This window comes from Ruegeria sp. C2, from assembly GCF_056537765.1.
In genome coordinates this window covers 112,522-166,696 of record NZ_JBQFRZ010000006.1, presented here as the reverse complement: position 1 = coordinate 166,696, position 54,175 = coordinate 112,522, and the positions used below count along the sequence as shown (strand labels likewise).

60 protein-coding genes (2 of these 60 running past the window's edge) are annotated in these 54,175 nt (G+C 58.6%); 32 read left to right on the top strand and 28 right to left on the bottom strand.

The window, feature by feature from the left end; translation table 11 throughout:
* Window positions 1-754, bottom strand: partial view of a DnaJ C-terminal domain-containing protein gene (locus ACR0IV_RS17125; RefSeq protein ID WP_480659847.1) — the 5' portion only. 167 nt of this gene lie to the left of the window's left edge; 754 of the gene's 921 nt are visible here — the first part of the coding sequence; its start codon is at window positions 752-754; its stop codon lies beyond the left edge, outside the window.
* Window positions 755-914: 160 nt separating this feature from the next.
* Here ACR0IV_RS17125 and ACR0IV_RS17120 point away from each other — a divergent pair, with 160 nt between their 5' ends.
* On the top strand, window positions 915-1,304 hold the full coding sequence (locus ACR0IV_RS17120) for a hypothetical protein (RefSeq protein WP_480659846.1): 390 nt from the start codon (window positions 915-917) through the stop codon (window positions 1,302-1,304).
* On the opposite strand, the gene ACR0IV_RS17115 is transcribed toward ACR0IV_RS17120, so the two are convergent.
* Window positions 1,299-2,396 carry a cystathionine gamma-lyase gene (locus ACR0IV_RS17115; RefSeq protein ID WP_480659845.1) on the bottom strand — a complete coding sequence of 366 codons (1,098 nt, stop codon included), beginning with the start codon at window positions 2,394-2,396 and terminating at the stop codon, window positions 1,299-1,301. The two genes, ACR0IV_RS17120 and ACR0IV_RS17115, sit on opposite strands and share 6 nt — an antisense overlap.
* 3 nt (window positions 2,397-2,399) lie before the next feature.
* Window positions 2,400-3,242, bottom strand: a complete 843-nt coding sequence (locus ACR0IV_RS17110; RefSeq protein WP_480659844.1) for an LOG family protein — start codon at window positions 3,240-3,242, stop codon at window positions 2,400-2,402.
* 80 nt (window positions 3,243-3,322) lie between these two features.
* Here ACR0IV_RS17110 and ACR0IV_RS17105 point away from each other — a divergent pair, with 80 nt between their 5' ends.
* Window positions 3,323-4,234 carry a threonine/serine dehydratase gene (locus ACR0IV_RS17105; RefSeq protein WP_480659843.1) on the top strand — a complete coding sequence of 304 codons (912 nt, stop codon included), beginning with the start codon at window positions 3,323-3,325 and terminating at the stop codon, window positions 4,232-4,234.
* A gap of 106 nt (window positions 4,235-4,340) precedes the next feature.
* Window positions 4,341-5,168 (top strand): 2,3,4,5-tetrahydropyridine-2,6-dicarboxylate N-succinyltransferase, encoded by an 828-nt coding sequence (gene dapD, locus ACR0IV_RS17100; protein WP_480659842.1) that lies wholly within the window; start codon window positions 4,341-4,343, stop codon window positions 5,166-5,168.
* A 52-nt stretch (window positions 5,169-5,220) separates the two neighbouring features.
* On the opposite strand, the gene ACR0IV_RS17095 is transcribed toward dapD, so the two are convergent.
* On the bottom strand, window positions 5,221-6,405 hold the full coding sequence (locus ACR0IV_RS17095; RefSeq protein ID WP_480471677.1) for an aromatic ring-hydroxylating oxygenase subunit alpha: 1,185 nt from the start codon (window positions 6,403-6,405) through the stop codon (window positions 5,221-5,223).
* Between the two features lie 108 nt (window positions 6,406-6,513).
* Here ACR0IV_RS17095 and ACR0IV_RS17090 point away from each other — a divergent pair, with 108 nt between their 5' ends.
* Genes ACR0IV_RS17090 through ACR0IV_RS17080 form a run of 3 tightly spaced genes read left to right on the top strand, consistent with a single transcriptional unit; the run spans window position 6,514 to window position 7,767 of the window.
* Window positions 6,514-6,792, top strand: coding sequence for a hypothetical protein (locus ACR0IV_RS17090; RefSeq protein ID WP_480659840.1), 279 nt, complete (start codon window positions 6,514-6,516; stop codon window positions 6,790-6,792).
* A complete protein-coding gene (locus ACR0IV_RS17085; RefSeq protein WP_480659838.1) occupies window positions 6,792-7,385 on the top strand; it encodes a TetR/AcrR family transcriptional regulator in 594 nt (197 codons plus the stop codon). Before ACR0IV_RS17090 ends, ACR0IV_RS17085 begins: the two co-directional genes overlap by 1 nt.
* A 37-nt stretch (window positions 7,386-7,422) precedes the next feature.
* A complete protein-coding gene (locus ACR0IV_RS17080; protein WP_170399025.1) occupies window positions 7,423-7,767 on the top strand; it encodes a hypothetical protein in 345 nt (114 codons plus the stop codon).
* Here ACR0IV_RS17080 and ACR0IV_RS17075 read toward each other — a convergent pair.
* A complete protein-coding gene (locus ACR0IV_RS17075; RefSeq protein WP_480659837.1) occupies window positions 7,764-8,822 on the bottom strand; it encodes a transporter substrate-binding domain-containing protein in 1,059 nt (352 codons plus the stop codon). The two genes, ACR0IV_RS17080 and ACR0IV_RS17075, sit on opposite strands and share 4 nt — an antisense overlap.
* 208 nt (window positions 8,823-9,030) lie before the next feature.
* On the opposite strand from ACR0IV_RS17075, the gene dapE reads away from it, so the two are divergent.
* From dapE to rnr, 3 genes are read left to right on the top strand one after another with little or no spacing between them, the layout of a single operon-like run.
* A complete protein-coding gene (gene dapE, locus ACR0IV_RS17070; RefSeq protein ID WP_480659836.1) occupies window positions 9,031-10,170 on the top strand; it encodes a succinyl-diaminopimelate desuccinylase in 1,140 nt (379 codons plus the stop codon).
* 3 nt (window positions 10,171-10,173) lie between these two features.
* A complete protein-coding gene (locus tag ACR0IV_RS17065; RefSeq protein ID WP_480659835.1) occupies window positions 10,174-10,749 on the top strand; it encodes a TIGR04282 family arsenosugar biosynthesis glycosyltransferase in 576 nt (191 codons plus the stop codon).
* Window positions 10,750-10,795: 46 nt separating this feature from the next.
* The gene (gene rnr / locus ACR0IV_RS17060) at window positions 10,796-13,054 is read left to right on the top strand and encodes a ribonuclease R (RefSeq protein WP_480659834.1); all 2,259 of its coding nucleotides are present in this window, start codon (window positions 10,796-10,798) and stop codon (window positions 13,052-13,054) included.
* Here the strand turns inward: rnr and ACR0IV_RS17055 are convergent.
* Complete coding sequence (locus tag ACR0IV_RS17055) at window positions 13,045-13,431, bottom strand: DUF1801 domain-containing protein (RefSeq protein ID WP_480659833.1); 387 nt, start codon at window positions 13,429-13,431, stop codon at window positions 13,045-13,047. The two genes, rnr and ACR0IV_RS17055, sit on opposite strands and share 10 nt — an antisense overlap.
* Window positions 13,428-14,123 (bottom strand): glutathione S-transferase family protein, encoded by a 696-nt coding sequence (locus tag ACR0IV_RS17050; protein ID WP_480659832.1) that lies wholly within the window; start codon window positions 14,121-14,123, stop codon window positions 13,428-13,430. The genes ACR0IV_RS17055 and ACR0IV_RS17050 overlap by 4 nt, the downstream gene beginning before the upstream one ends.
* An 83-nt stretch (window positions 14,124-14,206) precedes the next feature.
* Between ACR0IV_RS17050 and ACR0IV_RS17045 the strand changes: the two genes are divergently transcribed.
* Window positions 14,207-14,920 carry a helix-turn-helix transcriptional regulator gene (locus tag ACR0IV_RS17045; protein ID WP_480659831.1) on the top strand — a complete coding sequence of 238 codons (714 nt, stop codon included), beginning with the start codon at window positions 14,207-14,209 and terminating at the stop codon, window positions 14,918-14,920.
* A 63-nt stretch (window positions 14,921-14,983) separates the two neighbouring features.
* A complete protein-coding gene (locus tag ACR0IV_RS17040) occupies window positions 14,984-16,300 on the top strand; it encodes a lytic murein transglycosylase (protein WP_480659830.1) in 1,317 nt (438 codons plus the stop codon).
* A gap of 73 nt (window positions 16,301-16,373) precedes the next feature.
* Here ACR0IV_RS17040 and ACR0IV_RS17035 read toward each other — a convergent pair whose 3' ends face one another.
* Genes ACR0IV_RS17035 through fliK form a run of 3 tightly spaced genes read right to left on the bottom strand, consistent with a single transcriptional unit; the run spans window position 16,374 to window position 19,178 of the window.
* A complete protein-coding gene (locus ACR0IV_RS17035; protein WP_480659829.1) occupies window positions 16,374-17,330 on the bottom strand; it encodes a phosphotransferase in 957 nt (318 codons plus the stop codon).
* Window positions 17,296-17,955, bottom strand: coding sequence for a flagellar hook capping FlgD N-terminal domain-containing protein (locus ACR0IV_RS17030; RefSeq protein WP_480659827.1), 660 nt, complete (start codon window positions 17,953-17,955; stop codon window positions 17,296-17,298). Before ACR0IV_RS17030 ends, ACR0IV_RS17035 begins: the two co-directional genes overlap by 35 nt.
* Before the next feature lie 2 nt (window positions 17,956-17,957).
* Window positions 17,958-19,178, bottom strand: a complete 1,221-nt coding sequence (fliK, locus tag ACR0IV_RS17025) for a flagellar hook-length control protein FliK (protein ID WP_480659826.1) — start codon at window positions 19,176-19,178, stop codon at window positions 17,958-17,960.
* A 111-nt stretch (window positions 19,179-19,289) separates the two neighbouring features.
* Here fliK and ACR0IV_RS17020 point away from each other — a divergent pair, with 111 nt between their 5' ends.
* From ACR0IV_RS17020 to ACR0IV_RS16995, 6 genes are all read left to right on the top strand, one after another.
* On the top strand, window positions 19,290-19,562 hold the full coding sequence (locus ACR0IV_RS17020) for a rod-binding protein (RefSeq protein ID WP_480659825.1): 273 nt from the start codon (window positions 19,290-19,292) through the stop codon (window positions 19,560-19,562).
* The gene (locus tag ACR0IV_RS17015) at window positions 19,555-19,902 is read left to right on the top strand and encodes a flagellar biosynthesis protein FlgN (protein ID WP_480659824.1); all 348 of its coding nucleotides are present in this window, start codon (window positions 19,555-19,557) and stop codon (window positions 19,900-19,902) included. Before ACR0IV_RS17020 ends, ACR0IV_RS17015 begins: the two co-directional genes overlap by 8 nt.
* Before the next feature lie 208 nt (window positions 19,903-20,110).
* Window positions 20,111-21,361 carry a flagellin N-terminal helical domain-containing protein gene (locus tag ACR0IV_RS17010; protein ID WP_480471693.1) on the top strand — a complete coding sequence of 417 codons (1,251 nt, stop codon included), beginning with the start codon at window positions 20,111-20,113 and terminating at the stop codon, window positions 21,359-21,361.
* A gap of 75 nt (window positions 21,362-21,436) precedes the next feature.
* Complete coding sequence (flaF, locus tag ACR0IV_RS17005; RefSeq protein WP_480471694.1) at window positions 21,437-21,811, top strand: flagellar biosynthesis regulator FlaF; 375 nt, start codon at window positions 21,437-21,439, stop codon at window positions 21,809-21,811.
* Complete coding sequence (flbT, locus tag ACR0IV_RS17000) at window positions 21,811-22,212, top strand: flagellar biosynthesis repressor FlbT (RefSeq protein ID WP_480471695.1); 402 nt, start codon at window positions 21,811-21,813, stop codon at window positions 22,210-22,212. Before flaF ends, flbT begins: the two co-directional genes overlap by 1 nt.
* Complete coding sequence (locus ACR0IV_RS16995) at window positions 22,209-23,003, top strand: DUF1217 domain-containing protein (protein ID WP_480659822.1); 795 nt, start codon at window positions 22,209-22,211, stop codon at window positions 23,001-23,003. Before flbT ends, ACR0IV_RS16995 begins: the two co-directional genes overlap by 4 nt.
* 17 nt (window positions 23,004-23,020) lie before the next feature.
* On the opposite strand, the gene ACR0IV_RS16990 is transcribed toward ACR0IV_RS16995, so the two are convergent.
* The 3 genes from ACR0IV_RS16990 to ACR0IV_RS16980 all read right to left on the bottom strand — a co-directional run bounded on the left by ACR0IV_RS16990 (window position 23,021) and on the right by ACR0IV_RS16980 (window position 25,643).
* Window positions 23,021-24,592, bottom strand: a complete 1,572-nt coding sequence (locus ACR0IV_RS16990) for a DUF427 domain-containing protein (protein WP_480471697.1) — start codon at window positions 24,590-24,592, stop codon at window positions 23,021-23,023.
* A 90-nt stretch (window positions 24,593-24,682) separates the two neighbouring features.
* Window positions 24,683-25,384, bottom strand: a complete 702-nt coding sequence (locus ACR0IV_RS16985) for a winged helix-turn-helix domain-containing protein (protein WP_480471698.1) — start codon at window positions 25,382-25,384, stop codon at window positions 24,683-24,685.
* Window positions 25,356-25,643, bottom strand: a complete 288-nt coding sequence (locus ACR0IV_RS16980; protein WP_480659821.1) for a hypothetical protein — start codon at window positions 25,641-25,643, stop codon at window positions 25,356-25,358. The genes ACR0IV_RS16985 and ACR0IV_RS16980 overlap by 29 nt, the downstream gene beginning before the upstream one ends.
* Window positions 25,644-25,818: 175 nt before the next feature.
* Here ACR0IV_RS16980 and ACR0IV_RS16975 point away from each other — a divergent pair, with 175 nt between their 5' ends.
* From ACR0IV_RS16975 to ACR0IV_RS16960, 4 genes are all read left to right on the top strand, one after another.
* Window positions 25,819-26,280 (top strand): hypothetical protein, encoded by a 462-nt coding sequence (locus tag ACR0IV_RS16975; protein ID WP_480471700.1) that lies wholly within the window; start codon window positions 25,819-25,821, stop codon window positions 26,278-26,280.
* Window positions 26,281-26,394: 114 nt separating this feature from the next.
* Entirely contained in the window at window positions 26,395-27,012 is a 618-nt protein-coding gene (locus ACR0IV_RS16970) for a ribonuclease HII (RefSeq protein WP_480659819.1), read from the top strand.
* Between the two features lie 105 nt (window positions 27,013-27,117).
* Window positions 27,118-28,221 carry a DNA methyltransferase gene (locus tag ACR0IV_RS16965; RefSeq protein WP_480659818.1) on the top strand — a complete coding sequence of 368 codons (1,104 nt, stop codon included), beginning with the start codon at window positions 27,118-27,120 and terminating at the stop codon, window positions 28,219-28,221.
* A gap of 141 nt (window positions 28,222-28,362) precedes the next feature.
* Window positions 28,363-29,745, top strand: coding sequence for an adenylate/guanylate cyclase domain-containing protein (locus ACR0IV_RS16960; protein WP_480471703.1), 1,383 nt, complete (start codon window positions 28,363-28,365; stop codon window positions 29,743-29,745).
* Window positions 29,746-29,824: 79 nt separating this feature from the next.
* On the opposite strand, the gene ACR0IV_RS16955 is transcribed toward ACR0IV_RS16960, so the two are convergent.
* The gene (locus ACR0IV_RS16955) at window positions 29,825-30,958 is read right to left on the bottom strand and encodes an alkane 1-monooxygenase (RefSeq protein WP_480659817.1); all 1,134 of its coding nucleotides are present in this window, start codon (window positions 30,956-30,958) and stop codon (window positions 29,825-29,827) included.
* Window positions 30,959-31,016: 58 nt separating this feature from the next.
* Window positions 31,017-32,072, bottom strand: coding sequence for an A/G-specific adenine glycosylase (gene mutY / locus ACR0IV_RS16950; protein ID WP_480659816.1), 1,056 nt, complete (start codon window positions 32,070-32,072; stop codon window positions 31,017-31,019).
* Window positions 32,073-32,153: 81 nt separating this feature from the next.
* Here mutY and ACR0IV_RS16945 point away from each other — a divergent pair, with 81 nt between their 5' ends.
* Window positions 32,154-32,660 carry a DUF721 domain-containing protein gene (locus ACR0IV_RS16945; RefSeq protein WP_480471706.1) on the top strand — a complete coding sequence of 169 codons (507 nt, stop codon included), beginning with the start codon at window positions 32,154-32,156 and terminating at the stop codon, window positions 32,658-32,660.
* Between the two features lie 13 nt (window positions 32,661-32,673).
* Entirely contained in the window at window positions 32,674-33,339 is a 666-nt protein-coding gene (locus ACR0IV_RS16940) for a DsbA family protein (protein WP_480659815.1), read from the top strand.
* Between the two features lie 38 nt (window positions 33,340-33,377).
* On the opposite strand, the gene lpxK is transcribed toward ACR0IV_RS16940, so the two are convergent.
* The 5 genes from lpxK to ACR0IV_RS16915 all read right to left on the bottom strand — a co-directional run bounded on the left by lpxK (window position 33,378) and on the right by ACR0IV_RS16915 (window position 39,379).
* Window positions 33,378-34,376: a tetraacyldisaccharide 4'-kinase gene (gene lpxK / locus ACR0IV_RS16935; RefSeq protein WP_480659814.1), complete on the bottom strand. Its 999-nt coding sequence runs from the start codon at window positions 34,374-34,376 to the stop codon at window positions 33,378-33,380.
* Window positions 34,363-35,598, bottom strand: a complete 1,236-nt coding sequence (locus tag ACR0IV_RS16930; RefSeq protein ID WP_480659813.1) for a 3-deoxy-D-manno-octulosonic acid transferase — start codon at window positions 35,596-35,598, stop codon at window positions 34,363-34,365. Before ACR0IV_RS16930 ends, lpxK begins: the two co-directional genes overlap by 14 nt.
* Window positions 35,595-36,395, bottom strand: a complete 801-nt coding sequence (locus ACR0IV_RS16925) for an inositol monophosphatase family protein (RefSeq protein ID WP_480659812.1) — start codon at window positions 36,393-36,395, stop codon at window positions 35,595-35,597. The genes ACR0IV_RS16930 and ACR0IV_RS16925 overlap by 4 nt, the downstream gene beginning before the upstream one ends.
* Window positions 36,382-37,728 carry a TldD/PmbA family protein gene (locus ACR0IV_RS16920; RefSeq protein ID WP_480659811.1) on the bottom strand — a complete coding sequence of 449 codons (1,347 nt, stop codon included), beginning with the start codon at window positions 37,726-37,728 and terminating at the stop codon, window positions 36,382-36,384. Before ACR0IV_RS16920 ends, ACR0IV_RS16925 begins: the two co-directional genes overlap by 14 nt.
* Window positions 37,729-37,855: 127 nt before the next feature.
* Window positions 37,856-39,379 carry a DUF2125 domain-containing protein gene (locus tag ACR0IV_RS16915; protein WP_480659810.1) on the bottom strand — a complete coding sequence of 508 codons (1,524 nt, stop codon included), beginning with the start codon at window positions 39,377-39,379 and terminating at the stop codon, window positions 37,856-37,858.
* A 133-nt stretch (window positions 39,380-39,512) separates the two neighbouring features.
* On the opposite strand from ACR0IV_RS16915, the gene ACR0IV_RS16910 reads away from it, so the two are divergent.
* Genes ACR0IV_RS16910 through ACR0IV_RS16900 form a run of 3 tightly spaced genes read left to right on the top strand, consistent with a single transcriptional unit; the run spans window position 39,513 to window position 41,601 of the window.
* Window positions 39,513-40,262 carry an SDR family oxidoreductase gene (locus tag ACR0IV_RS16910; RefSeq protein WP_480659809.1) on the top strand — a complete coding sequence of 250 codons (750 nt, stop codon included), beginning with the start codon at window positions 39,513-39,515 and terminating at the stop codon, window positions 40,260-40,262.
* Complete coding sequence (locus ACR0IV_RS16905) at window positions 40,259-40,867, top strand: enoyl-CoA hydratase/isomerase family protein (RefSeq protein ID WP_480659808.1); 609 nt, start codon at window positions 40,259-40,261, stop codon at window positions 40,865-40,867. The genes ACR0IV_RS16910 and ACR0IV_RS16905 overlap by 4 nt, the downstream gene beginning before the upstream one ends.
* Window positions 40,858-41,601 carry a VOC family protein gene (locus ACR0IV_RS16900; RefSeq protein WP_480659807.1) on the top strand — a complete coding sequence of 248 codons (744 nt, stop codon included), beginning with the start codon at window positions 40,858-40,860 and terminating at the stop codon, window positions 41,599-41,601. Before ACR0IV_RS16905 ends, ACR0IV_RS16900 begins: the two co-directional genes overlap by 10 nt.
* Here the strand turns inward: ACR0IV_RS16900 and ACR0IV_RS16895 are convergent, their stop codons facing one another.
* On the bottom strand, window positions 41,602-41,898 hold the full coding sequence (locus tag ACR0IV_RS16895; RefSeq protein ID WP_480659806.1) for an HNH endonuclease: 297 nt from the start codon (window positions 41,896-41,898) through the stop codon (window positions 41,602-41,604). It abuts the gene before it with no gap.
* A gap of 45 nt (window positions 41,899-41,943) precedes the next feature.
* Here ACR0IV_RS16895 and ACR0IV_RS16890 point away from each other — a divergent pair, with 45 nt between their 5' ends.
* Window positions 41,944-43,134 (top strand): TIGR03862 family flavoprotein, encoded by a 1,191-nt coding sequence (locus tag ACR0IV_RS16890; protein ID WP_480659804.1) that lies wholly within the window; start codon window positions 41,944-41,946, stop codon window positions 43,132-43,134.
* On the opposite strand, the gene ACR0IV_RS16885 is transcribed toward ACR0IV_RS16890, so the two are convergent.
* The 5 genes from ACR0IV_RS16885 to ACR0IV_RS16865 form a co-directional block, all read right to left on the bottom strand.
* Window positions 43,131-43,727, bottom strand: coding sequence for a glutathione S-transferase family protein (locus ACR0IV_RS16885; protein WP_480659803.1), 597 nt, complete (start codon window positions 43,725-43,727; stop codon window positions 43,131-43,133). The genes ACR0IV_RS16890 and ACR0IV_RS16885 overlap by 4 nt on opposite strands.
* A gap of 72 nt (window positions 43,728-43,799) precedes the next feature.
* Window positions 43,800-44,828: a DNA polymerase III subunit delta gene (gene holA, locus ACR0IV_RS16880; protein ID WP_480659802.1), complete on the bottom strand. Its 1,029-nt coding sequence runs from the start codon at window positions 44,826-44,828 to the stop codon at window positions 43,800-43,802.
* Window positions 44,825-45,316: an LPS assembly lipoprotein LptE gene (gene lptE, locus ACR0IV_RS16875; RefSeq protein WP_480659801.1), complete on the bottom strand. Its 492-nt coding sequence runs from the start codon at window positions 45,314-45,316 to the stop codon at window positions 44,825-44,827. The genes holA and lptE overlap by 4 nt, the downstream gene beginning before the upstream one ends.
* Window positions 45,303-47,837 (bottom strand): leucine--tRNA ligase, encoded by a 2,535-nt coding sequence (leuS, locus tag ACR0IV_RS16870; protein ID WP_480659799.1) that lies wholly within the window; start codon window positions 47,835-47,837, stop codon window positions 45,303-45,305. The genes lptE and leuS overlap by 14 nt, the downstream gene beginning before the upstream one ends.
* Before the next feature lie 72 nt (window positions 47,838-47,909).
* Window positions 47,910-48,395 (bottom strand): DUF3576 domain-containing protein, encoded by a 486-nt coding sequence (locus ACR0IV_RS16865; protein WP_480471722.1) that lies wholly within the window; start codon window positions 48,393-48,395, stop codon window positions 47,910-47,912.
* Between the two features lie 281 nt (window positions 48,396-48,676).
* On the opposite strand from ACR0IV_RS16865, the gene ACR0IV_RS16860 reads away from it, so the two are divergent.
* Together ACR0IV_RS16860 and ACR0IV_RS16855 are read left to right on the top strand one after the other, a co-directional pair.
* Window positions 48,677-49,660, top strand: coding sequence for a porin (locus ACR0IV_RS16860; RefSeq protein WP_480659797.1), 984 nt, complete (start codon window positions 48,677-48,679; stop codon window positions 49,658-49,660).
* Between the two features lie 104 nt (window positions 49,661-49,764).
* On the top strand, window positions 49,765-50,424 hold the full coding sequence (locus ACR0IV_RS16855) for a YggS family pyridoxal phosphate-dependent enzyme (RefSeq protein ID WP_480659796.1): 660 nt from the start codon (window positions 49,765-49,767) through the stop codon (window positions 50,422-50,424).
* On the opposite strand, the gene ACR0IV_RS16850 is transcribed toward ACR0IV_RS16855, so the two are convergent.
* Together ACR0IV_RS16850 and ribA are read right to left on the bottom strand one after the other, a co-directional pair.
* Window positions 50,408-50,908: a L,D-transpeptidase family protein gene (locus ACR0IV_RS16850; protein ID WP_480659795.1), complete on the bottom strand. Its 501-nt coding sequence runs from the start codon at window positions 50,906-50,908 to the stop codon at window positions 50,408-50,410. The two genes, ACR0IV_RS16855 and ACR0IV_RS16850, sit on opposite strands and share 17 nt — an antisense overlap.
* Window positions 50,905-51,999 carry a GTP cyclohydrolase II gene (gene ribA / locus ACR0IV_RS16845; RefSeq protein ID WP_480659794.1) on the bottom strand — a complete coding sequence of 365 codons (1,095 nt, stop codon included), beginning with the start codon at window positions 51,997-51,999 and terminating at the stop codon, window positions 50,905-50,907. Before ribA ends, ACR0IV_RS16850 begins: the two co-directional genes overlap by 4 nt.
* A 162-nt stretch (window positions 52,000-52,161) precedes the next feature.
* Here ribA and ACR0IV_RS16840 point away from each other — a divergent pair, with 162 nt between their 5' ends.
* The 3 genes from ACR0IV_RS16840 to ACR0IV_RS16830 all read left to right on the top strand — a co-directional run.
* The gene (locus tag ACR0IV_RS16840) at window positions 52,162-52,848 is read left to right on the top strand and encodes a response regulator transcription factor (RefSeq protein ID WP_480471727.1); all 687 of its coding nucleotides are present in this window, start codon (window positions 52,162-52,164) and stop codon (window positions 52,846-52,848) included.
* A 187-nt stretch (window positions 52,849-53,035) separates the two neighbouring features.
* On the top strand, window positions 53,036-53,503 hold the full coding sequence (locus ACR0IV_RS16835; RefSeq protein ID WP_480659793.1) for a GNAT family N-acetyltransferase: 468 nt from the start codon (window positions 53,036-53,038) through the stop codon (window positions 53,501-53,503).
* Window positions 53,504-53,616: 113 nt separating this feature from the next.
* Window positions 53,617-54,175, top strand: partial view of an exodeoxyribonuclease III gene (locus tag ACR0IV_RS16830; protein ID WP_480659791.1) — the 5' portion only. Its footprint extends 230 nt past the window's final position; the window shows 559 of its 789 coding nt (coding positions 1-559); the start codon lies at window positions 53,617-53,619; its stop codon lies beyond the right edge, outside the window.

Genomic DNA, 54,175 nt, shown 5'->3' with positions numbered 1-54,175 from the left:
GCAGGGTTTTGCCGCTGCTGGTGCCCGCCGGGACGCTGACACTTACGCCGCCATCGATCGTGGGCGCAGGGACTTTGCCGCCCAGAATGGCTTCGTCGACCGTGATGGGCAGCGTGATGTGGATGTCGTCGCCCTGACGGTCAAACACCGGGTGCCCGGCGACAGACACTGTCACCAAAGCATCACCCGGCGGGCCTTCACCATACCCCGGTGCCCCTTTGCCCTTCAGCCGGATGGTCTGGCCATCGGTGATGCCGACGGGGATCTTAACTTCGATCCGGTCGCCATCCGGCAAGGTCAGTTTCTGGCTGGCCCCAAACACCGCATCCAGAAAACTGATCTGCAGTGAGTAGTTCAGATTGTGACCAGGTGCATGAAACTCTTGCGTGCGCTGACCTCCAAACCCGCCGCGCCCGCGCATGAACTCGGCGAAGATATCGGACATATCGTCGGGGTCCGCCTGACGGCCGCGATAAGGGTTGCCAGCTGCCTCGGCATAATCGCGATAATACTGTTGCTGGGGCCGCTCCTGCCCCGCAGCATCAATCTCGCCATTATCGTACTTAGCGCGCGTCTCGGGATCTTTCAGCAGATCATAGGCTGCGGCGGCCGCTTTGAACTTTGCCTCTGCCTCGGCATCGCCGGGTTTCAGGTCCGGGTGGCACTCCTTCGCAATGCGCCGATAGGCTTTCTTGATCTCGGCAGCACTGGCATCTTTGGCGACACCGAGAACGGAATAGGGATCGTCGCTCATCTCACCTCTCGTGGGTTTGGGTGGGGCTGATCTTGATGAAGGTGTTTTATCATGTGATTTCAACAGGTCAAAATGACAGAGGCTCTGAATTACCTCGCAAAACCCAATTGTCCTGCTAGTATCTGCATGTTTCGAACTGTCATTCTCCGGAGGTCGTCCCATGTCGCGCAAAATAAAGTCCGCCCTCGCCTTGTTGGCCGGGAACGCCATCGGGTTGTTGCTGGCCTCGCTGCTGCTGGCGGGCTTTGCGGTCAAGCCGATCTCGTTCATCGTGGTGGTGATTGTGTTCACGCTGTTTCAGGTGGTGGCCGAGCCGCTGATCCTGAAGCTGGGCGAAAAGAAAGCCCCGGCGCTGAAAGGCGGGATCGCGCTGATCGTCACCTTTGTGGGATTGCTGGTAACCGATCTGATCACCGCTGGGCTGACAGTCGGCGGCATTTCCAACCTGCTGGCCGCGACTTTGTTGGTCTGGCTGGGGGCTTTGATCGCCAGCATCGTGCTGCCGATCTATGTGTTTACCGAGCTGCGTGAGCCCAAGAAGAAATCATAGCGCGTTCAGGCTGGTCTCGATCGCCTGCCACAGCTCTTCCACTGGTTCGCATCCGACCGATAACCGGACGAAAGCGGGGTCGACATCGTCGCCCCAGCGCGCGCGCCGTTCGGCTGAGCTGTGGACGCCGCCGAATGAGGTCGTGGGGCGCAGCAGAGGGCAGCCATTGATAAAGGCCTCGGCCTTGTCTTCGCTGTCCAATGTCAGTGAGAGCAGAAAGCCGAACCGTGTGGTTTGGGCGTGCGCCAGCGTGTGCGAGGGATCATCAGTCAGACCGGGATAGCGTACTTGCTTCACCGACGGATGCTTGGCCAACCGCTTCGCCAACATCTGAGCCGAGGTACACATGCGGTCGAACCGTACATCCAACGTCTCCAAACCGCGATGCAGCAACCACGCCTCATGTGGTCCGGGGATCGCCCCGGAGACTTTGCGCCATTCCTCGACCCGTTCCATGATCTGATCGTTGCGGCTGGCCACATGGCCCATCAGCATGTCAGAATGGCCACCCATCGCCTTGGTGTCAGACGAGACGACAACGTCGATGCCAAGGTCCAACGGGCGCTGGCCCAGCGGTGTCATCGTTGTGTTGTCGGCAATCGTGATGCCGCCCGCAGAGCGTACCTGTTCTGACACGGCCCTAAGGTCGATCATGTCCAAACCGGGGTTCGAGGGGCTTTCGACGAACACCACGTCGAAGGCGTCAAAACCACCTTCGGCAAACGCGGTGGTGGGGCGTTCCTCGACCACGACGCCGAGGCGCGACAAGAATCGATCCGCCAGAAGGCGGGTGACGTAGTAACCGTCTGACGGGATCAACAGGCGTGAACCGGACTGCACGGTCGCAAAAAGGGCCGCTGAGATCGCCGCCATGCCCGAAGGGAAGCTGAGGCAGGGTGCCGCTTCCAGATGCGACAAAACGTGCTCCAACTGCACCCATGTCGGGTTGTCGACTCGGCCATAGGTCGCGTGCCCATCAGGGGCACCCGGCAGATGGTACATGCTGCTTTGCGTTAAAGGCAAAGCCACAGGCTCACCCTTGTTCAGAGCGTTTCCGCGCAAGTGCAACATCTCTCCGGTCTTGGGTGCCATAGCTCAGCGCCCCGGAATTTCGTCGCGGGGTGGGGCGGGCTCCCAGTTCTCGATGATGTCGACCGCCTCTTGTGCGGTGTCGACAAAGCGGAACAGGTCGAGGTCTTCATCCGAAATGGTGCCTGCGTCTGCGAGGGCTTCCCAGTTGATGACCTTTTCCCAGAATGTGCGTCCGAACAGCAGGAAGGGAACGCGGTCCATCCGGCCGGTCTGGATCAGGGTGAGGGATTCGAACAGCTCATCCATCGTGCCGAAGCCGCCCGGGAAGATTGTGATGGCGCGGGCGCGCATCAGGAAATGCATCTTGCGGATGGCGAAATAGTGGAAATTGAAGCTGAGGTCCGGCGTCACAAATTCGTTCGGCGCCTGTTCATGCGGCAACACGATGTTCAGTCCGATGGAACAGCCACCCGCATCCTGTGCGCCACGGTTTCCTGCCTCCATCACGCCGGGGCCGCCGCCCGTGACGATCACGTTCTCACGGCAGCCGGTCTGGTTCGACTTCTCCGTCATCAATCGGGCGAACTCGCGCGCTTCGTCATAATACTGCGACAGCCCCGCTAATGTTTCTGTCCGTGCAGTGTGCTTTTGCGATGGCTCGGGAATCCGCGCGCCACCAAACATGACGATGGTCGAGGTGATCTCGCGTTCGCTCATGATCATCTCGGGTTTCAGCAACTCCAGCTGCAGGCGTACGGGGCGCAGCTCGTCGCGACACAGGAATTCGTCATCGGCGAAGGCAAGGCGATAGGCCGGGGACCGCGTCTGGGGCGTGTCCGGAACCTCGCTCGCGGTTGAGCGGTCGGTTTGCGCGTCGCGGAACGGGTTGTGGCGGTCTTCTCTCATCGGTGATCGATCCCTGCTTGCGTGTTCATGAAACAGCTATAGGGTTCGCGGGCAGAGTGCCAGTCACGGAAAGACAAGTAATGGATTGGAAGAGTGAAATATCCGCCGCGCGGGATCGCATCGCCGGTTACGCACAGATCACGCCGGTGATGGAAAGCCACATGCTGGGCTATCCGGTCGAGATGAAGCTTGAGCATTTGCAGCACACCGGCAGCTTCAAGGCGCGCGGGGCGTTCAATACGTTGCTGAGTATGGATGTGCCAGACGCGGGCGTCGTTGCAGCCTCTGGCGGCAACCACGGTGCGGCAGCGGCTTATGCCGCGCAAACGCTGGGATATCCGGCCAAGATTTTCGTGCCCGAGTTGGCAGGGCCGTCAAAGATTGCGTTGATCGAACAGACAGGCGCGGACCTGAGCGTTGTGTCCGGTGAATACGCAAACGCGTTGATGGGTGCGCAGGCGCACGAGGCCGAAACCGGTGCGATGCAGATCCATGCTTATGATGCGCCCGCAACCGTGGCCGGGCAGGGCACTTGTTTTGCTGAGTGGGAAGCACAGGGGCTGCAGGCTGACACCGTTCTGATCGCCGTAGGCGGCGGCGGTTTGATCGCGGGCGCACTTGCGTGGTTGCAGGGCGCGCGCAAGGTTGTGGCGGTGGAGCCAGAAACCTCTTGCGCCTTGAACGCTGCATTGCAGGCGGGTGAACCCGTGGATGTCTCGGTTTCTGGCATTGCTGCGAATGCGCTGGGCGCACGGCGGATCGGATCGATCTGTTTCGAACTGGCGCAGGGGATGGCTTCGGTTCTGGTCACGGACGACGCCATCGCAGAGGCGCAGAAGCGGTTGTGGCAGGCACATCGTATTCTTGTCGAACCCGCGGGCGCGACGGCGTTGGCTGCACTAATGTCCGGCGCTTACAGGCCCGCACCGGATGAAAGTGTTGCCGTACTTATCTGCGGTGGCAACATTTCTCCGGACCCGTTGGGCGCCTAAGGGGGCAAGTCAGCCGCAAACCGCGCGTTCTGCGTCGCATTGCGGCCAGTTCCGCGCGCGCTTATACGCAAGACCAACGTGAATAGATTCTGCAGGGAGCCCTCACATGTCCAATGCGCAACTGGAAGCCGCCATCGAAACCGCCTGGGAGGCGCGCGACACCATCACCCCCGCCACCACAGGCGAAACGCGCGAAGCGATCGAGGATACGCTGAACGCGCTGGACAGCGGCTCGCTGCGTGTGGCTGAGAAGCTCGACAGCGGAGACTGGCACGTAAACCAATGGGCCAAGAAAGCGGTTCTGCTGGGCTTTCGCATCAAGGATATGGAAATTCAGGCCGGTGGCCCGCAAGCCGGTGGCTGGTGGGACAAGGTGGACAGCAAGTTCGACGGATGGGGTGAGAACCAGTGGCGCTCGGCCGGGTTCCGCGCGGTGCCGAACTGTGTGGTCCGCAAGTCGGCCTATATCGCACCGGGCGTGGTGTTGATGCCGTCGTTCGTGAACCTGGGCGCATACGTTGATGAAGGCACGATGGTTGATACCTGGGCCACCGTTGGTTCATGTGCGCAGATCGGCAAGAACGTGCACCTGTCGGGCGGCGTCGGCATCGGTGGCGTGCTAGAGCCGATGCAGGCTGGCCCGACCATCATCGAAGACAACTGCTTTATCGGCGCGCGCTCGGAAGTGGTCGAGGGTTGCATCGTCCGTGAGGGCTCGGTTCTGGGCATGGGCGTGTTCATCGGCAAATCGACCAAGATCGTCGACCGCGAAACCGGAGAGGTCATGTATGGCGAAGTGCCGCCCTACTCGGTTGTCGTAGCGGGCTCGATGCCGTCAAAGAACAACGTCAGCCTGTACTGCGCGGTTATCGTGAAGCGCGTCGACGAAAAGACCCGTTCGAAAACCGGGATTAACGAGCTGCTGCGCGACTGATCCCATAGATTCGGTTTGAGAAGGCCGCAGAGCGCACGCTCTGCGGCCTTTCTTATTTCGGCATGAATTCCAGAACTGTTTGCTGAAAGAAATCAATCGCCGCTTCACCTCCGGCCCCTTTGGCCAAAGGACCAACTTGATATCGTGGTGATCGAAGGGCGCGCTGCATCTTTTCGCAAACCCAAACATCCTCGGTCTGGAAATCTCCGGTTTCCAGCGGGTGTTGCGTCCAATGAGAGGATTTGATCCGGCCGGTTTCCTGGTCATATCCAGGTATGTCCGCCGCACGATGACTGTAGCTAAACCAGCCTCTGGGCGACCAGTTTCTGACCCGCAGCAGTGTTGTGTTGGCATCCACCGACTCCATCACCGAGATCGAAAATCCCCAGGGGTTTGGCGTCAGGATTGTGGTTGGAAACAGCATATAGACCCCGCCATAGCCGGGGGTGTCTGCATTCCGAACCGTTTTCAAACCTGACCCTTTCGCCGAGTTTTCCACAAATTGAGGAATACGATGTTTGACGCCTTCACGCTCGGTCGACCACCAGACCATGTTGTGTCCAAAGACTTCCCAGAGGTTCTTGTCGTGGGTCGGGCCGCCCAGCGTGTCCTTGTGCAGATAAGCCAGATGGTAGCCGTCGATTGCATTTTCAAAGAAGACCTTCCAGTTGCAGCTGATCTCATAGATCACATCGTCCGGATTCTCCTGCATCTCGGTTGACGCCAGATCATGAGGCCACGGGACCTGATCCAGATCGCCGAGCCATGTGTCAAAGCTCTGATCCGGTTCAGGATGAACAAATACAAGGTTGCGAAACACGCCGACCGAAGCGCCGAATAGCCCAGTAGCTTTCTTATCCAGATCCGGGAAGCATTCGCGCTGGGCCGGGACGCCACGCAAAGCGCCATCCAGGTTGTAGACCCAGTTGTGATAGGGGCAGACGATGGTTTTACCTGCGTTGCCGCAGCCTTCCAGCAATTCGGTTCCGCGATGACGGCACTGGTTATGGAAGGCGCGTAAGTCCCCGGCTGCATCCCGTATGACGATCAGAGCATAGTCTCCGGCCTGAATCGTTCTGAAATCGCCGGGTTCGGAAAAATCCATGGTCACCCCGGCGAAGGTCCAGCAATTGCTGAACAGAGCTTTCTGCTCGGCCTCAAACCACGTGTCTGAGATGTATGCCTCGCGCGGCAGGCGTTGTTGGGGTTGCTCTGGAAGTGCGGCAAGCAGCGGCATCGGTGAGTCCATTGATTGTCAAATATGATAATTATCAATATTGACAATCAATGACCGAATGTCCAGATTTGATCTGAAGATTTTTTTTACGGCTGACATGGAGGCAGGATGAACTTCGCTCACACCCTGAAGCATCTGAAATGGATGACTGTATTGATACTGGCAGTGCTTCTTGTTTCTACTGTCGCTGGCTTCTATGGCCTGTGGGGGCTGTTATTCATCTTCTGGGGGCTGCTGTCGGTACGCTCGGGGCAGGCTTTTCTGATTGAGCCGATTGACCGGGCAAAGGATCCTGCCTTGTTCTGGTTGCTCACGGTTCTGTGGATTTCACTGGGGCTTCTCTACATTCTCACAGATGTCTTCCAGCTCTCTGCGAACGGGTTCTGATGCCACGCCCCAGCCTGAAAGACGCCAGATCCGAACAGATTCTGAACGCCTTTATGCGCTGCGTCGCGCGATATGGGTTGGACGGTTCGACCCTGGCTCGCATATCGGAGAAAGCGGGTGTCGGACGACCATTGCTGCGCCACTATCTGGGCAATCGGGATGAGATGGTGCGCAAACTACTGGAGCACGTCCTGAAGGTATTTGCAGATCAGACAGAGGCGCTTTTTGGTTCTCTGCCGCATTCAGGTCGGGTAGAGGCGATGATAGAGACGTTGTTTGGTCGCAGCGCCTATTCCTCAGAAAGCGCCGCAGTCTTCGCGGCATTGGTCGCTGCATCTGAGCGGCATGAGGATCTTCGAGAGCCCTTGCTTGGGTTCATCTATGATTTCGAAGCGAGGATTGCCGCTGAAATCACGCGCGAACACCCGGGTGCAGATGCGCGGGACGTTCAAGTCGTGGCTGCGGGGATGTCCGCAATCTATTTCAATACGGATGCGGTGATGCCGTTGAGCCCTCGGGGCGATTGGCGCGATACGCAGCGCGCAGCCGCAGAGATGTTGCTGGCCCACTTGGCAAGCGCTGCCAGCGATTGAGTTGACCGTTTTGCCAGGTCGGCGTATTGCGGGCGATATGGAAAAGCAGAAAAAACCTTCGCGCCAGCAGGTCTATACGTTGTTGGTTCAGATTGGCCGCAAGGATGGCGACGGCCTGCCCGAAGGGGCCACCGGCGCGGCACTGATGTGTTTTGCCAGCGGTGTGGATGAGGCCGAGGCCGTGCGCGAGACGGTTGCGATCCTGAAACAGGCTGATACTGCGCCGCTGGATGTCACGGGCTATGGCACCCTGGCCGAGCGTGAGGCGCAGGGGCACGATATTGATCCGGATGAGCGGGCATTGATGCAGCGAGCTCTGGATGAAAACGCCGTTATCGTGGCGCAGATGACGCCGTTTTTCGGAGACGAGGAAACCGCTTAGTTCGGCGATCCGAACCACTTGCGGTAGATTTCATCATATGTGCCATCTTCGCGCAGTGACAGCAGCGCCTGGTTGACGTCTTCGACCAAAGGCGAACCCGTCGGGAAAGCAATCCCATAGTTTTCGCGCAGAAAGACACCGCCGGTCATCGTAGCGATGCGACGCCCTTCGTGCGACGCGTAATAGGACAGGATCGGTGCGTCGAACACCACCGCGTTCAATTCGTCATTTTCAAATGCGGCCAGCATCTCTTGCAGGCCGGGATAGCCGGCAAACTCGATCTCGCGTCGGTTCAGGAAACTGGCCGCTGTCGATCCGTTGATTGTGCCGACCTCTTTGCCATAGAGGTCATTTACCGAATTCACGCTGCCCGTAATGGCATCTATGGTCATGACCGAGGTGATGCGCGCGGTGAAGACTGACACGATGAACAGCGATGACACCACCAGAATCACACCCAAAAGGCGGCCAAACGGGGTGCGGGGCATCCGTTCTTCAAACCCGCCATTGACGACGAGGTTGAGGGCCCACCAGAACGAGGGAAACCAGGCTTCATTCAGTTCGCGGTCAAAGTAAGGTTGCGCGCGGCGTTCAAAACCCCACATCAGCATCCCGCCGCCCAGCAGGATCGCAAAGGCCAATCCTATAGCGATGAACAGTTCGCGCGATAGCAACGCCTGCAGCAGTGATGGCCTGCGTGTAGCTTCGGACGGCACCATGATCTGCAGGCCAGCCTCAAAGATTGGCTGGCTGAAGTCCATCTGCGTCTCGCGCATTGCCGTGATCGAGATGTTTGCAATCGCCAGATCGGCCGAACCGTCCTGAACCGCGCCTAGCATTTCGCTGAACCCTTCGACCCGGTTTACGGAATACTCCCAGTCCAGCGACCCGGCCAAAGCCGCCAGAAGATCCATCGAGAATCCGGTCTGGGCGCCATCCTCGACAAACGAGAAAGGGGCGCGGGTCACTGTTGTAACCGTAAGGGTCTGGGCCTGGCTCTGCTGCGCGAAGACGGCGAAAGTCAGGCAGATCAATACGAAGAGGGCACGCTTCATGGTCAATTCACCTGTTTCGCGGCCCTCTACCTCAAATTGTTGCAGCGCGGCAAGGTCGCCGCTAGGTCAAGGCCCATGTTTTGTTGGGGTATCAAACCGAGAGTGCCTGCGGATCAATCGGGAATTTTAGCTCTTCAGGGTTGGCATTCCGGTCAATTCGTTGAATCTGTGCAGGAACACAGGCACTCGCAGCGATGAAAGGCCCATTATGACCAACCCCGTTCAGCTGACCGCAGATTTAATCCGTTGCCCATCGGTCACACCCGAGGAAGGCGGAGCGTTGGTCTTGTTGGAACAGGTCCTGTCGAAAGCTGGCTTTGACTGCACCCGCGTGGACCGTGGTGGCGTCAGCAACCTGTTTGCGCGGTGGGGAAGCAAAGCGCATGCGAGAAGCTTTGGCTTCAACGGTCACACGGATGTTGTTCCGGTGGGCGATGAAGCGGCATGGACCAAACCTCCGTTCGGGGCTGAAGTCCATGATGGGGTGATATTCGGCCGCGGGGCAACTGATATGAAATCGGGTGTGGCGGCCTTTGCGGCGGCGGCAGTGGATTTCGTCCGTGATACGCCTCCGGATGGGGCGATCATTCTGGCCATCACCGGCGATGAAGAGGGGGACGCGCTGGATGGCACAACCGCGTTGCTCGATCATATGGATGTAGCTGGTGAGCAAATGTCCGTGTGCCTGGTGGGCGAGCCCACCTGCCCGAACCGGATGGGCGAGATGATCAAGATCGGTCGGCGCGGATCGATGACGGCTTGGTTCACGGTGACCGGTGTTCAGGGCCATTCAGCTTATCCACACCGGGCAAAAAACCCCTTGCCCGCGATGGCGCGGCTGATGGATCGGTTGGGCAGTCATGAGCTGGATCAAGGCAGCGACCATTTCGACGCTTCGACGCTGGCCATTGTCACCATCGATACCGGGAATCCGGCGACCAATGTGATCCCGGCCCAGTGTCGTGCGGCCGTCAACATCCGATTCAATGATCTGCATTCCGGGTCCAGCCTCAGCGACTGGCTACTCGAAGCGGCGGATCAGGTGGCCCGGGAGTATGGCGTAGAGATTGATACGAAAATCAAGATCTCGGGCGAAAGCTTTCTGACCCCACCCGGCGCATTGTCGGATCTGGTGTCTCGGGCGGTAGCAGCAGAGACGGGCCTCACGCCCGAACTGTCGACAACCGGCGGGACTTCGGATGCGCGGTTTATCAAGAACCACTGCCCGGTGGTCGAGTTTGGCCTTGTTGGCCGGACGATGCATCAGGTGGATGAATGCGTCGAGGTCGCCCAAATCGAACAGCTTAAGGCGATCTATACCCGAATCCTGGCGGACTATTTCGCCTGATCCATGCAGCGCACTTTGGTGATCATGGTAAAGGAACCCCGCCCGGGGCGTGTCAAAACGCGGCTGGGTCGCGACATCGGCATGGTCGGTGCGGCGTGGTGGTTTCGTCATCAGACCGGGTCTTTGATCCGGCGTTTGCGCGATCCGCGCTGGCAGATCGTGCTGGCCGTCGCTCCGGATCAGGAGGGGCTGACCAGTCGAATCTGGCCCGCTGACCTGCCCCGCGCAGCGCAGGGGCTGGGTGATCTGGGCGACCGAATGGGTCGGATGCTGCGCGGGATGCCCAAAGGTCCGGTCTGCCTGATCGGCGCAGATATTCCGGGGGTCACGCGCAGGCATATCGCGCAGGCGTTTGATGCATTGGGGTGCACGCAGATGGTGTTTGGCCCCGCGCCAGATGGGGGATACTGGTTGGTCGGTGCGCAGCGCTATGCGGCCTTGCCGCGCAACCTGTTTCGCAATGTACGCTGGTCGACCGAGTACGCCTTGGCGGATACTCTGGCTTCAATCCCCGGCTATCGCGTTGCACTGCTCGACCAGCTCCGTGATGTGGATACTGTGACTGATCTGAAACCCTAGGTTTTTTGGTCATGACGCGGTCGCAAACGCATGATAGGCCGAAAGTATGACTCGCATTCCCTCCAAGCAGGAGGTCCTGGACTGGATCTCGGCGAACCCTACCCTGACCTCGAAGCGCGATATCGCCAAGGCTTTTGGCATCAAGGGCGCAGATCGGATTGATCTGAAGCGTATCCTCAAGGAACTTGAGGCCGAGGGGCACCTGGAAAAGCGCAAGCGCAGCTACCGTGACCCGGATCGTCTGCCGCCGGTGAGTGTCCTGCAGGTCAAGGCTCCGAACGCCGATGGTGATTTGTTTGCTCGTCCGCTGGAATGGCATGGCGAGGGGGTCGAACCCATCGTGCTGATCATCGCCCGCGCCAGTGATCCGGCGCTGGGTGAGGGCGACCGGATTCTGGCCCGCCTGTCGGTGGTGCATGAGGAAGACCACAATTATGAGGCGCGCCTGATACGTCGCATCGGAACCAACCCGCGCAAGATCGTCGGTATCTTTCGCAAGGGGGCCGAAGGCGGTCGGATCGTGCCCATCGACAAGGCTGGTCAGACCGAATGGCTGGTTGCAGACGGTGCCGTTCTGGGGGCCAAGGACGGAGAGTTGGTCGAGGCCGAACAGGCCGGGCCGAAGAACCGCATGGGGCTGCCCCGCGCACGGATCGTGGAACGGCTGGGGGACCCCACTGCTCCCAAGGCTGTCTCGCTGATCGCCATTCACCAGCACGGCATTCCGGACGATTTCCCTGACAAGGTGATTGAGGAGGCCGACAAGGCCAAACCCGTCGGCCTTAAGGCGCGCGAGGACCTGCGGGATATGCCGCTGCTGACCATCGACCCTTCGGATGCGCGCGATCATGACGACGCTTGCTATGCCCATGCGGACGATGATCCCAAGAACCCCGGCGGCCATGTGATCTGGGTCGCCATCGCCGATGTCGCTGCCTACGTTCAACCCGGCACGGCGCTGGATCGCGAGGCGCGCAAACGGGGCAACTCCAGCTATTTCCCCGACCGCGTGGTGCCGATGCTGCCGGATCGTCTGTCGGGTGATTTGTGCTCGCTACACGAAGGTGTACCGCGCGCCTGTATCGCCGTGCGCATGCAGATCGACGCGGACGGCAACAAGATCGGGCACCGGTTCGTGCGGGGTCTGATGCGTTCTGCTGCCTCGCTGAACTACGCCGAAGTGCAGGAGGCCATTGACGGCACTCCGAATGACCGCACCGGACCTCTGTTAGAGACGGTTCTGAAGCCGCTCTATGCCGCTTATACGGCGCTAAAGAAGGCACGTGCTGCACGGCAGCCATTGGAATTGGACCTGCCCGAACGCAAGATTGTGCTGAGCGACACAGGCGAGGTGACCAGCGTAGCGTTCCGCGACCGTCTGGATGCACATAAGCTGATCGAGGAATTCATGATCCTCGCCAATGTCGCCGCTGCCGAGACCTTGATCGCCAAACGCCGCCCGCTGCTGTTTCGCGTGCACGAAGAACCTGCGCCCGAGAAGCTGGAAAGCCTCAGGGAAACCGCTCAGGCGGCAGGTTTGAACCTTGCCAAAGGTCAGGTGCTGCAGACCAGACACTTGAACGCGTTGCTAAACGCCGCCGCCGGGACTGAGGACGCGGAACTGATCAACCTGACGACCCTGCGGTCGATGGCACAGGCCTATTACAACCCTGAGAATTTCGGCCATTTCGGGCTGGCGCTGCGGAACTATGCGCATTTCACCTCGCCCATTCGCCGCTATGCCGACCTGATCGTGCACCGCGCGCTGATCTCGGCCCATGGCTGGGGCAAGGATGGGCTGACCGAGGACGAAATTGCGCGGCTGGAAGAAACCGCTACACATATCTCGGATACCGAGCGTCGCTCAATGATGGCCGAGCGGGATACGACCGATCGCTATCTGGCGGCCTATCTCAGCGAGCGGGTAGGCAATGAATTCTCGGGCCGGATCAGCGGCATCGCCCGGTTTGGCGCCTTCGTGAAGATGGACGAAACCGGCGCGGATGGGCTGGTGCCCGTGCGCTCGCTGGGGCGTGAGTTTTTCCACTTTGACCGAGAGGCCGGAACCCTGATGGGTTCGGATACAGGCCTAATCATCGCCATTGGCCAGCGTGTCACCGTGCGGCTGACCGAGGCGACCCCGGTGACGGGCGGGCTGGAGCTGGAGTTACTGTCGATCGATGATCAGGCCCTTTCGCGCGGGCGTGGCCCGGCTAAGCGCGGCGCGCGGCGCAAGGCCGTCAGCACCAAGCGCAAGAAGGACAAGATCAAGCGCAAGGTCGAGCGCAAACGCCGTCAGAGGTGATAAGTCAGCGCCCGCGCTATTAGCCAGCCATGGCGTGTTGGGTCGATCTGGTCCGGATCGTCGAACAAGATGGCCCGGTTACCGTCGATCCGATCCTCGCCCGGAAAGGCCGATGTAAAACCGCCCATCAACCTGCTCTGGCAATGTACGAATAGGGCAAACGATGCCGATTTGTGCCGGCCCAGCCGGATCGTTGATCCTTTTGGTGCCAGATAGGCGGGCTGGCCCCAGCGCAGCGCCTCTTGCAGCGGCTGGGCGCCCGATAGGGACGCGGCAGTTTCGAAGATAAGCGTGCGCAGAGCCAACGCACCCGCGCGAGTGTCCTCTGGTAGCGCATCAAAAGCGGCGGCCACTTTGGGGTCGTCAAACGGCGTCATAAGGGGATCGCCTGTTCCATCCTGTCCACATAACTGTTCAGCAGCTTATCCCGTTTGATCCTGCGGGTCAGCGGTGTATCTGCAGGCGTGGCCCGCATTGCCGCGAGCATGGGGCCGACACTCATGTCTGCGGAGGTCGGCGTGTCGCTCACCAGATAAGGTGACTGCCACAGATAGGTCGAGATCGCCTCGAGATCGCGCTCCAGCCTGTCGTGCTGCTCAGCCGGTGAAAAGCGGGACACGCCTTGAAAGGACAACCCCTTGAGGACCGACTTGCGGATCGAATTGGACACAGGCTTGCGGATCAGTGCGGGGATCGTGGCAAAAAACGTATCGCGCAGGATCGGCCAGACCTGATCGTTGGCCCAGCGATCCTGTACGATGTGAAAATACAGATGCTCTTCCGCCAGCCGGATCAATGTGCGGGACTGAGCCTTTTGCATGTCACTAAGGCCGGTGTCGAAATCGGCCCCCTGTGCCTCAAGCCAGTCACGGATCAGATCGCTGTCGGGTACCAGACGCTCGGGCGTGCGCAGTACCGGCAGTTTCTGATGCGGCATCTTGCGGGGGTCTAGCATGTCGGACCGCCTCCAGCGAAGGCCCGAGCGTTGCAACATCAGCGCGGTTTTCACGCAGAACGGACTGGCGCTAAACTGGCCAAAGGCAGAGGGGAAGGTGAGTAGGGTCAGCATCGTGATCTCCATCTTGCGGGTTGAGTGATGGATACGCTGCCCTAATGACAGATATTGTCATTAGGGTTAGATTAACTTTCATCATGTCTCGTACCGCTCGCCTGTTCCAATTGATGCAAGCCTTACGTTCTGGCCCATCGCCCAGAACATCCGTCCAGTTGGCGCAGGATCTGGGCGTCTCCGCGCGCACTATCCATCGCGATATCGACGCTTTGCGCGCCTTGGGCGCGGTGATTGACGGAGAGGCCGGGTTCGGATTCACCCTGATCGAAGATGCCACTCTACCACCGCTGGGGTTCACCAATGATGAGCTTGAAGCGCTTGTTCTGGGACTGCGCGAGGTACAGTTGATCGGGGACCCGGCGCTGTCGGATGCGGCCAGCGAGGCGCTGCGCAAGTTACAGGGGCGCCTGCCACCGCGGCAGTCGCATCGGTTAACCCATGCCGTTCTGACCGCCACGCGGTTTGACCGGCCTGCAGCGCCCACGATCGAAGTTGCTGCCCTGCGTCAGGCCGCATGGGATGAGCGCGCGGTCGAATTTGCCTATACCGATGCCAAGGGTGATGACACCCGTCGCCGGGTCAATCCGCTGAGCATCGTGTACATGGATCGCGCCAGTGTTCTGCTCAGCTGGTGCCATTTGCGGCAGGATTTTCGGGTCTTTCGGTTGGACCGGATGCAAGAGATGACCGTGACCGAAGAAAGCTTTCGGCCCAATCGTGTGCCTCTGTTGCGCGAGGCTATTGCGCGCATCCGCGCCCAACACGAGGCACAAGAGCGCGAGCCAGGGTCCTGAGCGCTTTGTGAAACGCCTCTTTTGCGCTATCATCTTCCGCGAGCAGTAATCAGGAAAAACGGAATGCATAAATGCATAGGTGGCGTCATGACCGCCGCATTATGGGCATCCATCGTGCAGGCGGATATATCAGACAAATCAATACGGCCTTTGGCCCGACCTCAGGTCGAAAACGTGCAACTGGCCTCGGCGGATGTGACGATTTCCATCCGTCCCGTGGTGCGGCCAGAGGCGAAGGCATATCCCGTGTCGGCTGAGGGCAACGCGCGGTTTCAGGCATGGCTGGGCGCGTTTCGCGAACGAGCGATGGCGCAAGGTATTTCAGCCGCAACGCTGGATCGGGCGTTGGCAGGGCTCAGCTATGACAAGGATGTCATACGGCGCGATCGCAATCAGGCCGAGTTTTCCAAGCCGATCTGGGAATATCTGGATACTGCCGTCTCGGACACGCGAGTTGCGAATGGTCGCGCAGGGCTGGAACGGCACCGGGACGCTCTGACCCGGATTGAGGCACGATATGGCGTTGAAAAAGAGGTCGTGACCGCAATCTGGGGTCTGGAAACCTCGTTCGGGTCCTATCGCGGCAGCAATCAGACCATCCAGTCATTGGCGACACTGGCGTTCGATGCGCGGCGCGCGAAGTTCTTTGAAACACAGCTGATCGCGGCCCTGCAGATCGTACAAGCCGGAGATGTTCATCCGAGAAATATGGTTGGCAGCTGGGCCGGGGCGATGGGGCATACGCAGTTCATGCCGACATCATTTTTGGACTATGCGGTTGATTTCGACGCGGATGGTCGACGCGACATCTGGTCGGATGATCCGACCGATGCGCTGGCCTCGACCGCTGCCTATCTTGCGCGGCATGGCTGGACCAAGGGGCAGCCTTGGGGCGTTGAGGTTCGGCTGCCGGAGGGTTTCGACTACCAGCTTGCCCGACGCGATCACAAATTGATGCCATCAAAATGGGCCGAATTGGGTGTCTTGTCCCGGAACGGCAGCGCTGTGCCGGATCATGGTCCAGCATCAATCCTACTGCCTGCTGGGGGACGAGGGGTCGCCTTGATGATCTTCGACAATTTCAAAGTGATCGAGGCATATAACGGGGCCGATGCCTATGTGATCGGCATAGGCCATCTGTCCGACAGGCTGGCGGGCAGCGCGCCGTTTCAAGCCAGTTGGCCTCGCGGTGACCGGGTGCTGAGCTTTACTGAGCGCAAAGAGCTGCAACAGCGCCTGACTCAGGCCGGGTTTGACACAAAGGGCGTTGACGGTCGCACGGGGCCGAACACGATCAATGCCGTGCGCGCCTTCCAACTGGCGCAGGGATTGGTTCCGGATGGCTATCCGTCGCTCAGTTTGTTGGAGCGGATGCGTTGAAGGATCGGGTGGCCTGTCCGGGGCCGCCCAATCGCTCAGGATACCGCAGTCAGACGGGGCTGGTTTTGCGACGCTAAAGAAGCGCGACTTCCAAGTCATATCCTGCTAGGTAATCCGGGGCTCCATTCTCAACCCGCCAAAGGCAATAAGCTGCCATGCGCCAAGCATACCATGGGCGCAGTACCTCGTAGCGTTGAGTGATATCCGGGTCTCCGTATGCAGTAAGAAAGCGGTTTGTTTCAGCTTCTGTCAAAGTTTGTCCACGATAAATCTGCTGCATCGCGGGGGACAGAAACATTGCCAGATCCTCGCTAGGATCACCCAACGCGGGACACTGCCAGTCGATCAGGGTCAGCCCGTTTTTGGTCTGCAAGATGTTACCAGCGACCGGATCGCCGTGAATCAGGCATCTGCTTGATAGCGGCGGGATCTGATGTTGAGGTCGCCGATGAAGCAAACGGTTCGCATTCTCAGTCTTGCACAGAGCCAATATCGCTTGCGTGTGCTTGTCCAGATCATCACTGCCATTGCAGCCCAAGGGAACATCTAGCTCGACGGGCCGTAAATGCACCTGCCGCAATAACTGCGCGACGTTTTCGACCCCGTCATACCACGGCGCGCCCGGGGCATGGTCATAATAGACCCAGTTTGATCGCCCAAACGAGCCGGTTGCGCGCAGTTTTGGCACAAAGCCGGTGTCACTTAGCGCTTGCAGACAGGCCGCTTCGAGCTTCGCGTCATTGCGAAACAGTGGGTTGCTTTCGTTTGCCCGGTAAAGTTTCAGGACCGTGCCACCGTCACCGGTTCGAACTTTCCAAACCTGATTGGTCCGGCCTCCATAAAGGACCTCGTACCGGACATTCGGTTCGACCAGTTTCCGGGCGTGTAGCTGTTCCACAAGATCGGGCGGTGGTTGAATGTGATCGGACAGGAGCTTTACCAGTTCTTCGGGCGAGTCGTGCTTCGCCAAGCTTTGGCGCGCTCTGATGATCAGATCAAGCGCCTGTGCGGATTTGTCGGACCGTTTCAACCGCTACTTTGGCCCCACTATTCAGAGTCAGCATGATGGCCCCATCGCCAATCTGCGCCTCAACCACGCGGCTGAATACCGAGGCGGACACGCTGCTCAATCTCTTGCCATCCTTGAAGCTTTCGAGCGTGGCCGAGTACGCACCAGCGGGCAGGGGGCTGCCGGTGTCATCGACACCAGACCAGTCGAATTCGGTCGCGTCGATTGGCACCGTGATGCGGTCGACAATCTCGCCCTGATCGTTCCGTATGACCAGCTCGGCAGCGTCGGCCGTGGCTTCGGCCTGCGCGAATATGGTGATCGGCTGGTTCTCAAACCGAAATGAGGCGGGGACCTGAACATCCATCCCGACCCAACTGCCAAGCTGTTCGAGATTGACGACCCCCAGCGCTTGGGTCAATGCCGACAAAAGTTCATTGGCTTTGACCTGCTGTTCAACCATGGAAAACTGTGCCAGTTGCGATGCGTATTCCGAGGAATCCAGAGGTTCCAGCGGGTCCTGATTGCGCGCCTGCACTGTCAGCAAGCGAAGAAATGTCTCAAAGTCTGAGGTCAACGCCGAGCTTTGCGCGCTATTGGTCGTAACTGAAGTTGGTGTGGTCGCTGAGTTTGTGGGATTGATCATGGTCAGAGTCTCATATCAAGGCCCCGATCGGGGTCGATCCGTATAGGGCGTACCGTGGTTTCTACACCGCCGGTCGCTTCATTGGTGTTCGAAGTCTGCTCAAATTCTGGTCGTGCACGCTCAGGCGGTGCGTCGCCGGAGGTTCCGAGATCCAGCGACAGGCCACCATATCCCAACCTTTCGAATTCAGCAGATAAAATCGCGACGTGGCGGCGCATGAGATCGAGCGTCTCGGGCCTTTCGGCCAGAATTACCAGATGCATTCCGTCATCACGTCCGTTGAGCGTGATTGATACACGTCCAAGTTCTTCGGGGTTGAGAGCGATTTCCACTGCGCCTGAGCCGGGTTTCGCGGAAATGACAGCGGCCATCTGACCGGCAATCAACCGTGCCGTTTCGGGCCGTGCAGGCAAAGATGACAAGTAAGAAATGCCCTCACGCTGGATTTGTCCTGTTGCGGTTTCTCTCAAGGCGGACAAATCCTGTGGTTCGGTTTCGATCTCTGGACCAGTCTTATCCGTGACACCGATCAACGTGGGGATGGTGATCTGCGGCGCAGCAATCGTAGCGGATCTAGAAGCCTGCGCCGGCTGCCTGTCGACCAGATCCGGAGCCGCGAGGTTATGCGCCTCGGGCAGAGGATCATGCTTAAGACTTCTGGCAAGCGCCTCCATCACCGATACGACGTTTTTGGGTTGCGGCGCGGTACTTTGTTCGACTTTCACCTCAATTCCGTTGGTAGGCGTTGAACGCGGCTCAACGGCCTGTACGCTGACGATAGGCGATGTCTCTGTTGTTGGTTTGGATTGTAATGCTGTGACTTCATTTGCTGATTTTGGAGCAACTGAGGTTAACTCAACCTGTGTCTGGTCGCTGATCGCATTAGTTTCGACCTTTGGTTCTGTCGATGTCACGTCACTTTCAACGGACAATGTATACGGCTGGGCCAATTCTTCTATCGAGTGACCCTCTGCAGACGCATCTCCAACCTGAGACTCTGATACGGGTGCCGAATCTTCGGCTTCCGGAAGTTCAGCTGGCGTAATCTGATCAACTGCTGCGGCTGCCACCGCTTCTGGATCCGCAACCGGGTGCTCGGCCTCTTCATTCATTGCGGCCTCAAAGTCGAGGCCGCTTTTGGGATCTCGATCGCTACTTTGCGAGGTGTCCAGTCCGGTTCCACCACGGGATGTCACTGTCATCAGTGTCAGCGGGTTGGGCATGTTGCTGCGACTCCGTTTGTCTGCGCTGCAGCTTGCCCTCAGGAAGTTACGTTTATTTTAACTGCTTTCGCTTCTGATCGCGAAAGTTCGAAGCAAATTTCGGAGAAACCGATGACGAATCCACTGGCTGCGCCCGGCGCAGGAAATTCAGCTCTGCCGCAGAAGCTCAAGGCGGCGTCTGTCGAGCTTGAGGCTGCTTTTCTGGCTGAGATGCTGAAATCGGCGGGCCTGGGCGAGGCGCGGAGAAGCTTTGGTGGCGGTGCTGGCGAGGACCAGTTCGCCTCGTTCCTTGTGCAACAACAAGCGCAACAGATGGCACGAGCCGGAGGCATCGGCCTGTCTGAAATCCTGTTCAATGCAATGAGGGAGAAATCAGATGGATAATGACCCGATCAGAGCACTTGAAGAGTTGTTGGATACTGAACGTGCAGCGCTTATGCAGGGCAATTTGGAGGCTCTGGATCAGTTGACACCTCAGAAAGAAGACCTGATTGGCGCGATCAACGATCAGCGGGTTTTTGAAGCCGAAGATCTGGTCCGTATCCAGAATAAGGTTGAGCGGAATCAGGCCTTGCTGAACAGCGCGGCCGAAGGGATTCGTGCGGTGGCCGACCGGATGTCGGAACTGCGTCGGGTACGACAGGAGTTCAGCACTTATGATGCCTCGGGTCAGCGCAATGGCTATGCCGTTCGCGCATGCGCGAAGCTTGAGAAACGGGCTTAGAAGCCGTTTGATTCAAATCCTTGGTTTTGCAGATGCACATCTTAGCACTCCGTTAGGGGATAGCGGTCAAAGGTTGCAGTGCACCTGATCAGCAGGTGGCGCGTAAGCCACAGGGCACGACGCACAGGTCAGAACGACAGAATGCCTACCGCTTGAGGTGGGAAAGCAGCGGCGCGAAACGCGCCCGAACGTAAAGAGGATGACAAACATGTCCAGCATTCTGACGAACAATGGCGCGATGGTCGCGCTGCAAACCCTGAAATCAGTCAACAAGAACCTGGAAATGACCCAGAACGCGATCTCGACCGGTAAGGATGTCGCGACCGCCAAGGACAATTCGGCCGTCTGGGCGATTTCTAAGGTCATGGAGTCGGATGTAAAGGGTTTCAAGGCGATTAAAGACAGCCTTGCTTTGGGTGAATCGACGGTCGCGGTTGCGCGAAACGCGTCGGAAACCGTGACCGACCTGCTGACGCAAATGAAAGAAAAAATCGTCGCGGCGCAGGAAGACAACGTTGATCGTTCCAAGATCAATGATGATGTTGCCGCACTTCGTGGTCAAATCGCATCTGTTGTGGGGGCCGCGCAGTTCAATGGCCTGAACTTGGTTGACGGCACTGCCGGTACCGTCTCCGTCCTGTCGTCGCTGGATCGTGATAACAGCGGCGCGGTGAATGCGTCTTCGATCTCGGTTGCCAGCCAGGACTTGTCTATCGGTGGCTATACCGCGAAGGGTGTCCTTGCCGGTTCGGACAACGCCACGACAGACAATGACGTCGCCGGTTTCACGCTGAACCGCGCAACGGGCACTGGTGACATCGTCATCGACAGTTCCACTGACAACTTTGAAGTTGGCGACAGCGTATCGATCCGGGTCGGTGATCAAGAGGTGTCTTACACCATTCAAACCAGTGATCTGGATCCGTCCGGTACATATGACGAAAACTATACCGATGCGCTGGTTGCTGTTGGCCTCAAGAACCAGATTGATGCGCTTGGCATCACAGGTCTCGCGGCGGATTATGATTCTTCCGGTGCGCCGAACACCATTTCCTTTGCAACCGGTGCTGCTGCTGCGGGTGCTGACGCCGATCAGGATATTTCCATCTCGGCACAATTTACCAACGCGGGTTCGGGCGGGCTCGGCGCGCTGAGCTCGATCGACGTGTCCACGGATGCGGGTGCAGCCGCTGCGCTGGGCACCATTGAATCGCTGATCGATACCTCGATTGACGCGGCCGCAGCATTTGGTTCTGTGCAAGGTCGTATCGAAACTCAGCAGGATTTTGTGTCCAAGCTGACCGACTCGTTTAAATCGGGCATCGGTTCGTTGGTCGACGCTGATATGGAAGAGACTTCGGCCCGTTTGCAAGCGCTGCAGGTTCAGCAACAGCTGGCGACACAGTCGCTGTCGATCGCGAACCAGGCACCACAGTCCATTCTGTCGCTGTTCCGTTAAACCAGAGCTAACCCGGGGCGCGTATGACGCGCCCCGGATCTGATCGCCCCCGAAGGACAATTGGAAGGATTTCAAGTGACCCCGCAAACGCTGGCCCAACGCGCTTATGGACAATCGACTGCACCAACGCGCACCCCTCGGGATACGGAATACGAGGCGATTTCAAGAATTACTCACCGTCTGAAGGCGGCAGCATCCCGCAAGGCAACAGATTTTGGCGGCTTTGTGCATGCCCTACATGAAAACCGACGGTTGTGGAGCGTACTGGCAACGGAAGTTTCGGATACCGATAATGCGTTGCCGAATGAACTCCGCGCCAGGATATTCTATCTGGCCGAGTTTACGGAACACCACAGCAGCCAAGTTCTGGGCAACAAGGCCGAGGTTGAACCCTTGCTTGAGATCAACATGGCCGTCCTGCGCGGGCTGCGTCAAATGAGGGGCAACTGATGGGCGGGCTGGTTCTGAAACTCGCCCCAAAGGAACGTGTTCTAATCAATGGGGTCGTGATCGAAAACGGGGATCGTCGCAGCCGGTTCTCGATCGTGACGCCAGAAGCCAACGTCTTGCGCTTGCGTGACGCGATTCACCCGGAAGAAGCCAATACTCCGGTGCGTCGGGTCTGCTATGCCGCGCAGCTTGTTCTGTCCGGCGACAGCGAACCGGATCAGGCGCGCCAGCAATTGCTGCGTAGAGTCGAAGAGCTGAGTCAGGTCTTTACCGACGCTGATAGCCGGCGCGTGCTGACGGACGCAACCGAGGCCTTGGTGGCCGAGCAATACTACAGATGTCTCAAGTCGCTCCGGTCTTTGCTGCCACGCGAAGAACGTTTGATGGCCTATCAGCAATGACGTTCCAGCCGGTCATACCGACGGGTGGGCTGGTAGGCTGGCGTTTCCTGCAGCGGACCTATGACGCGCAGTTTCAAAGCTATTCGGCGTCCACCGTGAATGAGAGGGATACGAATTACTTCCTCGACAATATTAGCAAGGCGCGTTCAGCCGAAGATCTGGTTTCAGATCGACGGTTGTTACAAGTGGCGCTTGGAGCCTTTGGGCTGGAGCAGGATCTGAACAATCGGTTCTTCATTCAGAAAGTCCTGTCTGATGGTACGCAGGCGGATGATGCGCTTTCCAACCGGTTGGCGGACAACCGGTACCGTGAGCTTGCCAACGCGTTCGGTTTCGGTCCGGGGGATGTGCCAAAGACCAATCTGGTCAATGCAATGCGAAAGGTTGCTGACGATAATCTGATAACTCGTTTCGAGGTCTCGGTTGGTGAGCAGGACGAGACCATGCGCATTGCGTTGTATACTCAGCACGCCTTATCTGACATCGCGGAACGAAGCGGAAGTGAAGATAGAAAGTGGTTTGACCTGATGGGTTTGCCACCATTGCGCAAGATGATGGAGACAGCCCTTGGGTTGCCTTCTGCCTTTGCGCAGCTTGATATCGACAAGCAGCTTGAGGTTTTCAAAGACCGATTGCAGCGCATCACAGGCTCTTCTGATTTGTCTCAATTCACTGATGTGCAGGCAGTTGAAAAGTTGACGGATACCTATCTGGCCCGCAGCCAGATTGCCCAGTTACAGAACACGATCTCGCCCGCGCAGACAGCGTTGATATTGCTGGATGGAGGATGATCAGGCGAAGTTGACCTTTATGCATCCAATATGTCGTCTGCAGGGGTACGCATCGCAAAGGACTTGACGGGTTTGGATACATTATGCAATTTCACGGCCCCCAAAGTGACGGCGTGCTGACAACTCGGTTCTATATCTTGTGACACAACGATTCTGTGGCCGATGGATTTCCCATATTCGCCAAGGCGCGCGGCCACATTGGCGGCTTGCCCGATCACCGTGAAATCCAACCGCTCACGTGACCCAACATTGCCATAGGTCACGCGCCCGTAGGCAACGCCGATCGAACAATCGCAGTAATGATCGCTCTCTTCTTTGCGCAGCTCGGCCAGTTTCTCGACGATTTCGACCGCCGATTGCTGTGCATTTGAACGGGCTTGGGCCGGCTTGTCCCCGGCAGGGAACACGGCCAACACAGCATCGCCGATGAATTTCAGAACTTCTCCGTCATGATCGTGCACGATGCCCGACACGGTTTCGAAAAACGAGTTCAGGATCGTAATATAGTCGCTCCGGCCCAGCGTTTCCTCCAGTGTGGTGGAGTTGCGAAGGTCACAGAACATGATCGCGGCATCGATGTCATCACCGTCACCGCGGCGGATTTCGCCACCCAGCACGCGCGCACCCGTGCGCTTGCCCACATAAGTCTCAAGTAGAACCTGTGCGTTTTCGCGTTGCATGAAGACCTCGTAAAAGCGAGCGATAACTGACGAACATTCGAAAACCAGCCCAAGGTTTTCAGTTGTGAATCCGTTGGGGTGATCGCAGGTCAAGGTCAGGACATTCGTCCGCCCATCCGAAAAGGGCAGCGGCATGGCAACGTAATCGGTCGCACCTTTGGCGCGCAAATCTTCGATGATCGGAAAGCTGTTATGCGGATTGTCATCATTCAAGCGCTGACGCACCCCGCCCAGCCCATTCGAGACATGGCGCAAGGGGCTGTTGGTAAAGGCCGGGTGGTCGTGGATCTCATAGCTTGGGGTATGCGTCGAAATTTCGGCCGCGTCTTTTTCCCAGATATAGTGTTTGCCCGCGATCAGCGGGTGCAGCGACCAGACCAGAATGCTGAGGCGCTGAATAGCGATGCCGTGTTCCAGCATCTTCTCGGCCAGCGCTTTGGTAAAGCCGTCGGGGGTGTCGACCTCGGACGCACCGCGCATTAGCCAGTCGATCAAAGGCCCGCTGATATTGCCGTCATCGGGTTGCCGCAGCGTATTGTCGCCAAGGTCGATCCGCGTTGCGGTGTTGGGCATGAAACCGATATGGCCCTGAATAGCCTTGCTTTCGGGCAGGGCGTCCTCATAGGCCCAGATTGAGTTGGTCAGCCGTTCTTCGGGCAGGCTGATGTCGTGATAGGTCGCGGTGCCCTTGAAGGGGCAGAAGGTCTGCAGCTCGGTTTCGGGGCCCAGCTCCACACACAGATCTTCGCGTGGCACATAGATTGCCGGCGGCAGCCGCGTTTCATACATGACCTTGGCGTTGCGGCTTTCGGCCAGAAGGGTTTCACCGCGATAGATTGCAATCCGCCCGCGCAGGGGTTCGACGGAAATCCCATAGCCTTTGGTATTCGGAGTGGCGTGGACGTTCATCTGTAACCTCCCTTGACCAGCCCTTATAGGATGGGTCCTAACAGGCACATTGCCAAGGGGAGTGCGAGAGTTTTTCCGGAGGGTCGCGGCCTAGACCATCTGAATGACGTCTTTTTCAATCGACAGCATGTAGCCTTTCTTGGCGATATTTTTCACCAGAAGCTCACTTACCATTTGATTGCCCAGGGCATCCCGCAGGCGTTTGATCCTGGTGGCGCCTGCCGCTTCATCGCAATCGGAGGCATCCTTGCCCGAGATCATCGCCTCGATCTGCACACCGGACAGAACCTCGTCATCCAACCGGGATTCAGCCAGCACCGACAGGGTTTCCATCGCGGCTGGCGTCAGTTTGAAATCCATGTTGTTGAGGTAGACCGTATTTTCCTCGCGGCTGATCAGGAGTGAGGTCACCTGAATCCCGGTACGCTCGATCTGCGCCATGCGGCGATTGAACAGGACCAGCATTACCAAAAAGACCAATGCCGCGATCAGCATGGCGCTGGCAAAGACCAGCAGTACGAAGATCACCATGCGATAACTGGACAGCGTGTCCGCAAAAGCAGTGCCGGACTGTGCCAGAATTTCAAGCAGTCGGATTTCTGATTGCGAGGTAAGGTCGGCCTCGACAAACAAACGCTCAACCCTTGCGTTGAAGGCATTCGCGTCGGGCAGCGTCCAGAACAGGAATACCGCAGCCGTTACGAGGATCGCAACGATCGCTGCAATCCCCAGCCCAACCAACCGAACCCCCGAACGACGCGCTTCAGTAACGGAGATAGAATTTTCCGGCATTGGCCTTCCTTTGATCCAACCCATCCGCCTCGAACACGGACATGACGTTTAGCAGGGTCCAGCCGTTCGACTTCAGCCGTTTTGCGACTTCTTTCTGGGCCGGTCCCTTTTTGCAGCTTGAGACCTGCATAACGCCGTAATGCAGCCGCAAGGGATTGTCCTGCTTGGCTTTGTAATCGGCATAACAATCTGCCGCTGTGGCCTGCGACCCAACCGATATCAGAGCCGCCAGAACCAAAGAAGAGAGGATCTGTTTCATGGGCTGCATCCTGCGCACGAGTTGTGCGGATATTCAATAACTCAAGGGGTTTGGAGGCCTGATATTGGATAACAACTTGCCGTTATTGCTTGTCTGGACGGGGCGGTCGCAGTGTCGATGCATCAAATACGCGGTCCGATATGGGCCTGCCCCAATATCCGAAAGGACATGAAACATGCACCGGAAGTTTATCGCTCTGATTATTGCCACAGCCATCGCCATTACAGGAGTCTCTGTTTCACAGGCGCGCGCTGCTGATACTCGGGATATCCTCGGCGGGTTGGCGGCGCTCGCCATTCTGGGTGCGGCAGTGAATTACTATCAGGATGAAAAGCGCGAGGAAGAAGAACGCCGCAAGAAACATAAGCGCAAGAAGGCTTCCAAGAAGAAAAAGCCCCATGTGCGCCCGCTGCCTGATCGTGTCGCGCGCTATAATCTGCCACAGCGCTGCCTGCGCACGTTCAATGCCTATTCGAAAAAACATCCGTTGCTTGGGCCGAACTGCCTCAAGAAACACTACAAATATGCAGATAGCCTGCCCCACCAGTGCAAGGTTGGTTTCTGGAATGGTAAAAAGGTAAAACGGGCATACGAACCCGCTTGCCTGCGCCAGAAAGGATACCGCGTCTTTTACTAGTAACCGGTTTCGAGCAGGAGTGGCGCCAAAGAAGCGTCACGCTGGGAGAGGGTGGCGCAAGCTGCCCTCTTCTTTTTTCTTGCGTCTGCCTTTGAAACGCGATTTGCCACAGGCATGTCGACACCTGATTTTGCACTTGAACAAGCCTTGCTGGCACACGGCTATCTCAGAATTGCCGGTGTGGACGAGGTTGGACGCGGGCCGTTAGCTGGCCCTGTCGTTGCCGCTGCGGTGGTTTTGAACCCGGAGGATATTCCCGCAGGGCTGAACGACTCTAAAAAGCTGACTGCCAAGCGCCGCGGCGCACTTGAGGTTGTGCTGCGCGAACGGGCGGACGTGGCCATTGCCGAAGCCTCAGTCGCTGAGATCGACGCGCACAACATCCTACGCGCCTCGCATCTGGCGATGGAGCGCGCGGTGGCGCAGCTGGATCCGGCGCCGGATTTCCTGCTGATTGATGGAAATCTGATTCCACGCGGATTGGAAATTCCGTCTGAGGCGGTGGTGAAGGGGGATGCACGGTCGGTGTCGATTGCGGCGGCCTCGATCCTTGCCAAGAACTGGCGCGATCGGTTGATGGTGGATTTGGCGCAACAGCACCCGGGCTATGGCTGGGAGGCAAATGCCGGATATCCGACAAAACAGCACCGCGAAGCGCTGCGAAATCTCGGCGTGACCCCACACCATAGACGTTCCTTCAAACCTGTCCACAATATCTTGTATCAAGAGTAAATCGTAAGTCGCTGATTCAAAAAAGAAATTGACGGCGAATCATCTTTGACTCATCCTTGTCTCAACCAAATGAGCGCAAAAGCGCCGTGGAACTGAGGCAGTGATATGACCACAATCAAGACGAAGGGCGCAACCGCGCTCCCTTTAAACACGATTCTATCCGGGGACTGCATCGAGATGATGAACAGTCTGCCCGAGGCGTCGGTTGACCTGATTTTTGCGGACCCGCCGTATAACCTGCAGCTGAAAGGTCAGCTGCATCGGCCCGATAACTCTCAGGTGGATGCGGTCGATGATCACTGGGATCAATTCTCCAGTTTTGGGGCCTATGACCAGTTCACGCGCGAATGGTTGAAGGCAGCGCATCGTCTGCTGAAACCCAACGGTGCGATCTGGGTGATCGGGTCTTATCACAACATCTTCCGCGTCGGATCGGCTTTGCAGGATGCCGGGTACTGGATTCTGAACGACGTGGTGTGGCGCAAGTCGAATCCGATGCCGAACTTCCGCGGCAAGCGATTCACCAACGCGCATGAGACGATGATCTGGGCCTCCAAGCGGGAAGGCGCGAAATACACCTTCAACTATGAGGCGCTGAAGGCGCTGAATGAAGGCGTGCAGATGCGCAGTGACTGGGTTCTGCCGATCTGCACCGGGCATGAGCGCCTCAAAGACGAAAACGGAGACAAAGCGCATCCGACACAGAAGCCTGAATCGCTGCTGCATCGCGTTCTGATTGGTTCGACCAATCCGGGTGACGTGGTGCTGGACCCGTTCTTTGGCACTGGTACCACCGGAGCAGTCGCCAAGATGCTGGGACGTGAGTTCATCGGGATCGAGCGCGAGGAAAGCTATCGCAAGGTGGCAGAGAAGCGTATCGCCAAAGTCCGTAAATTTGACCGCGAGGCGTTGGAGGTCAGCGCCAGCAAACGCGCCGAGCCGCGCGTGCCCTTTGGCCAGTTGGTTGAACGCGGCATGCTGCGCCCGGGTGAAGAGCTCTATTCCATGAACCAGCGACATAAGGCCAAGGTTCGGGCTGACGGTACGCTCGTCGGGCAAAACGTTAAGGGCTCGATCCACCAGGTCGGGGCGCATCTGGAAAATGCGCCGTCTTGCAACGGCTGGACCTATTGGTGTTTCAAACGTGATGGCAAGACGGTTCCGATTGATGTTCTGCGTCAGCAGATCCGGGCCGAGATGCACAACTGATATTGCAAATACCGCCGGTGCCTGTGGCCTGACACAAGGCACTAAGCCTTGCCCCGCCGAAGCTACGGCGGGGTCTTTTGTTTTCTCATAAACAGTGGTTGCATGGGGCCGCCTCTATACGTCGCAAGAAAGATCACGGCCATGACCGAGACCACCGTGCGCAGACCCCGCAGCCTGTTTTTCACGCAACCCGACACGTTCGATCTGAACAACAAATACACCGAAGCCACCCTCGAACGACACAAGCGCGAGGGACTGGAACTGGCCGTGCGTGCCCGCTGGGTGGCGATGGGGCTTACGGGGCTGCTGCTGATCTACCTCAATCCGCAATGGGAGGTGATGTGGTATCATTTCATCCTGCTGCTGATCTGCGCCAATGGCTGGCTGATCCAGCGCGCAGGTCGGGTCGGGCAATCCCGGACCGAGTTGCTTTTGATCTTCGTGGACCTGCTGATCATGACGCTGGGCATGATCATTCCCAACCCGTTCAGCGATGATGTGCGGCCTTTGGCGATGCAGTACCGGTTCGATAATTTTCAGTATTTCTTCATCATCCTGGCCGCAGGCACGTTGGCCTATTCCTGGCGCACGGTGATCGCCATTGGAACCTGGACCGCGGGAATGTGGACGGCGGGCTGGATCATCGCCTGGTGGGTGGCAACGCCAATTCCGGGAATCAGCGAGAGGGTGGCAGAAGCGTTGTCGGGCTATCCGGATGTGGCCGAGTTCATGGACCCGAACAGTTTCATGCCGACCATGCGCATCCAGCAGGTAATCGTGTTCGTCATGGTTGCCGTCACGCTCGGTATCTCGATGCGTCGCCTCAATCGCTTATTGATGAGCAATGCCGGGTTAGAGCGTGAGCGGGCCAATCTGTCGCGCTATTTCTCGCCCAATGTTGTGGATGAGCTGAGCCAGAACGATGAGCCTTTGAAACAGATCCGCAAGGAAGATGTGGCGGTTCTGTTCATCGATATCGTCGGATTTACCAAATACGCGGCGGGGCGTGATCCTTACGAGGTGATCGAGGTCTTGCGCGGCTTTCACGCACGGATGGAGACTGAGGTGTTCCGCCATCACGGAACGCTGGACAAGTATCTGGGTGACGGGTTGATGGCGACTTTTGGCACGCCGGTGCCAACGCCCTTGGATGCGAGCAACGCGCTGGGCTGTGCGCGTGCGATGGTTGGGGTGATCGACCGCTGGAACATGGATCGCCGTCGGGCCGGAGAACCGGAAATCCATGTTGGGATCGGAGTGCACTTTGGCTCTGTGGTTTTAGGGGACATTGGCGCAAACCGTCTGGAATTTGCGGTGATCGGAGATGCGGTGAATGTCGCCGCCAAGCTTGAGGCGCTGACCCGCGATTTCCATGCCCGTATCATTGTGAGTGATGCCGTGCGGGCACGGGTTGCGGAAGAAAATCCCTCCGCTCTGGACGCCATGGCCGGCTTTGAAGCCAAGCCACGGCAAGCCGTACGCGGGGTTGAGGCGCCGATGGATATCTGGGTGATGGCAGACTGAGGTCCTCCCGCCCATCAGCGCAGCATCGCAGATGCAGCTCTGACGGTTGGGCCGGGCAGCGCGCTGGCGCGCGCTGTGGTCATGCCCCGGGTCTGGGGTTTTGAGCTTTGTTGTAAGGCAGCCAGTTGGTGATCTCGGGATAGTATTGCCGTCGCCATGCTCGCACGCGGGGGTTCATAACCCGACGCCAGAGGGGCGGGATCATCGCGGTCACGGTCATTATCGGATAGCCATAGGGCAATTGTGGTGCGGTATCCTGTGAATGGTGCTGCAGCAGCGGGAACCGACGATTGGGCTTGTAGTGGTGATCCGAGTGGCGCTGCAGATTGATCAGCAGCCAGTTCGATGCCTTCTGCGAGGCATTCCAGGAATGGCAGGGCCGGACGTGTTCGTATTTACCATCGCCGAGGTATTTGCGGGTCAGGCCGTAGTGCTCGACATAGTTGACCAGTTCGAGTTGCCAGATTGCGGTTCCGGCCTGCAGCAGGAACAAGGCCACGCCGGACCAGCCTCCGACCAACAGGGCCAGAAACAGCATCGCGCCCTGCAACACCCAGTAGCGCCAGAACGGGTTGGCGCGATCACTCCACGGGCGGTCCTTGCGGGCCAGCTTTTCGCGCTCGGTGCGGAAGGCCGAGATCAAGCTTTGACGCAGCACGCGAGGGTAGAAGCGGTGGAACCCTTCGTTATAGAGGGCTGTTACCGGGTCACGTGGGGTGGCGACATAGCGGTGATGGACCAGTAGGTGTTCGGACCTGAAATGGGAATAAAGCACCATGGCCAGAAGGATATCGCCCAGCCAGCGTTCAAGGCGGCCTTTTTGATGCATCAGCTCATGGCTGTAGTTGATCCCGATCGTGCCTGAAATCACGCCCATACCAAAGAAAACGCCAATCTTTTCCAGCGTCGAAAGGTCCGCGCGGGTCACGTACCAGATCAGGCCAAACAACGTCAGGAACTGTATCGGAGCCCAAAGCTTGGTCAGCAGGATGTACCAGCGTAACCCGGTTTCGGGCGTGTCAGGGTCGGCGTTTTCGAGGTTCAGCCCGGTCAACTGATCGAGCACGGCAAAGGCCCACCAAGTTGAGAGCGGGACCAGAAGAACCCACCAGCCTCCCGCCAGTGTCGTGGCCCAGATCAGCGGGATCAACAGGATCGAGATCCAGTAGGGAAGGGCGGATTGCCAGCGGGACAGGGTGTCTGGTGCGATCATTTTGGCGCTCGGGTCTGTTGCCTTCACCTAGCCATGTTTGCGTTAGATTCACAACGCGCTATTGGCCGCGCCAGAGCGCATGGGCCTTGCGCATCACCGTTGGTAGATCACTGGGGCGGAAGGCGTGCTTGTCGATCAGGATCAGATCGCCGGTTGGCGCGCCTTCGGGCAAATCAGCGATCCAGACGCGCAGGATCAGGTGAAAATGGGTAAAGGTGTGGCGCACTTCACCCGGCAGGACTTGCCAGTCGGCGGGAAACGGGGGGGCCTCGGGCGGGGCCTCCGACCATTCCGATCCGGGCCAGCCGAGCATGCCGCCCAGCAGGCCGTTGTCGGGGCGCCGCTCCAGCAGGAGGGCTTGGTTCGCGTCTTGCGCGATATAGATATGCCCGTGGCGCGTGGGTTTGGGCTGTTTTGGTGTCTTGCGCGGAAGACCTGCCTGAGTTCCAGCGATCCGTGCCTGGCAGGGATCACGCAAAGGACAGATGCCGCAAGCGGGTGATTTGGGCGTGCAGATGGTGGCGCCAAGGTCCATCACCGCCTGGGCGTAGTCTCCTGGGCGGAGGGTTGGGGTCAACGCTGTGGCTTTTTCTTTCAACACAGGTTTGGATCCCGGCAATGGGTCGTGAATATCGAAAAATCGCGCCATGACCCGTTCGACGTTGCCGTCTAGCACTGTCTCGGGCTGATCAAAGGCAATGGCCGAGATCGCGGCAGCGGTATAGGGGCCGATACCGGGCAGCTTCAGCAGTACGTCATAAGTTTCGGGGAACCGCCCTCCATGATCCTGCGCCACGACGCGCGCGCATTTCAGCAGGTTGCGGGCGCGGGCGTAGTAGCCCAGCCCGGCCCATTCCGCCATCACCTGATCATCCGGCGCCGCAGCCAGGGCCTGCACGTTTGGCCAGCGCCTGGTGAACCGCATGAAATAGTCACGCACCGCAGCGACCGTCGTTTGCTGCAGCATCACTTCGGACAGCCAGATTTGGTAAGGATCGGGCTGCACGCCGTCAGCGCGCTGAGCAGGACCCACACGCCAGGGCATTTCGCGGGCGTGGCGGTCATACCAGTCCAACAACGCGGCGCTCACGGTGAATTCAGTGGAATCACGCAAGTTTTATTCATCTCCCTGTCGGGTTTTGCTGGCACCCGGTTTCCTGCCCATTACAATAGCGGCACAGGAGTTGGAAACCAGATGCAGCGCAAACGGTCCACGACCCGCGGGTTCAAACGCACCGCGACTTTGCTGAACGACCAGATCAGGCGCGCCGGGGAAAGCCGGGGCTTCGCTGTGTCGCGACTGTTGACCCACTGGGCCGAGATTGTCGGGCAGGATATCGCCTCGATCGCTCAGCCGGTGAAGGTGGGATATGCCAAAGGTGGGTTCGGAGCTACTTTGACGGTCCTGACCACCGGGCCACAGGCTGCGATGCTGGACATGCAGCGCGAACAGCTGCGCGACAAGGTGAACGCGGTCTATGGCTTCAACGCGATCAGCCGCGTGCGCATCACCCAGACCGCTCCGACCGGATTTGCTGAGGGGCAGGCCAGTTTCGATCACAAACCGAAGGTGGTAAAACCCACGATTTCTACGGAGATTGCCGCCGAGGCGGACAAAGTGTCACGCGATGTAAATGATGAAGATTTGCGTGCGGCCCTTGAACGTCTCGGTCGCAACGTTTTATCCAGACAGAAACACTAAGAAAGGGCTTAGCATGAGCCGTATTGCAACCGTAATCTGTGCGGCCGTCGCCGTCGCCGCTGGCGGCTATTGGCTGTCGCTCTCGAATTCATCGACCCCAGCTTATCCTTTGGTCAGCGCGGCCGAGGCGCAGGAGGCTGATCTGGATACATCGACCGTCGTCGAGATGGTGCAGGGCGCCGAAGATGCGCCGGTCGAGATCATCGAATATGCCTCCTATACCTGCCCGCATTGCGCGAACTTCCACCAAGGTGCCTATACGCAGCTCAAGAAGGATTTCATCGATACCGGCAAGGTGAAGTTCATCTATCGCGAGGTTTACTTTGACCGCTATGGTCTCTGGGCCTCGATGGTTGCGCGCTGCGCGGGGCCCGAGAAGTTCTTTGGCATCACCGATCTGATCTATGAAGGTCAGTCCGAATGGACCCGTGCCGGTGGTCCGGCCGAGATCGTGGACGAACTGCGCAAGATTGGTCGTCTGGCCGGTATCGACAATGACCAGCTTGAGGCCTGCCTGCAGGATGGCACTCGCGCCCAGACCCTTGTAGCCTGGTATCAGGAGAACGCCGAACGCGACGGTATTCAGGCGACACCGTCTTTCATGGTGAATGGCAAGCAGGTCGACAACCAGTCTTACGACGAATTCAAGAAGCTGATCGAAGACGAACTCGGCAGCTAAATCTCAACAGGCCAGCCCGCCAGGGGCTGGCCTGTCTTTCAGGGCGATGGGGCGATCTGTGCCAACATCTCTCTGATCTTTTCATCCTCATCAATCTGTAATCGCACCGGCAGCGTCAGTACCTTGTTGCGGAATGAGGCTGGAAGGCGAACAGCGTCTTTTTCAGTGGTCACCAGCTGGGCCCCCAGAGCGCGGGATTCATTTTCGAGCCGTGTCATCAGGGCAGGGGTCAGTGGCTGGTGATCATCCAGCGCCTCAGACCGCAACAGCCGGGCACCCTGCTGGCGTAAGGTGGCAAAGAACTTTTCCGGATGGCCGATGCCTGCGAAGGCCAGAACAGGTGTTTCTGCCCAATCCATCCCGGTTTGCAGCGGGCACACCTCACCTCTGGCATGAGGAACGGTCAACGCCGGACCCCAGCGCTTGGAAAACGAGGCCTGCGCATCGTCAGCACCCAGAGACAATACGAGATCGGCGCGTTTCAGGCCGACGGCGACGGGCTCTCGCAGTGGGCCAGCAGGCAAGCATAGACCGTTGCCGAAGCCCCGCTCGGCATCGACGACAATGACCGAGAAATCCTTGGCGACTGCAGGATTCTGAAACCCGTCATCCAACACAATGGCCGTCGCGCCGTCCTCTGCGGCGGCCTGTGCCCCAGCGGCGCGATCCTTGGCGACCCAGACATCGGCGAAGGCGGCCAGCAGCAGGGGTTCATCCCCGACCTGCGCAGCGCTGTGCTTGCGTGGTTCAACTTTGACCGGCCCTTCCAAAGATCCGCCATGGCCACGTGTGACCACATGCGGCTGGTGCCATTTGTCGCGCAGACGTTCGAGCATCCAGATTACCGTCGGGGTCTTGCCGGTACCGCCCGCGTTGAGATTGCCGATACAGATGACTGGAACGCCGGGCTTGAAGCCGGGTTCCTTTGCAACTCTTCGAGCAGTAGCTGCGGCGTAGAGATGACCGAGCGGGGCCAGCAGCCGGGCACGCACGTCAAGCTGATCGGGGGAAGTGTTCCAGAATTCAGGAGCGCGCATCTTCAGCCCTCCGTCGATCCAGCGTGTCCTGAACCAGATCAATCAGATGGTCAGCCTGCGGCGCCCCTTCGGTTACCATCTGCCATCCCGCCAGCGCCATGTCGGCGGTGCGGTCCGGGGCCAGCAGTTCCACGACACCATCCCCCAGTTCGGTTGCGGATTTGATCGTCATCGCTGCACCGACCTGGTCGAGCCGATCATAGATATTACGATGCTTGCTCACATGGGGACCATGGATAACGGCCGATCCCAATGCAACAGCGATCAACGGGTCGCATCCGCCTGCACTGCGTTCCAACGAGTTTCCCATGAATGTGACGGCCGAGACGCGGTGCCATAGCCCAAGATCTTCGGGCGCGGCAGAAAGAATGACTTGCGTTGTATCCTCGATCGGATGGCCCTCATCCCAATTGGCGCAGCGCAAATCCATCGCTTCAAGCCGTTTATACAGCGGAGTTGCCTCGAACATGTCGGCCACATGCAGCACAAGCGCCAATCGCGGCAGCATACGCAACGCCTGCCGGTGGGCGCTCAGGACCGATATGAATTCTTTGTCCTGAACCCATGCAGCCAGCCAGACGGGTCGTCCGGCCAATGCATGGTTGGTTTCGATCAACTCATCTTCGGGCCAAGGATGCGGGTTCGGGCTGATATGCAAGGATGGAGCGACAGAGATTTTGGTCGAGTCGATGCCAAGGCGACGGATTTGGCGGGCGATCTCATCGCTTGGGGCAAGGATCGAATCGAAGCAATCCAAGGTGTAACGCTTGATATCCGGCAGCCATCGCCCACCCCGCGCAGTTTTTACGTCAACTGACGCTTCAAGCAGGATCAGGGGTGTGGCCTGTTCTTGCGCGCGGCTGATGAGATTGGGTAATAGCCCACCCCCGAACCACAAGGCCATGTCCGGTTGCCAGTGATCGAGAAAAGTCCGCGCGGCCCCAGCCTGGTCGGGGGGCAAACAGACGATCGGAAAGCTGCAGCCTTTCCACTCGGACAGGTCAGCCTCGGCGGGGGCGGTCATCAGGATCGACAATCCTGGCCGTGCAGACAGCAGGCGACGGCACAGGTCATCGACGGCGCGCAACCGGTCGGGTGTGCTGACATGGACCCAAAGCAACTCACCTTCGGGGCGGGGCGTGTCAGCGTACCCGCCGCTTTGTGGAACGCCCCAGGACAGTACCCGATAGGCTGCAAGGCTGAGAGATCCGGGCTTGCTCATGGAGCGATCCCGGTGCCGCTGGGATCAAGCCGGTCATGAAGTCCTGCATGCAAAGTGGGTCCGGCGGCGACTACACCGTTAAGGCGCGGATGAGCATTGTTAAAGCGCAGAGGCTGGCCAATGCGATCAGTACATAACCCACCCGCTTCGCGCAGGATCAGGTCTCCTGCAGCTATGTCCCATTCCCAACTGGGGCGAAGTGTCAGCATCCCGTCGAACCGCCCTTGTGCCACCAGCGCCATGCGATAGGCCAGTGAGGGGCGATAGACACGTTTGAACGCGGGGGGCGAGCCTGACAACCAGTGGCGCGCGTCTAGATTGGGTTTTGCAGCCAGAATCTCGGCCTCAGGCAGGCGGGTCTGGCCTGAGACGCGGATCGTTGCACCATTCAGCGTTGCCCCCTGCCCACGCGATGCCGCATAAAGCAGGTCGCGCATAGGAAGGTAGATGACAGCTGCAATCACGTCTCCTTGCTCTGCAATGGCCAGAGAATGCGCCCAGGTGCGCGAACCTTCGGCAAAGCTGCGGGTGCCATCGATCGGGTCGATGATGAACGCACGATCACGACTCAGGCGGTCGGCGGAGTCTTCGGTCTCTTCGCTGAGCCAGCCATAATCGGGCCGGGCGGCCTGCAAATCACGCTCGAGCATGGCGTTGACGGCAAGATCGGCCTCGGTCACCGGACCCGCGCCGTCGGGTTTGTCCCAACGCTGTGCCTGCGGCCCGGTAAAACGGGTGGCGATCTTTCCAGCTTCAAGAGCGGCATCAATCAACAAAGACAGGTCAGTTGCCGGCAAGTGTCATCCCTTCGATCAGCAACGACGGTACCACGCGCGACAGGTAAGGCCGCGCGTCATTGGCCGGAACGATCCGCATCAGCATGTCCCGTAGGTTGCCCGCGATGGTGCATTCGTTGACCGGGTAAGTGATCTCACCGTTTTCCACCCAAAAGCCTGAGGCCCCACGTGAATAGTCGCCGGTATTGGGGTTGATGGTCGACCCGATCATCGAAGTTACCAGCAATCCCGTTCCCATATCGCGCAGCAGATCAGCGCGGCTGCGCTCGCCTTGCGTCAGGCTGAGGTTCCAGTTGCTGGGAGACGGAGGGCCCGACACGCCGCGCGCGGCGTTCCCGGTTGAGGTCATGTCCAGTTTGCGGGCGCTGGCCAGGTCCAGCGTCCAGCCGGTCAAAACACCATCTTCCACGATGGCCCGGCGTTGTGTCGCCAAACCTTCGGCATCAAACGGGCGTGAGCCCGCGATGCGCGGGCGATGTGGGTCTTCGATCAGGGACAGATGCTCGGGCAGAACCTGCTCGCCAAGGCTTTCTTTCAGCCACGAGGCTCCGCGCGCGATGGCTGCGCCGTTGCTGGCGGCCAGCAAGTGACCGATCAGTGAGGACGAGATACGTTCATCAAACAGAACCGGAAAGCTGCCGGTCTGCGGTTTGCGCGCGCCCATAAGGGAAACGGCACGTTCACCGGCCGTGCGGCCAATCTCGGACGGGCTGCGAAGGTCAGACTGAAAGCTTCGGCTATCACCGTCATAGTCACGCTCCATCCCGGTGCCTTCACCGGAAATCGCAACGCAGGAGGTTGAGCGGCTACTGCGTGCATAGCCGCCGGAAAACCCATTGGTCGCGGCAAGGTGGACACGATGGGTGCCATAAGCCGCTGCCGCATCCGAAACTTGTGTGACCCCATCCACCTCAAGCGCCGCAGCTTCGGCGGCCAGTGCATCCTGCATTAGCGTATCGGCGCTGGGTTCTGGCGTCGGGTCGAACAGCTCAAACGCGTCCATGTTCCAATCGCTGATCAACTGATCCGGATCAGCGAGGCCGGTAAACGGATCCTCGGGCGCTTCGCGGGCCATGGCGATCGCACGTTCGGCCATCGCGGTCAGCGTCTCGGGGCGACTGTCAGAGCTGGAGACAATTGCCTGGCGCTTGCCCAGGAAGACGCGCAGCCCCAGGTCCGTGGCTTCGGACCTCTCTGCATGTTCCAGCGCGCCGCCGCGGACCTCGACCGATACGGATGAGCCATCGATAACAATGGCATCCGCCGCCTCGGCCCCCGCTTTGCGCGCCGCATCCAGCAAATCGTGGCTGATGTCTTGAGGTGTTCTGTTCATGAAGCCTCCGGGGTCTTGATGTCTTGGACCTAGCCTCGGAGCGTGCGTCCCGCAAGGCCTGCGATCCATTTGCGCCGCCTGCCTTGGGTGGGACAGGCCGCCCTTGCGGCTTGTCCCGAAGTTTTTGCTACTTGATCCGCTGGCCGTTCGCCAGGATCTGGCCGTCCTCGGTAAACTCGATTGTCGAGTTCAGCGTATCGGGTTCCTCACCCGGAACCGCCATCAGACCCATCATCATCCGCGCGCCGAGTGCATCGTTTTCGGACACAAAACCCATACCGATCAACGTATCGAGCAGCGCATTTGCCCCGACGAGTTTCAGATTGGCGACACCCGACGGGGCAGGCATGCCATCAAAAGCCTCAGTGTTCGAGTTATCGAACTTGAAGTCGCCATCGCCCGTAAGCTCGGCACCGACCAGCGAGACCAGCAATTCGTTGATCTTCAGCGAATGCAGTTCACCCGGTGCTACTTCCGAGGTCTCAAGCGCTTCGACTGCTTCCGGGTCCATGAAATCGACGAGCACTTTGGCGGTGCCGGTCGTATCCAGCGCAATCGTGGCCGGGTCACGGGGCAGGGCGCCTGCGGGGTCAAAGAGGCTCCACAACACGTCGGACATTGTGAAATCGGTCAGGTTCAGGCCAAACCCAAAGGGCTGGATTTCTTCCGAGGCCGCAACCGGAATCTCAAGCTTCAGCCCGGCATTGGCCATCGCGATCTCGATCGGGAAGGGCAGATCAGCCGTGGTTACCGCCAGTTTGGTGCTGTTTTGCACAAGGTCGTACACCAGGCGCTGGGCATCGATGCTGCCGGTGAATTCACCGCCCTCGGAACTGCTGCTCAGCGAAAATGCTTCACCCTCGGCGGTTCCGGCCATTTCGGTGCTACCCGAGCCATAGGTAAATGTACCGGATGCCGCAAATCCGGCTCCATACAGATCCTGCACATTAGTCACATCAAACCCCGCCGGGATTGTTGTGTCGCCTTCAAATGCCAGATCGTCCAGCTTGCCGCTGATCCGACCGTCGTCGCCACTGTCAGGTTCGTCGAAGGCCACGTGATAAGACATGGTGCTTGCGGTGAACTTCTGCGCGATGTCGCGCATTTCGCCGATTTTCATCAGCGAAGAGCCCTCGACCTCGTTCATCGTAAAGTTCAGGCCCAGCACGTCTTGCGATACGGCTTCCTCGCCGAATTTCATCGAATCCAGTGCCAGCGTCAGGCTGTTTGCCGTGTAGTCATAGGTCATCTCTTCCGGGGTGCCAGAGACGACCATATTCAGCGCGTCCTGCGTATAAAGCAGATCGGCTGAAAATGCTTCTCCGTCGGATTCGCCCGAGATCGACACTGGGAAGCTGTCGGGGAAATCGATATTGACGGTTCCATCGCCGTTTTCGGTCAGGGTCATTTCAGGGATGACCATGTTGAACTGCCCATCGGTCTCAGGCAGGGCCATGGCCATGGTCATGTTTGCGATCGTGGTGACGTCGCCAGATGTGCTCTGGTCGCCTGTCACTTCATAGCCCATGCCGCCCAGATAGGCCTGCCAGTCGGCCCAGACATCATTGGCGGTGATTTCTGCAAACGCGCCCTGAGTTGCAACGGCATAAGCCAGCGCTGCGCCGCAGCTCCGGCGAAGGAAAACAGTCATAAGAGAACCCTTCTTGATCAATTTTGCCGGCATCGTCGTGCCTGTGGCGGTCAGCGTCAAGGGGCAAGGGGTGGACCAGTTCCCCATTTCCGCTGTACGACTTTACACAATTTCAAATGCAGGGATTTAAACGATGCAAATGCAAGGGAAAACCGTACTGATAACGGGGGCCAGCCGAGGGATCGGTGCCGAAGCCGGGCGCGTTTTTGCCGCAGCCGGGGCCAATGTGGTGCTGGTGGCGCGCAGCCGTGATCAGATTGAGGCACTGGCTGCCGCACTTGGCGATAACGTGATCGCGTTGGCCTGCGATGTCAGTGACTTTGCGCAGGTTGAACAGGTGGTGGCCGATTGCGTGGATCGGTTTGGATCGCTGGATGTCCTGGTCGGAAATGCCGGGGTGATCGATCCTATTTTTCATATGTCCAACGCAGATGTTTCCGCTTGGAGCTCGGCGATCGATATCAACCTCAAAGGTGTTTTCTACGGCATGCGCGCCGCCCTGCCCATCATGCGCGCCGCGGGTGGGGGCACGGTGCTGACGGTCTCGTCCGGTGCTGCGTCGAACCCGGTTGAGGCCTGGAGCCACTACTGCGCATCGAAAGCCGGTGCGAAGATGCTGACCGAGTGTTTGCATCTGGAGGAGGCGCATCATGGTATCCGTGCCATGGGTTTGTCGCCGGGCACCGTGGCCACCGACATGCAGCGGGTGATCAAGGCCAGTGGTATAAACCCGGTCAGCCAGCTGGATTGGGACGATCATATCCCGGCTGACTGGCCCGCGCGGGCGATGCTGTGGATGTGCTCATCGGATGCGGATGAATTCCGGGGCACCGAGATTTCGCTGCGCAATGAAGATATCCGCAAAAGGATCGGCATCACGTGATTGATCTGACCAAGGAAGACGGCCTCTGGACGGTTACCCTGAACAATCCGGACAAGGCCAACGCTTTGACTGCGGCGATGCTGGGCGAATTGGTCCAGATCGCCGAGTCTGCCACCGAAGCCCGGGCCTTAATCCTGACCGGTGCCGGTCGTGTCTTCAGCGCTGGTGCAGATCTGGACGAGGCGCGGGCGGGACTTGCCACCTCCAACCTGTGGGAGAGATTGTCGGGCGCCATTGCCGCGCTGCCGTGCCTGACAGTGGCCGCGCTGAATGGCACGCTGGCCGGTGGGGCGAATGGGATGGTTTTGGCCTGTGATCTGCGCATCGCGGTGCCGTCGGCAAAATTCTTCTATCCGGTTATGAAGCTGGGCTTTCTGCCGCAGCCATCGGACCCGAAACGCATGGCGGCTTTGATTGGTCCGGCGCGCACCAAGCTGATCCTGATGGCTGGGCAGAAGATCACCGCAGATGAGGCCTATGCGTTCGGACTGGTCGACCGTGTGGTCGAGCCGGATCTGCTGATGCCAACTACACGGGAACTGGTGGCAGATTCTGTAACCGCCGATCCCACGATTGCCACCGGGATCGCTCGGTTATGCCCATGAGGCTCGCCGCGTTGCGACTGCGGGTTGCTGATCCGGACCGCCTGGCCGCATTCTATCGCGACGCGCTCGGTATGACTGTTCAGATCGAAGGGCCCAACCGTCGTCTCAGCTATTCCGGACAAGGGACCGATCTGCTTCTGATGCCGGGCGGGGGTGGATACACACATGATCAGGGGCAGCGGTATTGGAAGATCGGTATCACGTTGCCCGATGTCGATCTGGCCGCCGATTTCCTGCGTCGGAAGGGCATAGCCGTCAGTACACCGCATCAGTTCATAGACATCGGCTATATGTGCCACCTAAGCGACCCCGAAGGTTTCGTGATCGAGCTTCTGCAACATGATTTCGAGGGCAACCGGCCAGACGGAATTGCAAATGCGGAGGCCCCGTTTGCCGGGGCATGTATCGGTCAGATCACCTTGAGAACGGGCGATATCGTCGCCGAAGATGCCTTTTGCCGCAAACTGGGGATGTGCTTGCTGTCGATGCAGGAAGTTTCGCCCTACGGGTTCGATCTGCATTTCTACGCGTTCACCGATGAGACTCCACCCAACCCCGATCTGTGGGCCGTGGAGAACCGCGAATGGCTGTGGAAACGCCCGTATACGACGCTTGAGTTTCAGCACATCGCGGGGGCACAGTTCGCCCCGGTGCCCGACTATCTCGGGATCGAAATCGAATGGCTGGAGGCCGAACAGCAAGACGCATTCGGCGATCCGATCCTGCCCGCCTGATCAGCGTCCTCGCCGCTTGCCCGGCACTTTGGAGCGAAACCCGGGGGGGCGTTTGCGGACCCAGATCAGGAATTTCTCAAGCCTCGGATGCGCGCGCAAGGCCTCAATCGAGTTGAAATTGCGCGCCAGTTCGGCCTCGGTCAGGGTCGCGTGCACCTCTTTATGGCAGATCTGATGTAGCAAGACAGTCGGCCCGCCCTTGCCTCCTTTGAGTTTTGGGATCAGATGGTGCAGGCTGCCGCCCCCATCGGGGATCGGGCGGTCGCAGAGCGGGCAGATCGGATCGGTGTTCGCCATAAGAGTAATCTCGCGTCGATGCGCGAGCAGGGCAAGAGGGGCGCGATGGCGCAAGCAGTGGTGATCGGTGCAGGCCCCGCAGGGCTGATGGCGGCTGAGCAACTGGCCATCGCCGGTCATCAGGTGCTGGTGGCAGAGGCAAAACCTTCGGTCGCGCGCAAATTCCTGATGGCAGGCAAGTCAGGGCTGAACCTGACCAAGGATGAGCCGTTCGAAACCCTGATGACCGCTTATGGCGAGGCTGGGACGTGGCTGCAGCCGATGATCCATGCGTTTGACGCACAAGCTGTGAGGGGGTGGGCGCAGGATCTGGGGCAGGAGATGTTTACCGGTTCAACCGGACGCGTGTTTCCCAAGGTCATGAAAGCCTCGCCCTTGTTGCGTGCCTGGCTGGCGCGGCTGGATGAGGCGGGTGTGCAGATTCGGACCCGGCGGCGCTGGATCGGGTGGCGAGAGGGGGCGCTGGTGTTTGAAACGCCGGACGGTGAACAACGCCTCAACCCTGATGTGGCAGTACTGGCGCTGGGAGGGGCCAGTTGGGCTCGGCTGGGCTCTGACGGGGCCTGGGCCTCGGTCCTGTCGGAAAAGGGCGTTGAACTGGCCCCCTTCGTCCCGTCGAATTCGGCGCTCTCGGTGGAGTGGAGCCCTTACATGCAGCCGCATTTCGGGGCTGCCCTGAAATCCGTTCGTTGGGTAGCCGGTGATCTGACCAGCCGGGGCGAGGCTGCTATTTCAGCCAAGGGGTTGGAAGGAGGCGGTCTTTATTCTCTGACGCCAGCGTTGCGTGAAGGCGCGCCGCTCTATATCGATCTGGTGCCCGATGTCACGGCCCAGACATTGCAGGCGCGCTTGGCAGCCAAGAAACCCAAGGCGACGCTATCGCACTGGCTGAAAAACACGTTGCGCCTGCCGCCACAAAAGATTGCCCTGTTTCATGAGATGACCAAGGGCCATCCGTTGACGCAATCAGATTGGATCGCGACGCTGAAGCGTTTGCCTGTTCGACATTCTGGCCTGCGCCCGATGGACGAGGCGATCTCAACCGCCGGAGGTGTAGCGCGCAGCGCCCTGGATGAGGGCTTAATGCTGAAAGCCCTGCCCGGAATATTCTGCGCCGGAGAAATGCTGGACTGGGAAGCGCCGACAGGCGGCTATCTGCTGACTGCCTGTCTGGCCACGGGTCGTTGGGCGGGGCGTGCCGCCGCTGAGTATCTCACGGCACGCCCGTTCGCCTAAGCGGTCGCCGCCATCTCGGCCATTTTCAGATAGGCTGGACGTTGGCGCATTTCTTTGCCGTAGGCGCTTAGAACTTCGGAATTCAGAGGGAAACCTGCATTTTTTGCCCAACTCATGCAGTGGATCAGGAGGATGTCCGCGATGGTCATCTTGTCCCCCATCAGGAACGGTCCCTTGAAGCGTTTTTCGAGCCGCTGAAAGTTGTGATCGAATTCCCACGTGATCGAGTCGCGAATTGCCGGAACGCGCTTGTCTTCGGGCAGGATGAACTTGTGCCGCGTCGCGACCCACAAAACTGCATCTATCTCGTCCAGAATTGTGTGGAATAACGCATCTTGTTCGGCCCGCTCGATGGTTCCGGCAGGGTATGTCAGAACCCCATGCTTGTCTGCCAGATAGGTCATGATGGCCGAGCTGTCGTTGATTGCGCGGTTTTCATCGACCAACACCGGAACCTTGCCGGAAGGGTTGAGCGCCAAAATCTCGGGCGAGCGCGGGGCGACCGGGTCCAGTTCATAGGGTTCGCCCATTTCTTCCAACATCCAAACCACCCGTGACGTGCGGGTCATAACGGGGCCATAAAGCTTGTACATGCTTGTATCCTGCTGGTTCACAATCTTGGGCAGTGTGCCCGCCATCGGAAACGGGTCAAGCGAAACCCGTTGTCAACGAGACCGAGCCAGCATGGCCAAACGGATCATAGCACGTTCAACCAGCGCCATTGCGGGCGCAGTTTGACCGGCCGAGCGCAGGGACAGATCGGTATCGGTCAGCACTGTCAGCGCCGTCTGCAGCTTGGCGGCACCCCAACCTTGTGCCTGACGCAGGATACGATCGCGGCGTTTGCCGTAGACCGGCGGACGCAGCTTGCCGATGCCCTGCGCCGCACCACCGGGGTCTGCGGCGCAAGTATAGAGTGTTCGAAAATGCCGGGTCGCCCCAATGCAAAGCGTGACCCCATTGGTGCCCTGTGCTTGCAACCGCCGGATCAGCGGCCCGATCTCGCCCGTGCGGCCCTCGGCGACAACGTTCAGCACGTCATCCAGAGCGGCCTCGGTCGAGCGCGGGGCGCAGGCCTCGATATCCTCGATGCTCAGCTCAGACGCATCGCCCTGTTTGTAAAGCGACAATTTATCAACGGTTTGCGTGAAATCACCGGGGCTGAGCGCCAAGGCCAATTCGCTGAGCGCCGACATCGAGTCGCGCGGGATGTTCTGCAGCCCGGCCCGTGAGACAATGCGTTCAACTTCGGCTCGTGAGGGCGGATCGTCATAGATGCCGACAGCATAAGTGGCCGGATGCGCCTCAAACGCTTTACGGATTTTCGAGCTTGGTTTGAGTTGGCCTGCGGTCACGATGATTTGGGCATCGCCTGCCGCCCAATCTTCGAGCGCAGCGAGGATCGAAGGTGCGGCGGTCTCGGTTGCATCCTCGACAAACACCGCGCGCGGGCCGGGGAAAAAGCCAACTGCTTTGACTGCATCAAGCAACAATGCGGGGTCGCCGCGCAGATCGGCTCCGGGGATGCGGCTCAGGCGCATCTCTTCTTCTGCACCGGGTCCGAGAAGGGCTGCCAGAGCCTGTTGCCGTTTCAGCGCGACGCGCATTGCGTCGGCCCCATAGATCAACAGACCGGTTTTGTCCGTGTCAGGCTTGGCGAAATAGCCCTCGGCCTCACGCGGGCTAAGCTTCATGTGGTCAGGCCCGGTGTGGCGTAAAGGCGGGTAACGATCTGATCTGACAGGATCACCATCAGCCGTTCCTTGGCGTCACGCTCATCCGCCAGCGTCGAAACGGTCGATCCAGCGGCAGAGTACCCGACAAACTCTGTGACCGTGCCCGAGGCAAGGATCTGACCGGTATTGTTGGATTTCAGCGCATAGGTGGCCCGCCCGTCGATGGTGTAACGCGTGGTTTCATTCGACGTGGTGATCGACGCGGCGCGGGTGACCGTTGAAACCTGCACGTCCAACGCATAATCGCTGCCGGATGTAGCACTTCGGCCCAGTTTACGTTCCAGATTCTGAACCAGCAGGAAACTGTCGACGTTATTCGGGGCCGAGACGGCCACTTTCCCGTCCAAAGCTGTCCCCGATCCGCCGGGTGCATAGACCGGTTCAAAGCCGCAGGCCGCTAAGGCCAACGGCATCAAGATCAGGGTTCTGCGGTCAAACGACGACATTCACGATCCGTCCGGGAACTACGATGACTTTCTTTGGCGCGGCACCATCCAGCGCCTTTTGCACAGCTTCGGTGCTGAGCGCGATTTTTTCAACCTCGTCCTTGGCCATATCCTTGGGAACGCTGATTTCCGCGCGGCGCTTGCCGTTGATCTGGATGGGCAGGGTGACGGTGTCATCGACCAGCATCGCCTCATCCGCGACGGGCCATGCAGCGGTCGCCACCAGACCTTCGCCGCCCAGCATTTGCCACAGCTCTTCGGACAGGTGCGGGGTCATGGGCGACATCAGCTGCGCCAGCGTCTTGGCGGCTTGGCGCTTGGCGTCGGTACCTGCCTTGGATTTCGCCAAAGTGTTGGTGAAGGCATAAAGCTTGGCGATCGAAGCGTTGAAGCCAAAGGATTCGACGCCCCCGGACACATCGTGGATCGCTTTGTGCATCTCGCGCAGCAGGATTTCGTCTTCGCCATTGGCGGGTATGTCTGATTCTACGATCTCGGACGCGATGCGATGCACGCGGCTGAGATGCTTGAACGCGGCCTCGGCCCCAAAGGCTGTCCATTCCACGTCACGTTCGGGTGGCGAATCGGACAGCACGAACCAGCGCGCTGTGTCTGCGCCGAAGGCAGAAATGATGCTGACTGGATCGACCACATTCTTCTTGGATTTCGACATCTTGGCCGAAGGGATAATTTCGACCTCGGTGCCGTCGGCCAGTTTGCCGTCGGTCACATCCTCGGGCAGGTGATAGACCGGGCGGCCATTGGCATCGCGAGTTTGGTAAATCTCGTGCGTTACCATGCCTTGGGTGAACAGCGCGTCGAAAGGCTCGATGGCTTTCTTGGGCAGGTGGCCGGTGATCTGCATCGCCCGCGCGAAAAAGCGGGAGTAAAGCAGGTGCAGAATCGCGTGCTCGATGCCGCCGATATACTGGTCGACATTCATCCAGTATTCAGCTTCTGCCAGATTGGTCGGCGTTTCGGCGCGTGGGGCGGTGAAACGGGCGAAATACCATGACGAATCGACGAATGTGTCCATCGTGTCGGTCTCGCGCTTGGCCGGGGCACCACATTTCGGGCAGGCACAGTCACGCCAGGTCGGGTGGCGGTCCAGCGGATTGCCCGGTTTGTCGAAGGTGACATCGTCGGGCAGGCGGACCGGAAGGTTTTCTTTCTTTTCGGGCACCACACCGCAGCTTTCGCAATGCACCACGGGAATCGGGCAGCCCCAATAGCGTTGGCGGCTGAGGCCCCAATCGCGCAGGCGGTACTTGGTAACACCTTCGCCCCAGCCCGCCTTTTCTGCGAAATCAACGGTTGCGTTGATCGCCTCATCCCCGGTGGCTTCGGTCAGGCCCGCAAAGTGATTCACCCAGCGTACTTTTTCCGTCTTAGGTGGAACAAAGGCGATTTTGTCGACCGGCGTATCATCATCCAGCGCAAAGAATGTATCGACTACGGGCAAGCCGTATTTGCGGCAGAAGTCGAGGTCGCGCTGGTCATGTGCCGGGCAGGCAAAGATCGCGCCGGTGCCGTAATCCATCAGGATGAAGTTCGCGATCCAAACCGGCAGTTCCCAATTCGGGTCCAGCGGGTGTTTGACCTTGATGCCGGTGTCGTAACCAAGCTTTTCAGCTGTCTCGATGGCCTCTTCCGTGGTGCCACCCTTACGGCATTCTGCAACGAACTCAGCAACTTCTGGGTTCTCGGCCTCAAGCTGTTTGGCAATCGGATGGTCCGGTGAAATACCGACGAAAGACGCGCCCAGCAGCGTGTCGGGGCGAGTCGTATAGACAGTAATGGGCTCGCCGCCATCGGTGCGTTCAAAGCCAAATTGCAGACCGCGCGACTTGCCGATCCAGTTCTCCTGCATCAGGCGCACCTTGGCGGGCCAGTTGTCGAGCGTGTCCAGCGCGTCGAGCAGTTCTTCGGAGTAATCCGAGATTTTGAAGAACCATTGAGTCAGTTCACGCCGTTCCACCAGCGCGCCCGAGCGCCAGCCGCGTCCGTTCTCCACCTGTTCATTGGCCAGAACGGTCATATCGACCGGATCCCAGTTCACCACGGCGTTCTTGCGGTAGACCAGCCCGGCCTCGAGCATATCCAGAAACAGCGCTTGCTGCTGGCCATAATATTCGGGGTCACAGGTAGCGAACTCGCGCGACCAGTCGATCGACAGGCCCAGCGGCTTCATTTGCCCGCGCATGTCAGCGATATTGCCATACGTCCAGTCTTTGGGGTGCCCGCCAATAGCCATCGCCGCGTTTTCTGCGGGCATCCCGAACGCATCCCACCCCATCGGATGCAGCACGTTGTGGCCGGTCGCCAGTTTATGACGCGCGATCACGTCGCCCATCGTATAGTTGCGCACGTGCCCCATATGGATTCGGCCAGACGGGTAGGGGAACATCTCAAGCACGTAGTATTTCGGCTTGTCCGCCTTGTGGTTGGCGGTGAAGATTCCGGCCTTGTCCCAGGCCTCCTGCCATTTTGCTTCGATTTCGTTTGCCGAGTAGCGCGACATCGTGCGGTCCTTCGTGAATGAAAACGCCGGGTAAGAACCCGGCGTGGTAATATTGTGATTTTCTGCGGGTTGCTAGAGCTTGTTGTCCGCAATCCGTAGCTGTCGCGCCCGAGAGAGGATCGCATCTTCGACCGCACGGTTGGTTGCTGCGCTGACCGGAGAGCCTCCGCTTGTTTGCAGGGACACGGACAGAGAGCGGGCCGCAAGCGCCGGATCGCTGATATGCACCGTCGCACGATATTGCCGTCCTCCGCCCGGAGGGGTGCCATAACCGGTTACGATCACGCCGGTAAAAGGATCAACCTCTTGAATCGGAAGGAAATTCAGAACATCAAGCGAGGCCGACCATAAATATCGGTTCACATTGGTGATCTGCTCGGAATTGTCAGGACCAAAAACATCAAAGATGGTTGATCGATTCGGATCATTCAGTTCACGCTCCTCTGACGAACTCCCATCCGCGGTGAGGATGCGAGCATTTCCCGGAGGCGGCTTTCCTCCGCAGGCCGAGACGGTGGCCATCCCTATGGTCAAACCCAGAATCGTCAGCATGCGCATCGTCAAAAGGTCCCGTATCACTTGTTTTGCACTGTCGGGTGATACTCCTAGACAAGGACCCGTGCAGCAACAAGCCTATTCTTTACATATAGGCGTGAGCGGGTGATGTGATTTGCCGGAATTTTGACTGTGGCATCCTTGCACCAATTTGGGCCGAATGACAGCAAGACGTTTATGCCAAGCTTGCGCAAAGGGGGCAAAAAAAGCGAAACGGTGACCGTGCTGAGACGCGTGCTTTGCATGTGTCGAGTAGAAAAATCTTTGAAACCGAGGGAAACAAGATGAAAAAAGTTCTCTTTGCAACGACCGCGCTGATCGCGACGGCAAGCGTTGCAGCAGCTGACGTTAAATTCAGCGGCTACGGTCGTTTTGGTATCGGCTACCTGGAAGATCGTTCGACAACCAACGACAACATCGACGACACCATCCTGGTTTCGCGCTTCCGTCTGAACATCGACGGTACCGCAGAAACTGACGGCGGCGTTGAGTTCTCGGCTCGTGTTCGTCTGCAGGCTGACGAAAGCGCAGCAACTGGCGAAGCAGGTTCCGCACAGCTGAGCGGCGCACGTTTCTCGGCGATCTATGGCGGTCTGCGCGTTGACGCAGGCAACGTTTCGGGCGCAATCGACAACCTGGCCAACTACTACGGTAACGAGCCTGGCCTGGAATTCTTCATCGGTCAGTACGCCGGTGTTGACTATGAATTCCTGTCGTTCTCGTCGACCGGCGCAGGTGCAAACGCTGTATTCTTCCAGTACGCTGTTGGTGACTTCGCCTTTGGCGCGTCTTATGACCAGAACTCGACCTTGAACGGCAACGCCGCTCTGGGCGGTGCAGATTCCTGGGATCTGAGCGCAACCTACACCTTCAACAACATCACAGCTGCTCTGGCCTACGGTCAGACCGACGCTGCTGGTGGCGGTTCTGACCCGAGCCTGCTGGTCCTGACTCTGGGCGCAGACTTCGGCGACTTCAACGGTACCCTGTTTGTAGCCGACGATTCGGACACCCCGCTCAACGACGCAGGTGAAGAAACCGACGGCACCGCATGGGGCTTCTCGCTGGCCTACAACCTGGGCGCAGCAACCACACTGCTGGCTGCTTACGGCGACGGTTCGGCTGATGGCGACACCCAGCAGTACGGCATCGGCTTCATCCAGGATCTGGGTGGCGGCGTATCGCTGAAAGGTGGCGTTGGCCGCACCAAAGTTGGTGACGCAGACGGTCAAACCCGCGCAGACTTCGGTGTTAACTTCAACTTCTAAGTTGATTTAAATCACCAGAGTTTAAGGGCAGGTCTTAGGACCTGCCCTTTTCTTTTGTACTCACATGGTGTTTCTCTGCGGCTACCATGAAAACGAGGGCACCCATGTCGCTGCAAGAAATCTCCGACCGCATCGCTAAAGCTGAAGCTGCCGCCGGGCGTGCCCACGGATCGGTTCGACTGATCGCAGTGTCCAAGGTGCAGCCCAATGAGCGGGTCGAGACAGTTCTGAATCAGGGCCATCGTTGCTTTGGCGAAAATCGAGTACAGGAAGCGGCGGGCAAGTGGCCTGCATTTCGCGAAAAGTTCTCGGGTATTGAACTCCATCTTATTGGCCCGCTGCAGACCAACAAGGCACGACAAGCGATGGAGCTTTGTGACGCCATCCATTCGGTCGATCGTCCAAAACTGGCGAAAACTCTGGCCCGGCTGGCGCAAGAGATCGGTGCCTGCCCAGAACTGTTCATTCAGGTCAATACTGGAGAAGAGGAGCAGAAGGCCGGAATCCTGCCCGCCGATGCCGATGCGTTTGTGTCAGAGTGCCGTGCGTTGGACCTGCCAGTACGCGGGCTAATGTGCCTGCCTCCGGTTGACGAGGAGCCGGCGTTGCACTTTGCGCTATTGGCAAAGATTGCTGAACGCAACGGTTTGGAAGGCCTCTCGATGGGCATGAGTGGCGATTTTGAATCCGCCATCGCACTGGGTGCGACTCACGTGCGAGTTGGTTCGGCCATCTTTGGTGAACGGATCAAACCTCAGGAATGATCAGGCGCGTTCCGGGCGCGATTTGGCGTGCAATCCATCTTAGATGATCGCGGCGAAAAGCAATGCAACCTTCAGTCGGAAAGCGCGGGCGACGCCATTGATGCAAGAATATGGCAGAGCCACGCCCGGGAATTGCATTCGGCCAGTTCCAGTCGGTGATCAGAACCAGATCATAGAGCGGATCGGCACGGCGTAGTATTTCATGACTAAATGCGTAGGGTGCCCGGACAAGATGGTTATAGGAGCTGTCCTTGCTATCGTCCGACCACAGATCACGCGGCCTGATCGGTCGCGCCCATGAAGCAGGGCGGGCGATACGGTCGGCGCGGTAGAGCAATCCGACAATACGATGCGTGCCAACGGGGGTCGCCCCGTCGCCTTCGCGTTTGGCAGCGCTTAACCCGCCCTTGCCAATGGCGCAGGGAAAGACACGCCCCGCAAACCGGATACCGCGCGGGGTCAGGACAAGATCATCGGGTGTCACAGCAGATGGCCCGATTTGGCCGCTTTGGTTGCCAAATATCCGCGATTATGATCAGTTTCGCCCACTTTCAGAGGTACGCGTTCGGTGACAGCGATGCCCGTCCGTTCCATCATCGCGATCTTGGCCGGGTTATTGGTCAGCAGGCGAACGGAGTTGAAACCAAGCGATTTCAGGATGTCAGAGCCCAAACGGAAGTCTCTCTCATCATCTTCAAAGCCCAGCCGATGGTTGGCCTCGACCGTGTCAAAGCCTTGATCCTGAAGGAAATAGGCGCGCATTTTGTTGGCTAGTCCGATCCCGCGGCCTTCTTGATTGAGATAGAGCAAAACGCCGGAGCCTTCGGCCCCCATCTGGGCCAGCGCACCACGCAATTGCGGACCGCAATCACATTTCAAGCTGCCCATCAGATCACCGGTGAAGCAGGCAGAGTGCAGTCGGGCCAGAACCGGCTTGTCGCGATCGGGGCGGCCGATTTCGACGGCATAATGCTCCTCTCCGCCATCTTCGGGGCGGAAGACGTGAAGACGACCGGCCTCTGACACTTCCATGGGCAGGCGCGCAGCCACAACGGCGTGCAGGGCGCTGCGATCAGCAAGGTGGGGTGCTGCGCGCGTGTGATCGATGCAGGTCAGGCCGTGGGTCACGGCAAATGCGCGTCCATCATCAATGGACAAAACGACGGCAGCGGGCAGCAAATGTGCCGACTTAGCCAACGCGATGGCGATGCGGTGCAGGTTTGCATTGCCGTGCCGCTCGGTCATCAGCGGACCTTTCATCGGTGCGTTCAGATCGTCCGAAGGGTCGGCCACCGCTTGCACCCAGTTCAGGTCGACATCAGCCGGAATCAATACCCTGGCGAGATCCCCGTCATAGGCTCGCGCTTTCAACGTTTCAGCCCGCCGCACGGTAATGGCAATGACAGGCTCTCCTCCCAAACCACGCAGGTCGGCCAGGCGCTGCGGGCTAAGAGTCTCTGTTGCCAGGGCCAGAACGCTATATCCGCTATCATCCGTCAGCACGACGGGCACGCCCATGCGCAGATCGGCCCGCGCACGTGCGAGCAGTTCGGCAATGTCAGGAAAGAGACTCATGTATGTTACCCTGTAACGATCTGGCTTTTTTCCTACCCTGATCACCGGGGAATGTGAAACATTTCCTCCGCGTCAGACACGAGGGCGTGAAACGATTGCAGCAAATCTTGCTGATTGCATCTTCTATGCGCAAGTGGTGGAAAAGGCTTAGGAGGACCGGAAATGGCACAGCTTAAGAAAATCCTGCTGGTGGATGACGATGAAGACCTGCGCGAGGCGCTGAGTGAACAGCTTGTGATGACCGAAGACTTTGATGTGTTCGAGGCATCCGATGGCGCATCCGCGATGGAGCGTGCACGCGAGGCGATTTACGATCTGGTCATCCTGGACGTGGGCCTGCCTGATACCGATGGGCGCGAGCTGTGCCGTCTGATGCGCAAACAGGGCGTCAAAAGCCCGATCCTTATGCTGACCGGTCATGACAGCGATGCCGACACTATCCTGGGCCTGGATGCCGGTGCGAATGACTACGTCCCTAAGCCGTTCAAATTCCCGGTTCTTCTGGCCCGCATCCGTGCCCAACTGCGCCAGCATGAGCAATCTGAAGATGCGGTCTTCGTCCTCGGCCCCTACACGTTCAAACCGGCCATGAAGATGCTGATGACCGAGAATGATCGCAAAATCCGCCTGACCGAGAAAGAGACGAACATCCTCAAGTTCCTCTATCGTTCGACCGATGGCGTTGTGGCGCGCGATGTATTGCTGCATGAGGTCTGGGGTTACAACGCGGGTGTCACGACCCATACGCTGGAAACCCACATTTATCGCCTGCGTCAGAAGATCGAGCCCGATCCGTCAAATGCGCGCCTTTTGGTCACAGAATCGGGTGGATATCGTCTGGTCTCTTGATCTTTGTGGATTGACTTGGATCAAAGTGATACTCTTGAGGCATAATTAGTTTACTCCCAACCCGTGCATGTCCGGGTTATGACATGTACCTCCCTGTTGGACTGCCGGGCCTGATGGCCCGGCTTTTTTTAGTGCACAGCTGTTTGATTGCCTGAATTCAGGAATGCGATCACGATCAGAGTCTAAGATGAAGATAACCTTCACGCGCCTGTCCGAGGTTGATCCGGAAGACATACTTTCGCACATGTCTGACCCTCGGTTGGCTGAACATTTGCCCCTGTTAAAGGGCACCTGGAACCGGGCGGCTGTGGATCATTTCGTCCAGGTCAAGGAAGAGTGTTGGGCGCGTGACGGTCTTGGACACTGGGCAATATTGCAAAACGGAAACTATGTTGGCTGGGGTGGATTTCAAAAGGAAGGCGACGAATGGGATTATGGGCTGGTTCTAAAACCCGAGTCATTTGGACTTGGCGCGCGGATCACGCGTCTGGCAATTGAATATGCGGTGTCGGATCCGCGTATTCCATTTGTGACGTTTCTTCTACCGCTATCGCGGCAACACTTGGGTGCCCTGGCACGGTTGGGCGCGCAGTTTGTTGGTGAATTTGAGTATGATGGGGCGACCTTCAAAAAATTCCGAATGGATACCGAGTAAGAACTCGCATCCCACCCGTACGATGATTCAGCAGACATAACTCACTTTTTCCGATGGCACCCTACTCAGTCGCGCGCTAACCTGCGCAAATCGAGATAAAGGAACCCCTTGATATGCCCTTCACTCTTGCCACCTGGAACATCAACTCTGTCCGTCTGCGTGAACCTATCGTGCTGAAATTGTTGGAAGAAGAGGCCCCGGATGTGCTGTGCCTGCAAGAGTGTAAGTCGCCCGTAGACAAGATCCCGACCGAAGGGTTCGCCAAGCTTGGCTACACCCACATGATTGCGCGGGGGCAGAAAGGTTATAATGGGGTCGCCATTCTTTCGCGTCTGCCGATGGAAGAGGTTGGCGACAAGGACTTCGCCGGTCTCGGCCATGCGCGTCACATTGCGGGGCGGCTGGAGAATGGTGTGACGATCCACAATTTCTATGTCCCCGCGGGTGGGGATGTTCCCGACCGCGAAGTGAACGAAAAATTCGGCCAGAAGCTGGATTACCTCACCGACATGCGGGATTGGTTCAACGCCGAAAAGCCGCAGAAATCCATTCTGGTCGGTGATCTGAACATCGCCCCGCGCGAAGATGATGTGTGGTCGCATAAACAACTGCTCAAGGTGGTGTCGCACACGCCGATTGAAGTTGAAACGCTGGCCGAGACACAAGATGCGG

Bases quoted from the DNA above. Each gene is read 5' to 3' on its own strand.
- ACR0IV_RS17085 (WP_480659838.1), top strand. From the start codon at position 6,792: ATGCCACGCCCCAGCCTGAAAGACGCCAGATCCGAACAGATTCTGAAC.
- ACR0IV_RS17040 (WP_480659830.1), top strand. From the start codon at position 14,984: ATGCATAAATGCATAGGTGGCGTCATGACCGCCGCATTATGGGCATCC.
- ACR0IV_RS17050 (WP_480659832.1), bottom strand. From the start codon at position 14,123: ATGCTGACCCTACTCACCTTCCCCTCTGCCTTTGGCCAGTTTAGCGCC.
- ACR0IV_RS16835 (WP_480659793.1), top strand. From the start codon at position 53,036: ATGAAGATAACCTTCACGCGCCTGTCCGAGGTTGATCCGGAAGACATA.
- ACR0IV_RS16885 (WP_480659803.1), bottom strand. From the start codon at position 43,727: ATGTACAAGCTTTATGGCCCCGTTATGACCCGCACGTCACGGGTGGTT.
- ACR0IV_RS17055 (WP_480659833.1), bottom strand. From the start codon at position 13,431: ATGACGCCGTTTGACGACCCCAAAGTGGCCGCCGCTTTTGATGCGCTA.
- ACR0IV_RS17110 (WP_480659844.1), bottom strand. From the start codon at position 3,242: ATGAGAGAAGACCGCCACAACCCGTTCCGCGACGCGCAAACCGACCGC.
- ACR0IV_RS16930 (WP_480659813.1), bottom strand. From the start codon at position 35,598: ATGAGCAAGCCCGGATCTCTCAGCCTTGCAGCCTATCGGGTACTGTCC.
- ACR0IV_RS16995 (WP_480659822.1), top strand. From the start codon at position 22,209: ATGACGTTCCAGCCGGTCATACCGACGGGTGGGCTGGTAGGCTGGCGT.
- ACR0IV_RS17020 (WP_480659825.1), top strand. From the start codon at position 19,290: ATGACGAATCCACTGGCTGCGCCCGGCGCAGGAAATTCAGCTCTGCCG.
- dapD (WP_480659842.1), top strand. From the start codon at position 4,341: ATGTCCAATGCGCAACTGGAAGCCGCCATCGAAACCGCCTGGGAGGCG.
- ACR0IV_RS17115 (WP_480659845.1), bottom strand. From the start codon at position 2,396: ATGGCACCCAAGACCGGAGAGATGTTGCACTTGCGCGGAAACGCTCTG.
- ACR0IV_RS16920 (WP_480659811.1), bottom strand. From the start codon at position 37,728: ATGAACAGAACACCTCAAGACATCAGCCACGATTTGCTGGATGCGGCG.
- ACR0IV_RS16960 (WP_480471703.1), top strand. From the start codon at position 28,363: ATGACCGAGACCACCGTGCGCAGACCCCGCAGCCTGTTTTTCACGCAA.
- ACR0IV_RS17095 (WP_480471677.1), bottom strand. From the start codon at position 6,405: ATGCCGCTGCTTGCCGCACTTCCAGAGCAACCCCAACAACGCCTGCCG.
- ACR0IV_RS16910 (WP_480659809.1), top strand. From the start codon at position 39,513: ATGCAAATGCAAGGGAAAACCGTACTGATAACGGGGGCCAGCCGAGGG.
- fliK (WP_480659826.1), bottom strand. From the start codon at position 19,178: ATGCCCAACCCGCTGACACTGATGACAGTGACATCCCGTGGTGGAACC.
- ACR0IV_RS16860 (WP_480659797.1), top strand. From the start codon at position 48,677: ATGAAAAAAGTTCTCTTTGCAACGACCGCGCTGATCGCGACGGCAAGC.
- ACR0IV_RS16975 (WP_480471700.1), top strand. From the start codon at position 25,819: ATGCACCGGAAGTTTATCGCTCTGATTATTGCCACAGCCATCGCCATT.
- ACR0IV_RS16840 (WP_480471727.1), top strand. From the start codon at position 52,162: ATGGCACAGCTTAAGAAAATCCTGCTGGTGGATGACGATGAAGACCTG.
- ACR0IV_RS16940 (WP_480659815.1), top strand. From the start codon at position 32,674: ATGAGCCGTATTGCAACCGTAATCTGTGCGGCCGTCGCCGTCGCCGCT.
- ACR0IV_RS16985 (WP_480471698.1), bottom strand. From the start codon at position 25,384: ATGCCGGAAAATTCTATCTCCGTTACTGAAGCGCGTCGTTCGGGGGTT.
- flbT (WP_480471695.1), top strand. From the start codon at position 21,811: ATGGGCGGGCTGGTTCTGAAACTCGCCCCAAAGGAACGTGTTCTAATC.
- ACR0IV_RS17045 (WP_480659831.1), top strand. From the start codon at position 14,207: ATGTCTCGTACCGCTCGCCTGTTCCAATTGATGCAAGCCTTACGTTCT.
- ACR0IV_RS16970 (WP_480659819.1), top strand. From the start codon at position 26,395: ATGTCGACACCTGATTTTGCACTTGAACAAGCCTTGCTGGCACACGGC.
- ACR0IV_RS16955 (WP_480659817.1), bottom strand. From the start codon at position 30,958: ATGATCGCACCAGACACCCTGTCCCGCTGGCAATCCGCCCTTCCCTAC.
- lptE (WP_480659801.1), bottom strand. From the start codon at position 45,316: ATGTCGTCGTTTGACCGCAGAACCCTGATCTTGATGCCGTTGGCCTTA.
- ACR0IV_RS17080 (WP_170399025.1), top strand. From the start codon at position 7,423: ATGGAAAAGCAGAAAAAACCTTCGCGCCAGCAGGTCTATACGTTGTTG.
- ACR0IV_RS17010 (WP_480471693.1), top strand. From the start codon at position 20,111: ATGTCCAGCATTCTGACGAACAATGGCGCGATGGTCGCGCTGCAAACC.
- ACR0IV_RS17105 (WP_480659843.1), top strand. From the start codon at position 3,323: ATGGATTGGAAGAGTGAAATATCCGCCGCGCGGGATCGCATCGCCGGT.
- ACR0IV_RS17120 (WP_480659846.1), top strand. From the start codon at position 915: ATGTCGCGCAAAATAAAGTCCGCCCTCGCCTTGTTGGCCGGGAACGCC.
- rnr (WP_480659834.1), top strand. From the start codon at position 10,796: ATGACTCGCATTCCCTCCAAGCAGGAGGTCCTGGACTGGATCTCGGCG.
- ACR0IV_RS16890 (WP_480659804.1), top strand. From the start codon at position 41,944: ATGGCGCAAGCAGTGGTGATCGGTGCAGGCCCCGCAGGGCTGATGGCG.
- ACR0IV_RS17015 (WP_480659824.1), top strand. From the start codon at position 19,555: ATGGATAATGACCCGATCAGAGCACTTGAAGAGTTGTTGGATACTGAA.
- ACR0IV_RS16865 (WP_480471722.1), bottom strand. From the start codon at position 48,395: ATGCGCATGCTGACGATTCTGGGTTTGACCATAGGGATGGCCACCGTC.
- dapE (WP_480659836.1), top strand. From the start codon at position 9,031: ATGACCAACCCCGTTCAGCTGACCGCAGATTTAATCCGTTGCCCATCG.
- ACR0IV_RS16855 (WP_480659796.1), top strand. From the start codon at position 49,765: ATGTCGCTGCAAGAAATCTCCGACCGCATCGCTAAAGCTGAAGCTGCC.
- ACR0IV_RS16965 (WP_480659818.1), top strand. From the start codon at position 27,118: ATGACCACAATCAAGACGAAGGGCGCAACCGCGCTCCCTTTAAACACG.
- lpxK (WP_480659814.1), bottom strand. From the start codon at position 34,376: ATGCGCGCTCCTGAATTCTGGAACACTTCCCCCGATCAGCTTGACGTG.
- ACR0IV_RS16895 (WP_480659806.1), bottom strand. From the start codon at position 41,898: ATGGCGAACACCGATCCGATCTGCCCGCTCTGCGACCGCCCGATCCCC.
- ACR0IV_RS17030 (WP_480659827.1), bottom strand. From the start codon at position 17,955: ATGATCAATCCCACAAACTCAGCGACCACACCAACTTCAGTTACGACC.
- ACR0IV_RS17075 (WP_480659837.1), bottom strand. From the start codon at position 8,822: ATGAAGCGTGCCCTCTTCGTATTGATCTGCCTGACTTTCGCCGTCTTC.
- ACR0IV_RS16900 (WP_480659807.1), top strand. From the start codon at position 40,858: ATGCCCATGAGGCTCGCCGCGTTGCGACTGCGGGTTGCTGATCCGGAC.
- ACR0IV_RS16915 (WP_480659810.1), bottom strand. From the start codon at position 39,379: ATGACTGTTTTCCTTCGCCGGAGCTGCGGCGCAGCGCTGGCTTATGCC.
- ACR0IV_RS17090 (WP_480659840.1), top strand. From the start codon at position 6,514: ATGAACTTCGCTCACACCCTGAAGCATCTGAAATGGATGACTGTATTG.
- ACR0IV_RS16990 (WP_480471697.1), bottom strand. From the start codon at position 24,592: ATGAACGTCCACGCCACTCCGAATACCAAAGGCTATGGGATTTCCGTC.
- ACR0IV_RS17065 (WP_480659835.1), top strand. From the start codon at position 10,174: ATGCAGCGCACTTTGGTGATCATGGTAAAGGAACCCCGCCCGGGGCGT.
- leuS (WP_480659799.1), bottom strand. From the start codon at position 47,837: ATGTCGCGCTACTCGGCAAACGAAATCGAAGCAAAATGGCAGGAGGCC.
- ribA (WP_480659794.1), bottom strand. From the start codon at position 51,999: ATGAGTCTCTTTCCTGACATTGCCGAACTGCTCGCACGTGCGCGGGCC.
- ACR0IV_RS16945 (WP_480471706.1), top strand. From the start codon at position 32,154: ATGCAGCGCAAACGGTCCACGACCCGCGGGTTCAAACGCACCGCGACT.
- holA (WP_480659802.1), bottom strand. From the start codon at position 44,828: ATGAAGCTTAGCCCGCGTGAGGCCGAGGGCTATTTCGCCAAGCCTGAC.
- ACR0IV_RS16980 (WP_480659821.1), bottom strand. From the start codon at position 25,643: ATGAAACAGATCCTCTCTTCTTTGGTTCTGGCGGCTCTGATATCGGTT.